Annotated in this window: 37 protein-coding genes; 11 read left to right on the top strand and 26 right to left on the bottom strand. The window is 44.5% G+C overall.

All coding sequences use genetic code 11. The features are described from left to right. Positions 1–132: 132 nt before the first annotated feature. The 10 genes from Q3W13_RS23850 to Q3W13_RS23805 form a co-directional block, all read right to left on the bottom strand. Positions 133–2493, bottom strand: a complete 2361-nt coding sequence (locus Q3W13_RS23850) for a hypothetical protein (protein ID WP_302868333.1) — start codon at positions 2491–2493, stop codon at positions 133–135. Positions 2494–2562: 69 nt separating this feature from the next. Further along, positions 2563–3675: a DUF4249 domain-containing protein gene (locus Q3W13_RS23845; protein ID WP_302868330.1), complete on the bottom strand. Its 1113-nt coding sequence runs from the start codon at positions 3673–3675 to the stop codon at positions 2563–2565. Between the two features lie 48 nt (positions 3676–3723). Beyond that, a complete protein-coding gene (locus Q3W13_RS23840; protein WP_302868329.1) occupies positions 3724–4875 on the bottom strand; it encodes a DUF4249 domain-containing protein in 1152 nt (383 codons plus the stop codon). Positions 4876–5071: 196 nt separating this feature from the next. Further along, positions 5072–7834 (bottom strand): TonB-dependent receptor, encoded by a 2763-nt coding sequence (locus Q3W13_RS23835; protein WP_302868328.1) that lies wholly within the window; start codon positions 7832–7834, stop codon positions 5072–5074. Between the two features lies 1 nt (position 7835). Then, positions 7836–8588 (bottom strand): hypothetical protein, encoded by a 753-nt coding sequence (locus Q3W13_RS23830; RefSeq protein ID WP_302868326.1) that lies wholly within the window; start codon positions 8586–8588, stop codon positions 7836–7838. A 245-nt stretch (positions 8589–8833) separates the two neighbouring features. Then, a complete protein-coding gene (gene infB / locus Q3W13_RS23825) occupies positions 8834–11788 on the bottom strand; it encodes a translation initiation factor IF-2 (protein ID WP_302868324.1) in 2955 nt (984 codons plus the stop codon). A gap of 61 nt (positions 11789–11849) precedes the next feature. Then, positions 11850–13085: a transcription termination factor NusA gene (gene nusA / locus Q3W13_RS23820; RefSeq protein ID WP_302868322.1), complete on the bottom strand. Its 1236-nt coding sequence runs from the start codon at positions 13083–13085 to the stop codon at positions 11850–11852. Position 13086: 1 nt separating this feature from the next. Further along, complete coding sequence (gene rimP / locus Q3W13_RS23815; RefSeq protein WP_302868320.1) at positions 13087–13551, bottom strand: ribosome assembly cofactor RimP; 465 nt, start codon at positions 13549–13551, stop codon at positions 13087–13089. A 236-nt stretch (positions 13552–13787) separates the two neighbouring features. Next, on the bottom strand, positions 13788–14204 hold the full coding sequence (locus Q3W13_RS23810) for a hypothetical protein (protein WP_302868318.1): 417 nt from the start codon (positions 14202–14204) through the stop codon (positions 13788–13790). Between the two features lie 54 nt (positions 14205–14258). Then, on the bottom strand, positions 14259–16649 hold the full coding sequence (locus Q3W13_RS23805) for a prolyl oligopeptidase family serine peptidase (RefSeq protein WP_302868316.1): 2391 nt from the start codon (positions 16647–16649) through the stop codon (positions 14259–14261). A gap of 288 nt (positions 16650–16937) precedes the next feature. On the opposite strand from Q3W13_RS23805, the gene Q3W13_RS23800 reads away from it, so the two are divergent. Both Q3W13_RS23800 and Q3W13_RS23795 read left to right on the top strand, forming a co-directional pair. Continuing rightward, positions 16938–17453, top strand: coding sequence for a GNAT family N-acetyltransferase (locus tag Q3W13_RS23800; RefSeq protein ID WP_302868315.1), 516 nt, complete (start codon positions 16938–16940; stop codon positions 17451–17453). A 133-nt stretch (positions 17454–17586) separates the two neighbouring features. Beyond that, a complete protein-coding gene (locus Q3W13_RS23795; RefSeq protein WP_302868313.1) occupies positions 17587–17715 on the top strand; it encodes a hypothetical protein in 129 nt (42 codons plus the stop codon). 415 nt (positions 17716–18130) lie between these two features. Here Q3W13_RS23795 and Q3W13_RS23790 read toward each other — a convergent pair whose 3' ends face one another. Beyond that, on the bottom strand, positions 18131–19447 hold the full coding sequence (locus tag Q3W13_RS23790; RefSeq protein ID WP_302868312.1) for an FAD-dependent oxidoreductase: 1317 nt from the start codon (positions 19445–19447) through the stop codon (positions 18131–18133). 144 nt (positions 19448–19591) lie between these two features. Here Q3W13_RS23790 and Q3W13_RS23785 point away from each other — a divergent pair, with 144 nt between their 5' ends. Further along, positions 19592–20128: a YfiT family bacillithiol transferase gene (locus Q3W13_RS23785; protein WP_302868310.1), complete on the top strand. Its 537-nt coding sequence runs from the start codon at positions 19592–19594 to the stop codon at positions 20126–20128. A gap of 270 nt (positions 20129–20398) precedes the next feature. Next, on the top strand, positions 20399–22666 hold the full coding sequence (locus Q3W13_RS23780; protein WP_302868308.1) for a Tex family protein: 2268 nt from the start codon (positions 20399–20401) through the stop codon (positions 22664–22666). 149 nt (positions 22667–22815) lie between these two features. On the opposite strand, the gene Q3W13_RS23775 is transcribed toward Q3W13_RS23780, so the two are convergent. The 10 genes from Q3W13_RS23775 to Q3W13_RS23730 form a co-directional block, all read right to left on the bottom strand. Further along, positions 22816–23292, bottom strand: coding sequence for an Lrp/AsnC ligand binding domain-containing protein (locus Q3W13_RS23775; protein ID WP_302868306.1), 477 nt, complete (start codon positions 23290–23292; stop codon positions 22816–22818). 616 nt (positions 23293–23908) lie between these two features. Further along, positions 23909–25069 carry a glycoside hydrolase family 130 protein gene (locus Q3W13_RS23770; RefSeq protein ID WP_302868304.1) on the bottom strand — a complete coding sequence of 387 codons (1161 nt, stop codon included), beginning with the start codon at positions 25067–25069 and terminating at the stop codon, positions 23909–23911. Positions 25070–25515: 446 nt separating this feature from the next. After that, positions 25516–26841, bottom strand: a complete 1326-nt coding sequence (locus Q3W13_RS23765; protein WP_302868301.1) for a vanadium-dependent haloperoxidase — start codon at positions 26839–26841, stop codon at positions 25516–25518. Positions 26842–26861: 20 nt separating this feature from the next. Further along, entirely contained in the window at positions 26862–28895 is a 2034-nt protein-coding gene (locus Q3W13_RS23760) for a glycoside hydrolase family 65 protein (RefSeq protein ID WP_302868298.1), read from the bottom strand. A 1-nt stretch (position 28896) separates the two neighbouring features. Further along, complete coding sequence (locus tag Q3W13_RS23755; protein WP_302868296.1) at positions 28897–32193, bottom strand: VCBS repeat-containing protein; 3297 nt, start codon at positions 32191–32193, stop codon at positions 28897–28899. Between the two features lie 13 nt (positions 32194–32206). Then, entirely contained in the window at positions 32207–33136 is a 930-nt protein-coding gene (locus Q3W13_RS23750) for a hypothetical protein (protein WP_302868295.1), read from the bottom strand. A gap of 96 nt (positions 33137–33232) precedes the next feature. After that, positions 33233–34777, bottom strand: a complete 1545-nt coding sequence (locus Q3W13_RS23745; RefSeq protein ID WP_302868293.1) for a RagB/SusD family nutrient uptake outer membrane protein — start codon at positions 34775–34777, stop codon at positions 33233–33235. A gap of 26 nt (positions 34778–34803) precedes the next feature. Beyond that, on the bottom strand, positions 34804–37746 hold the full coding sequence (locus Q3W13_RS23740; protein WP_302868292.1) for a SusC/RagA family TonB-linked outer membrane protein: 2943 nt from the start codon (positions 37744–37746) through the stop codon (positions 34804–34806). Between the two features lie 491 nt (positions 37747–38237). After that, entirely contained in the window at positions 38238–39836 is a 1599-nt protein-coding gene (locus tag Q3W13_RS23735; protein WP_302868290.1) for a DUF6377 domain-containing protein, read from the bottom strand. A 235-nt stretch (positions 39837–40071) separates the two neighbouring features. Further along, positions 40072–40545: a nuclear transport factor 2 family protein gene (locus Q3W13_RS23730; RefSeq protein WP_302868288.1), complete on the bottom strand. Its 474-nt coding sequence runs from the start codon at positions 40543–40545 to the stop codon at positions 40072–40074. A 394-nt stretch (positions 40546–40939) separates the two neighbouring features. Between Q3W13_RS23730 and Q3W13_RS23725 the strand changes: the two genes are divergently transcribed. The 3 genes from Q3W13_RS23725 (at position 40940) to Q3W13_RS23715 (ending at position 46175) form a co-directional block, all read left to right on the top strand. Continuing rightward, positions 40940–41716, top strand: a complete 777-nt coding sequence (locus Q3W13_RS23725) for an AraC family transcriptional regulator (protein ID WP_302868287.1) — start codon at positions 40940–40942, stop codon at positions 41714–41716. 172 nt (positions 41717–41888) lie between these two features. Further along, a complete protein-coding gene (locus Q3W13_RS23720) occupies positions 41889–44321 on the top strand; it encodes a sugar-binding domain-containing protein (protein ID WP_302868286.1) in 2433 nt (810 codons plus the stop codon). Positions 44322–44348: 27 nt separating this feature from the next. Further along, positions 44349–46175, top strand: a complete 1827-nt coding sequence (locus Q3W13_RS23715; RefSeq protein WP_302868284.1) for a beta-galactosidase family protein — start codon at positions 44349–44351, stop codon at positions 46173–46175. A gap of 24 nt (positions 46176–46199) precedes the next feature. Here Q3W13_RS23715 and Q3W13_RS23710 read toward each other — a convergent pair whose 3' ends face one another. The 3 genes from Q3W13_RS23710 to Q3W13_RS23700 all read right to left on the bottom strand — a co-directional run bounded on the left by Q3W13_RS23710 (position 46200) and on the right by Q3W13_RS23700 (position 49431). After that, the gene (locus Q3W13_RS23710; RefSeq protein WP_302868280.1) at positions 46200–47246 is read right to left on the bottom strand and encodes a PmoA family protein; all 1047 of its coding nucleotides are present in this window, start codon (positions 47244–47246) and stop codon (positions 46200–46202) included. Positions 47247–47250: 4 nt separating this feature from the next. Continuing rightward, positions 47251–48606: a Gfo/Idh/MocA family protein gene (locus Q3W13_RS23705; RefSeq protein ID WP_302868278.1), complete on the bottom strand. Its 1356-nt coding sequence runs from the start codon at positions 48604–48606 to the stop codon at positions 47251–47253. A gap of 354 nt (positions 48607–48960) precedes the next feature. Next, on the bottom strand, positions 48961–49431 hold the full coding sequence (locus Q3W13_RS23700; protein ID WP_302868276.1) for a hypothetical protein: 471 nt from the start codon (positions 49429–49431) through the stop codon (positions 48961–48963). 137 nt (positions 49432–49568) lie between these two features. On the opposite strand from Q3W13_RS23700, the gene Q3W13_RS23695 reads away from it, so the two are divergent. The 4 genes from Q3W13_RS23695 (at position 49569) to Q3W13_RS23680 (ending at position 54150) form a co-directional block, all read left to right on the top strand. Beyond that, the gene (locus Q3W13_RS23695; RefSeq protein ID WP_302868274.1) at positions 49569–49940 is read left to right on the top strand and encodes a hypothetical protein; all 372 of its coding nucleotides are present in this window, start codon (positions 49569–49571) and stop codon (positions 49938–49940) included. 204 nt (positions 49941–50144) lie between these two features. Beyond that, entirely contained in the window at positions 50145–52505 is a 2361-nt protein-coding gene (locus tag Q3W13_RS23690; protein WP_302868272.1) for a TonB-dependent receptor, read from the top strand. A 2-nt stretch (positions 52506–52507) separates the two neighbouring features. Continuing rightward, positions 52508–53935 carry a hypothetical protein gene (locus Q3W13_RS23685; protein ID WP_302868271.1) on the top strand — a complete coding sequence of 476 codons (1428 nt, stop codon included), beginning with the start codon at positions 52508–52510 and terminating at the stop codon, positions 53933–53935. 2 nt (positions 53936–53937) lie between these two features. Further along, entirely contained in the window at positions 53938–54150 is a 213-nt protein-coding gene (locus Q3W13_RS23680) for a heavy metal-binding domain-containing protein (protein ID WP_302868269.1), read from the top strand. 49 nt (positions 54151–54199) lie between these two features. Here the strand turns inward: Q3W13_RS23680 and Q3W13_RS23675 are convergent, their stop codons facing one another. Together Q3W13_RS23675 and Q3W13_RS23670 are read right to left on the bottom strand one after the other, a co-directional pair. Continuing rightward, positions 54200–55414 (bottom strand): hypothetical protein, encoded by a 1215-nt coding sequence (locus tag Q3W13_RS23675; RefSeq protein ID WP_302868267.1) that lies wholly within the window; start codon positions 55412–55414, stop codon positions 54200–54202. A 573-nt stretch (positions 55415–55987) separates the two neighbouring features. Further along, positions 55988–56353 carry a transmembrane 220 family protein gene (locus Q3W13_RS23670; protein WP_302868265.1) on the bottom strand — a complete coding sequence of 122 codons (366 nt, stop codon included), beginning with the start codon at positions 56351–56353 and terminating at the stop codon, positions 55988–55990. Between the last annotated feature and the right edge of the window lie 133 nt (positions 56354–56486).

The following is a 56486-nucleotide window of genomic DNA, read 5'->3' as shown; positions in this document are numbered from 1 at the left end:
TTTCAATTTGCTTGATGTATCTTTCTGTAATACAGATTCTTACAAAGGTTTTACCAACTATTTTTGGCAATTATATCGTTTTTTTTATCCCGGAAAGAGGAAAAAAACCTGCCGGTGGTTGCTTCCGTCGCTTCATTTAACGTCAAAGGTAAAATACTGGCTGCCGGCGTCGCCGCTCTCTGTTAAGCCTTGTACAACGCCAACATATTTTCCGGCCAGGTCTGAGGTAAAGAAAGAAACTTTTCCCTGGGCGTTTACAGTTGGCGCCCAATACAACAGGTTCCTGAAATCCGGTATCCGGCTTTTTACCTGTGCATCGGTTTCATAAGCGGGCGAGTAAAATTGTCGCCGCAGTTGCAGTCCTTCGTAGTCAATTACCACCGCCTTAGGGTTCAGCTCAACGCCGCCAAGATCCCCTTTGTACGTAGTGAAGCTGAAGATCCCTTCATACGCCGATGGACCGTAAAAATAGCGCTCCCGGGTTACCTCCAGCTTATTAACTTTAAGCGGGTCGACAGCAAATATTTTATTGATATCAAAAATGGGCACGCCATCCAGGATAACCAATGGATCACTGTCGAGGAAGCCACGGTCGTTCAATACTTTTATATGAAATCGCCCGCGCGAGTGAACTATGTTGTCTTCAGATACATATTCACGTAAATCCTCTTCCATGGTAGTAAAGCGGGTAAAATCATCCAGCTTGTAAGTCTTGTAAGGCTTGCCATAAAACGCAGAACTATCTGCGCCAGGATCATAGGTGCGCTTAATGTTATTTGCGGAATAGATATTTAAAACCTGCACGCCTAGGCTATGCGCCTGTAATGCGCTTTGTGCGCCGTTTACAAATTCAAATTTTGGTATAGGGGTCTTCGAATATTGCTCGGAATACGGGCTTGCAATATCTATACGATAAGTGCTGTCAATCATCTCATTAGTTTGTACAACCAATTCACCCGGGCCATAAAAGTCCTTCGTGCTAAATAAAACATGCCCGGCTGAATCACTTTGCGAAGCATACACCTGTACCCTTTTTCCAGGTACCCCCATATAGGTAATAATGTCCGGCGCCGGGGCATTGGTGACTGTATTGATAACTTTAGCGGTAACAATATGCCCTTTATATTCGGGCAGATAAGTAAAGGCAGCGGGCTTATTTGCAAGTATATCTTTCCATTCAAATCGCCGCCAGCCTTGCGTCAGCATCAGGTTGTCTATAGCTTCGTCCGTCTCGGCATTCGTATTAGCAAAATAGTAATCAGGTGATTCGATGGTGCCCTTCAGATCAGAGCTTAACCATAAGTAATCAAAAATATTGCTGTCATCTACCCCTTGCAGCGAATCGACACGGTAAACAGCCATCGAAATATTTGCAGGTACCGGCTTGTTCCCCTGATCTTTTGCCAAAATATCGATGTTCACCTTTTTGCGTAAACCATATTGCTGCTGGTCTGCTATGGCGTTAATAAACAACTTTTTTGCCGGCCGTTTAAAATAAAGGCGTTCACAAACAGGTTGCTTTGCGCTGTTAAAAATGGTGATACTGGATATTCCGTCACCCAGCGTATTTTTATTTATATTGAAATTAACAATGCCATTTGAAATAGTTGCGCTCTCTGCGGCTTTCAGTTCCTGCCGGGTATGCGCAAACAAAAATACATTGCCATCAGCGCCTCTAACGGTAACATTCAACTGCGCGCCATTGTCCTTAACGCTCATTACGTAACCCTGGCTATTTATTTCAGGCAGATTTTGGGTTTGCCTGCTGCCATTTATCCAAATAATAGCCTTATAACTATTACCGGCTACCGGCGTAAACAAAAAGTTCCCCATGCCAAATTTTAACGATTTAAAACGCGCCACCGTGTCATTATGCTGATCTACAACTGCTCCCCTTACTGTAACTCCTTTACCATCTTTACCAACTGCTTTAAATGCAACTTTACTTGTTATACCCGCAACCAAGTTGCCTCCTTCCGGGAAAAACTGTATGTTATTGGCCGCTGCCGTTTCTTTCGCCGTATTACCGGGCGATTTTAGCGGATTTACCAAGGTTATTGTTTTTTCAAAATAATAGTCAGGGCTAAAATTTTTCATCCAGCTAGTATAAGCCCTGAATTTATAATTCCCGTTATTTATGGTTACAGGTATATAAAGCGAGCCATCGCCAATGCCGTTTTTCATGGCAATCTTTGCCTGTGCTACAGGGCTTTGATTATTATCCAGTATCTCTGCATACACAACCTTGCTCAGATTTAAGGGTTTATGATCGTTGCCGTCAACACAAAACACTTTGAGCCACATTATTTCGCCAGGCAAATAAGTGGTTTTATCTGTGTGCACAAATACCTTTTCCTGCAAAGCTGTTTGCTTGTATAGGTTGAAGCTGTTTTGCACTTCCTGCATCACCTGGGCATTACTTTTTAGTGCCGGCAAGGATAGACCCGCAACTAACAACAACATTGCCTTAAGTATTTGTACCGTATGCTTCATGTTCAAATAATTTACTATTTATACTTTATATCAATCCCGGTTTCACCCGGTGTATTTTATCAGTTTCTATTATTTCCAAAAATCCGGCTGCTTCTTGCTTCCCCTCAATGTACAATCAACACAATAAGGGGATGCGCCCATAAATCCAAGGGGCTTCGCCGGAGGATCGGGGCCAAAATCAAATGCCGCCAATTCTATTTTCGGCACCAGTGCCTCCACAACGTCGTTGTGACCGTTGGCATGCGGGTTACTATACCAAAACGTATCTAACTGACATTCATATGGATAAGACACCAAAAACGTAGCAGGCAGTTGCTCATTTGCAATAAATACCCGTTTTGTTGCTACCGACCCCGCGCTTATATACCCAATTACAATATCGCTGTTGGCATTTAGGTTATGAATATTGCCGGCAAGCTGTGTAGGTTCAGCATCGAAAATGCTGCCCAGCTGCTCCGTGTTCTTTCTAAGGGATTCCCAGAATTTGTAGGCTTCTGCAGTAAGTGCATATTGTTTTAACAATATACTGTACTTAGTCTCTATTTTTTCTGACGTCGACTCAATCCCAATTATCGGAGTTTGATATAATACATCGTGTGTTAATTTGGCGGTGGAACCTAAAGTAATTGAGCTGGAGTTATTACTTTTATAACAATAATATACCTGTTGGTCTGCGGTTCGCCGAACTATATCTGAACCGTCAGAAATCCATGATGAATTATATAACGAGTGAAACTTCCAGGTTTCTACATATTCGAACCTGTAGTAATGCGTATTGTTGGTTACATCATGCGCGTTCGAATAAATCTGTATTCCTTTAGCTGTGAGGTTAAACCCGATGCTGTCAATAGGCGGGGCATTTTTTACCTGTACATAATCCGACCGGTATTCATTATTATCTTTGGTAACAATATGCAGCCTGTATTTGGGACCATCACTAAGCGTGACGCCCGTTAATATATATATGCCGGGAGACTTTTCAACAAGGCCATAGTTTTTGCCTGCATCGCTCTCCACAGTTACATTGGCCTCAACCGGATTGGAAATAATTTTACTCGAAAGGCTCACGGTACGACTTAGCTTAATGGTTGTTGTGTCTTTAGTATTAATTACGCCTTCTACAACTAAATAGCTCTTAGCTGAATCAATAACTGTTGGATTATAAGGTTTCTTACACGCCATTACAATTATTACCATTACCAAAATTATCTGTCGCCTCGTCATAATCTATTATTTCCAAAAATCTGGTTGCTTCGTTGTTCCCCTTATAGTACAATCCACACATTGCTTATCAGCTGCTGTGTAGCCATCAGGTTTAATCCCTTTGCCATAGGAGGTTACAGGTATTTCAATGCCGGGAACCAGTTTTACACGCACATCATTAACCTTTGTTTTCGGGTGACTGTACCACGCCGAATCAAGCAGGCAGTCATAAGGATAAGCAGGCAGCCAATCAGCCGGCAATTGGTCATTAGCTATAAATACCCGCTTTACTGCCACCGAACCAACACTTATATATCCAATCACAACATCGGTATTATCTTTTATGTTGTGGATATTACCGGCAAGTTGGGTTGGCTCGGCATCAAATATGCTGCCCAACTGCTCTGTATTTTTCTTGAGGTTTTCCCAGAATTTGTACGCTTCCGGTGTCAATGCATACTGCCGTACCTGTATACTGTATTTGGTTTCTATTTTTTCAGACGTGGATTCGATCTCCGTTATGGGAAGCTGGTAAAGCACGTCCTGTTTCAGCTTTGCCGTAGAGCCTAAAATTATCGAGCTGGACCGGTCACTTTGGAAGCAGTAATATATTTCCTCGTCAAAAGGCCGTACAACAACGTCATCCACACCGTTCGATTTCCACCCGGACGCGTATTGTGAATGAAATCTCCAGGTTTCCCAATAATCAAACCGGTAGTAACGAGTGGCATCAGCATTGTCATGTGCATTTAGGTACAATTGTAATCCCTTTGAGGTAATCTTAAATCCAATGCTGTCGATAGGGGGCGAATTTTTAACTGGGGCAAAATCAGAGCGATATTCATTTCCGTTATCAGCCGTGCGTATATATAAGCGATATTTATGCGAGTTACTGAGCGTGGTGTTTATTAGTTTATAAACGCCGCCTCCCGTCGGAGTTAATTCGTATGCTTCACCCGCATCGCTTTCAACGCTCACAACACCATCAACAGGGTTTGAGGTTACGTGGGCCGAAAGATTTACAGTCCGGCTCAGTTTGATAGTGGTGGTATCATTGGTATTGATAACCCCCTCCACTACCAAATAGCTTTTCGGCGAATTAATTACGTGTGGATTATATGGCTTTCTGCAAGCCAGTCCCAACAATAAAATAGCTAAGTATATTTTCCAGTGTCTCATTACTTCTCTGTATCAAAAATGAGTATTCCTTGTTTGTTAATTATGTCGCTAATTGGTGTTGTTTAAATTTATTTTTTTAACCTCACTTAAACCATAGTATTTATCAAGCGGCCAAACAGCCGCACTGTCAGTCTCGATCCTTCTAAGCTAAAACAACCGCAAATGCCTCATGCGGAGAATACGCCGCCCCTTCATCTCAAAACCTGATGTTATAATTAATAAACGGTATCGGCGCTGCAAAAATCGAAAGTTTATACCCGCTGATCACTCCGCTTTGTTCGGTAAAAAAGGTTGAATAAGCGTTTTGCCTACCCGTTAAGTTGTATACCCCAATCGTCCAGGAATTGTGCGTTAACTGGTGGACACGATGGTTGCCTTCTATGATTATCGAAAAATCCGACCTAAAGTAGTCCGGGATGCGGTACAGGTTCCTGTCTGAGTACAGAACTCTTTCGGAGCCTGCATATTCATATTTGGCTATAGGCAGCGTTATCGGTCTGCCTGTGCTGTACGATATATCAAACGATATACTGTACCGGTGCGTAAAACGATAATTGCCATTGAAATTAAAAGCATGCGGCTTATCGTAATTCGCAGGATAGTACTTGCCACCATTTATAAACTCGCCGGCATAAGGGTCGTCCTGTTTCAGGAAAGTACGCGAATAGGTGTAACTCATCCAGCCGTTCAGTTTACCGGCGGTTTTCTTAACGAGGAATTCGGCCCCGTATGCTTTCCCCTGGGTGTTAATCACATCCTGCTCAATGTGGTGGTTCAGCAGCAGTACAGCGCCGCTCTTGTAATCCAGGTAATTGCGCAGCCGTTTGTAATACACTTCCACCGACATCTCGATGGTATTATTTTGTGCATTCTTAAAAAGTCCTAATGATACCTGGTCGCCGGTTTCCGGCTTCACATTTACATCGGTAAGTTGATAAACGTCTGTCGGCGATATCGAAGTGGAATTCGACAAAAGGTGCAAATATTGGTGCAGGGTATTGTACCCCGCCTTAACAGAAAGGTTATCGCTCAACAGGTATCGTGCCGATAACCTGATATCAGGCCCAAAGTAGGTTTTTATAAATTTACCATTCGGATAACGGGTACTATCCAAAACGTTATTAGGCTCCTTAGGCAGGTTGGGCGCATAATTATTAACTGTAGCGGGGCCCAGGTAATTATACATGTTTAGCCTAACCCCGGCGCTAATAGTAAGATTATCGGTCACATCATACTTGTCACCAAGGTAAATAGCGCTTTCCAGGCCCTTTTCAGGTGCAATTACGTCGGGATTAATTAACGATTTTGGTCCGTTCGGCTCAAACGTACCGGGGTTTATTTTGTACAATATCGAGTTTAAACCAAAGTTTAAAGTGTGCTTATTATTAAGATAATAGGTAAAATCCGATTTAAAGTTTGATTGGGTTACATTAAAGCCCAGATCATAGGCATTTACCGGGTTTGCGCTGCTTGATACATCATACTGATACCTGTCAATACCGGCCGACAACAGGTTATACAATTTATTGTTAAAATTATGCTTCCATTTCAGATTCAGGTTTTTGTTACTGTATTTATAGGCGGTATCGCTGTTTAGCTTAAATTTATCCTGGCTCAGGTAGCCGCTCAGGTATATATTGTTCTTTTCGTTTACCTGGTGACTTATACCTAAATTAAAATCATAAAATGATGCCTGGCTGTGTTTATATGATTCAGGCAATAGTTTTAACAGCCAATCAGAATAAGTGGTACGCCCGCCAAAAATAAACGAGGTTTTATCTTTCACAATCGGACCCTCGACATTCAGCCTGCTGGTTAACAATCCAATACCGGCCGACCCTGTGAATTTCTTTTTGTTGCCCTCGCGGTTGGTAATATCGAGTACTGATGACAAACGCCCGCCAAATTTTTCCGGGATACTGCTTTTATAAAGCTCTATATCTTTTACTATATCCGGGTTAAAAGCTGCGAAAAAACCAAAAAAGTGTGCCGGGTTGTAAATGGTGTTGCCGTCAAGCAAAATCAGGTTCTCGTCGGCCGCGCCGCCCCTAACGTTGAAGCCGGTTGTCGCCTCGCCTACTGATGTTACGCCCGGCAGCGTAAGCACCACTTTCAATACGTCGGCCTCCCCAAAAGCGGTAGGTATCTGCTTTATATTTTTTATATCCAGTCTTGCCAGGCCAAGATCTGTGCTCCGTACATTAGCCACCTTTTCGCCCGAAATTTTCACCTCCTTCAGGCTGTTGATCTGTTCCTGCATCTCAATGTTCAGCTTGCCGTCGGTATATAAAATTATCTGCCGACGCGTGTCTTTCATGCCAAGGCCCCGTATCAGTAACGTTTGCCGGCCACGCGGCAGGGTTATCGAATAATAGCCGAACTGATCGCTGGCAGCTCCTGTCTTCGTGTTCGACACATAAATAGTCGCGCCCGTTACTGCCTCTCCCGATTTAATGTCCCTTATATAACCGCTCAATATGGCCTTGCCGGCCTTTATCGTGTTGGTTTTTACCCCAATTTCATATAGTTTGTTTTCCGTGGTCGCCTCGGTTACTTTTTTTTCGGCTTCGGCGGTGTAATCAGTTACCGCAGCAGCTCCGCTGGTTTGTTCGCTGTGGCGTAGTGAATATCCCGGCGCCAGTTCCGTACGTATTTGCCTGTTTTTGGTTATAAAAACCTGTTGCTGATCAATGGCATATACGAAAGCTGTCTTTTTAAAGGCCTGATCCAAAATCATGCTCAGGGGCTTTTTAGTCACCTTTACGGTAACCCGTAAGCTGTCAAACTGGGCCGGATCGTAATAAAAGTGATAATCGCTTTTTGATTCTATTTCATTTACAACCTGCGAAATGGTCGCCTGCTGGAAGTTTACGCTAAATAATTTTACATTACCTTGCTGTGCGCTGGCTGCCTGTAAAAAAAATAGTAAGCAAAAACTTGCGAAGTAAATTTTCCTCATATTAGTTTGATAAGTGGTCGTACCAGTTTGCAACTTTAACCATAGCTTCTTCGGGTTTATCTTTAAAATCTATATTGTTGTCTTTGATGAATTTCCGGAGCGCGGCTTTCCTTTCCTTAAATAAAGAGAGTACTGACCCTTTACCGCTGACGCTGTGAAAAACATTATTCTTCCTGATATAGAAATAATTTTTGACGCTGAAATAATACTCAACCAGGTTTGATGTGCTGGTGGATGTCTGCATGCTTTTGGTATACCTTGCCAGCACTTCAGATTTACCGGCATATAATTGCCGGTAATAGGCCGGTTCCAGCGCCGTATTATCCGGCAGCGTATCTTTACTGATATTTATGAAATGACTGCCCAGATAATCAAAAGCAGTAACCTTCTCTTTGTGTAGTATAAATTTCGAAATATGGTTAGGAAATAAACCAACAAGCTGATCGGTATTCACATCGTACAGCAGCGACATGTTATTATATAACGTTCCGTCAAAATAAACCGAGCCTTTAGAAAAACCGTTACTATCCTGGTAATAGGCATTCCCTTTTATATGCGGATCATAAAAATAATATTCAGGTCCTGAATATACAGGCGCCTGAATATTCAGCGCATTGTTGTAGAAAGCCACCGCATTGTTAAAAGCGACTTGTTGCGAACTGCTGTCGGCGCGGGCCGCTTGCGCGGAACAATTTGTCCCTAAAAAAGCACAAAATATGATTACCACTAATGACAGGTAAATAGGTTTACTCATTGATCCAGGTAAGTTTATTAACAGTTAAAAACTGAAAATACGCCACAAAATATTAATAAACAAGCATTTCCGGCGTTTTTGCAAAAAAAAACTGTTTTTTTAGTTATAAAACTAAAAATCGTGCTGTGTCGCTATGAGTTTGTTTTAACAATGTTACAAAAGCCTTCCGTCCCCAACGAGTAAAACAATAAAAAAAGCCCCGCGCAACTTTCGTTGGCAGGGCCTTAATTTGTACTTATGTTGCGTTACAGCTTACGTTTTACTTCTACGTTTTCGTAAGCTTCAACAATATCGCCTACTTCAATATTATTAAAGTTGTTGATGTTCAAACCGCATTCGTATCCCGCTGATACTTCCTTAACATCATCTTTAAAGCGTTTTAACGACGCCAGCTCGCCGGTATAAATTACGACGCCTTCGCGGATAATGCGTATCTTGCTGTTACGGGTAATCTTACCATCAAGCACCATACAACCTGCAATGGTACCAACCTTGCTGATTTTGAAGGTTTCGCGTATCTCAACGTTCGCAACAATCTTTTCTTCAAAGGTTGGCGCAAGCATACCTTCCATTGCAGCCTTTATTTCGTTTATCGCATCATAGATGATCGAATAAAGCCTGATGTCGATCTGTTCCTGCTCTGCCAGTTTACGGGCGCCACCTGACGGACGAACCTGGAAGCCGATGATGATCGCATCAGAAGCTGACGCCAGCAATACATCGGATTCTGATATCTGCCCTACCCCCTTCGAGATAATATTTACCTGTATCTGCTCGGTTGACAGTTTTAGCAATGAATCAGACAATGCCTCTATTGAACCATCCACGTCGCCCTTAACAATAATGTTAAGTTCTTTAAAGTTACCAACTGCCAAACGGCGGCCAATCTCATCCAGGGTAATATGCTTCTGTGTACGCAGCCCTTGTTCGCGTTGCAATTGCAAACGCTTATTTGCAATTTCGCGCGCCTCAACCTCGCTTTCAAGCGCATTGAATTTATCGCCGGCTGTTGGCGCACCCTGCATACCCAGTACCTGTACCGGTGTTGAAGGGCCTGCGCTGTTAACACGCTGTCCGCGTTCGTTGGTCAACGCCTTAACACGGCCGCTGTAACAACCTGCCAGTATCGGGTCACCTACTTTTAAGTTACCTGCCTGTACCAGTACGGTAGTAACTATACCGCGGCCCTTGTCAAGGGCAGCTTCAATTACAGTACCTACGGCTCGTTTATTAGGATTGGCTTTTAATTCAAGCAACTCTGCTTCCAGCAATACTTTTTCCAATAGCAGGTCTACGTTCAAACCTGTTTTGGCCGATATCTCCTGCGACTGATATTTACCACCCCACTCCTCAACCAGGATGTTCATCTGCGACAACTGTTCGCGAACTTTATCTGCATTGGCGCCCGGCTTGTCAATCTTGTTGAACGCAAAGATAATCGGTGCACCTGCCGCCTGCGCGTGGTTTATGGCCTCGCGGGTTTGCGGCATCACACTATCATCGGCGGCTATCACTATAATTACTATATCCGTTACCTGGGCGCCCCTCGCACGCATCGCAGTAAAGGCTTCGTGGCCTGGCGTATCCAGGAAGGTGATCTTACCTTTGTTATCAGGCAATGTTACCTCGTAAGCGCCAATGTGCTGGGTAATACCTCCCGCTTCGCCGCCTATAACATTTGTTTTACGTATAAAGTCAAGCAATGATGTTTTACCGTGGTCAACGTGGCCCATTATGGTCACAATCGGTGCACGAGGCACCAGGTCTGCCGGATCGTCAGGCTGGTCAAGGTTAGCCTCCTCGTCCTGTGGCTTAACAAAATCCACCTGGTAACCAAACTCATCGGCAACAATGCTCAGTGTTTCGGCATCAAGCCTCTGGTTGATCGATACGAACATGCCGAGGCTCATGCAGGTAGATATAATCTGTGTAACAGGCACATCCATCATGCTGGCCAGCTCATTCGCAGTAACGAATTCAGTAACCTTCAATACTTTCGACTGAAGTTCCTGCTCCATTGCCAGTTCTTCGGCACTTGCAGCCACATCGTCACGTTTCTGACGGCGGAACTTTGCACGCTGGGCAAACTTACCTGATTTACCGGCGCCGCTAAGGCGTGCAAGTGTTGCCTTAATCTGGTCTTGTATATCTTTTTCTGAAGGTTCTTCCTTAGATACATTGCCCGGAGGCGCATGCCTGTTACCTCTGAAATCAGGTCGGTTGCCGCCTCCCTGGTTAGGTCCTCCCTGTCCGGGAGCATTTCCCCTGTTCCTGAAATCAGGGCGATTGCCGCCATGCGGTTGCTGCGATCCCGGAGGATTTGGCGCAAAACTTTGTGGGTTAGGCCCCTGGTTATCTTTACGCTTCCGTTTCCGTTTATGGTCAGCAGCGCTATTAGCATTAGATGACGAAGCAACCGGGTTACGTTTTGACGCATCCACCGGTAACTGTATTTTGCCTATTACGTTCGGGCCTGTCAGGCGTTCCGCCTTAGCACGAATTACTTCCGGCTCCTGTGGCTCATCAGCCGGTGTTTCAGGTGCAGCTGCAGGGGTTTCCGCAACAGGCTCAACTGCGGGCTGCGGAGCCTCCTCTTTTTTAACTTCTTCGGCTTTCGGCTCGGGTGCTATTGTCTCTTCCGGCTCCTCCTTCACAGGTTCAGCTGCGGGCTGTGGCTCAACAGGTTTGGTAACCTCCTCTTTGCGGGCAACCGGCTGTTCAGCCTGCGCTGGTTTAGCATTAAGGTTATCCAGATCGATTTTACCAACTACCTTTACACCCGGCAATGCGGCGGCTGGTTCCTCAGTCTTTTCAGGCTTAGGCGCTTCAACCGGTTTGGGTGGCTCAACAGGCTTCGGTTTCTCTGCCGGAGGGGTATTGTAATGACTGCCGATACCTTTTATAAGTATCTCTTCATTCTCAAAATCCCTCGAACGGCGGTGTTCAACCGGCTTTTCGGGAAACTGCGCAGGCTCATCCTTCCTTATCTTTCCAATAATTATCTGCTTAGCTTCCTCCTTAATAATTTTATCCACAGCAAATTCTTTCAAAAGCGCGCTGTACATATCACTATCAAGCAGGGCAGTAGGGTGCTTCTGCACCTTATACCCTTTTGTCGCCAAAAAGTCGACAATAGTACCAGTACCGATATTCAGCTCTTTTGCTGCTGTAAATAATTTTATGGGTTTGTCTTCTGACATTTATTATATACTTTCTCTTCCTATTTGTGCAAAAATACGATTTTAATTTGGGTTATTGCGTTTATTCAAACTCAGCCTGCAGAATTGATAACACTTCTTTTACAGTTTCTTCTTCTAAATCTGTGCGTTTTACCAGTTCTCCTACGCTTAATGCCAGTACAGATTTTGCCGTATCAAGGCCGATGCGTTTAAATTCATCGATAATCCAGCTGTCAATTTCGTCTGAAAATTCTTCAATATCCACATCTTCGTCTGTTTCGTCCGCTTCGCGGTAAACATCAATTTCGTAACCCGTTAATTTACCGGCCAGTTTAATATTATGCCCGCCACGGCCAATCGCCAGCGAAACCTGGTCGGGTTTTAAATATACAGCGGCTGTTTTTCTCTCATCATCCAGCTTAATCGATGTGATTTTAGCAGGCGATAAAGCGCGCTGAATATATAACTGCAAATTATTGGTATAGTTTATAACGTCGATATTTTCGTTCTTCAATTCGCGTACAATACCGTGTATGCGCGAACCTTTCATACCCACGCAGGCGCCTACCGGGTCAATACGGTCGTCGTACGATTCAACGGCAACTTTAGCCCTTTCGCCCGGCTCACGTACTATTTTCTTAATGGTGATCAAGCCGTCGAAAATTTCAGGCACCTCCTGCTCAAACAAACGCTGCAAAAACGCAGGCGCCGTACGCGAAATAATGATTTTCGGGTTGCTGTTCAGCATATCCACTTTATCAACCACTGCCTTTACAGTATCGCCTTTCTTAAAATAGTCAGCCGGTATCTGTTCCGATTTTGGCAATAGCAGTTCGTTACCCTCGTCATCAAGTACCAAAGTTTCCTTTTTCCAAACCTGGTAAACTTCACCGGTAACAATTTCGCCAACGCGGTCTTTATATTTTTTAAATATCTCGTCCTTCTCCAGTTCCAGTATTTTCGAAACCAGTGTCTGGCGGGCAGCCAATATAGCCCGGCGGCCAAAGCTTTCTAAAGTTATCTGTTCTATATAATCATCCCCTACTTCAAGAGTTGGGTCATACTTGTGCACCTCTGCCAGTTCAATCTCCAGGTCGTCGTCTTCACTAAACCCATCTTCCATAACCTTGCGCGTACGCCATATTTCAAGGTCACCGTTGTCGGTGTTCACAATCACGTCGCAGTTTTCGTCGGTGCCATATTTTTTTCTGATCATGCTTCTGAAAACGTCTTCCAGCACGCTCATCATCGTTGGGCGATCGATGTTTTTGAAATCTTTAAATTCCTGAAAAGAATCAATTAAATTAATATTGCTCATTTTACTTAAATGATATTAAAACTTTCGTTTCTGTTATTTTATCCATCGGAATAACGCTTTCAACAATTTCAGCCTTCTTCCCTTTTTCCTTTTTTATTTCTTCAATTAAAATCGCGTCTCCGGTAAGCCCGTTTAGTTTGCCCTCCCGTTTTGTGCCATCGGCCATCTTTATGCCCAGCGTGCGGCCTATGTTTTTAGTGTACTGCCTGGGCAGCGTAAGCGGCGTATCAACGCCCGGCGACGAAACCTCAAGGTTATAAGCAGTTTCTATCGCATTTTCTTCCTCTAAATGGAACCCCACATGCCTGCTTATGGCCACACAGTCGTCAATACCTATACCGTTATCGCCATCAACCAAAATTATCAGCTTGCCATTGCTGTGAAATTTTACGTCTACTAAAAACAGGTTTGGCTTATCCGCTATCTTTTCTTCAACCAGTTCTTTTACTCGTTTTTCGATATTCATTATCCCTTTACGCCTCAAATTTTCCGGCAGTACCGAAATGATTAGTAAAATAAAAGAGGGGACTACCGCCCCCTCTTTTTTAATTCAAATGCAAATGTAGTAATTTTATTTATAAAATTCAAGCTTTTAGTCCAAAAAGTCGATAATTCCGGGAATCCGTAAGATCAGGAGGGTTAAGGTAATCAGCTTATTAAGCTGTCTTTCGGACATTACCGGCTTTTCTGGACTGCGGCCCTTTATGGCCTCACCACCAGGTCCTGGTAACTTACACCGTCCAATCGCTTTTTACCTTTAACGTAATCCCAGATATCGCTGCCTTTAAATGTATAGTAGCGCATAAAATAGACTTGTCCTTTCACAAAAGGCGTATCAGGCGTAAAAATCACCGAACCATTAACCGGCACATAGGCGCCATGCTGCACCGGCTGATAGCTTTTAAGATCAGTATCTGCAGGCATCTTAAAAACCGGCGCCAGGCTTTCCCATACCTCCGGGATAGAATCCCGGCTTATCTCAGTTACGATTTCTTTGTCCAGGCCGGTGAATTTAATCGACTTGTTATTATTTGTAAGGCTGATGCCGATGATGGGCTCTTTCTGTTTTTCTCCGCAGGAAAAAAGCAAAAACAATAATAGCCACCGGCATTTTTTCATGATCGGATTTTATAAAATTGGCCGGAATTAACGGAATTCCGGCTGGATGTTTTTCTACTTCCTCAGCGTCGTCTCAAACAGTTTAAATATACGCTTATATTCATCCGTCCAGCTGCTGGGTTGCACAAAACCGTGGTCTTCTACCGGATAGGATGCCAGCTCCCAATTTTCCTTATGCAATTCGATCAGCCGCTGACTCAAGCGAACGATGTCCTGGTAATTCACGTTTTGGTCAATCATGCCATGCAGCATTAGCAGGTTACCTTTAAGTCCGTTTGCAAAATAAATAGGCGAACTTATACGGTAAGCTTTTTCATCGTTATATGGCTCATTTAAAATGGCTGAAGTGTATCCATGGTTGTAGTGGGCCCAATCGGTAACCGAGCGGATTGCGCCGCCTGCCGCCCAGGTATCAGGCTCGGTAAACATGGCCATCAGCGTAATAAAGCCGCCGTATGATCCTCCATACAAGCCCACATGCTTAGGGTTCACGCCGTACTTCTCAACCAGCATTTTTACCCCATCTTCCTGGTCGGTCAGGTCTTTCCCCCCCATGTGCCTGTAAATGGCGGTGCGCCAGTCGCGGCCATAGCCTGCACTGCCGGAATAGTCAATATCCAGGACGGTGTAACCATTATCGGCCAGCATATTGTTGAACATGTACTCGCGGAAATATAAACTCCACCAATAGTGTGCATTCTGCAGGTACCCGGCGCCGTGCACAAACACTACAGCAGGCTTGGCCGGGTCTTGTTTTTCCGGAACATATAACCTTGCATACACATCGCTTCCATAACGGTTTTTAAAGGTGATTACCTGTGGTTCACGCCAATTGTACGATTTAAATTCCTCAGTTACAGAGTTGGTTACTTTCACTGCCTTTGCACCGGGTTTGTTAGGCTGTATATATAGTTCCCATGGTTTATTTGAATAGGAATAACGTATAGCCAGCCATTTTTCATCAGGCGAAAGGGTAACCTCGTTGCCGCCTTTCATTCCGGTTAATTTAACAGGTTGGCCGCCGGTTACCGGCATGCGGTAAAAATCATTTACACCGGGATGCTCCATATTTGCAGTAAAATAAAAGGTCTTTTTATCTTTCGATAGCTGCAAGGTCTGTACTTCCCATTTTCCGTTGGTGAGCTGCTTTTTAGTGCTGGTGTTAAAATCGTATACATAAATATGCGCATAACCACTCTCTTCTGTCTCGTAGTAAAAGTGCGAGTTGTCAACATAACCACGCGCACCCTGGCCCGGCCCGCCAACCCAAGCCTCATTCCGCTCGCGGTCCATTAATGAAAGTGCGCCGGTAGCGGGGTCAAGACGCATTATCCAGCGGTCCTTGTTATCGTCGGCCTCAATAAACACTACAGCATATTTGCTGTCTTCGCTCCAGTATGGCCCTTGTATATTTACCCTTCTGTCCTCGTTGGCTTTGGTACGGCGCTCCAGCTCTTTAGGATAATCTTTAACATAGTCAGGCAAATCTTTTATACCGGGAAGTGTTGAGGTTACAATTTTATAAACGGTGTCTTTCCGTGTATCAAACACGTAAGATTCAAACACCGGCTGCGGATCGCCTACCTTGGTGCGGTTAGGAATATCCTCGGTAAAGCCCGATGCAGTTACATAATTCGGCACAATAGCGCTTTTTACACCCTCGGGATATTTGGCCAGGCGATAGGTAATATACCTGCCATCCGGACTGACACGCTGCGCGCCAACCGAGCGGTCATCAACAGCGATTTCTTTTAGTTTCTTAACTTCAAACTCCTTGCGTTCAACCGAGTCGAGCTTGCGGTCCTTATCCCTCACCTTTATAATATCGAATAGCTCCAGCTGCTGGGCTTTCAGCCAGCGCTCCTGCTCATTACCAGCTGCTACATCCTGGTTGGCCTTCCGGCCGCGCCTGCCCTGCGCGGCCGGAGCCGCTGCAGCTGCTGAATGCACAAAATTGGTAAGTTGTGCCAGCTCGCCATTGTGCAGGTTAAGGGAATACAAGTTATCTCCCTTCCTGAATATTACTTTGCTTTCATCGCCGCTGAATACTGCCCCGGTTTCAAAATCGGCGGTATTGGTAAGTTGCTGTATTTTGTGGCTGGGCAAATCGGATAACCAGATATCGCCGTTCTTTTCAAAAAGCTTTTGGGTGTGCTTTTTGTTCCAGTCGCCATACTCAGGCGCCATAGCGCGTTGTTCGTCGAGGCTTACTTTTACAGGTTTTATGTCTGATGGTGTTATCGCAAAAAGCGGGTCCCGGTCAGCGTTTTCGGGATTCCAGTTAAAATATATTTTTTTGCTGTCGTCGCTCCAGCGGATGTTTGACGGCGAGGTTCCGATCCACTTTGGGTCGCGCATTATTTTTTCGATGGTAAGAGGGGCCAGGCTCTGCGCAAATACGCCGCTGCACCCCGACAGAAGCAGGATGGTAAAGATTTTTCTCATGTATTTCAGTTACTGTGCGATAAGGTTGGACTGATGTAAGTTTGATGTGATCAAATAACGCATACCCACGGTTTCTTCCCACAAACTTCTTAGTCGCCTCACCCTGCCCTCTGCACAGGTGTGGCTGGCACAAGGCTTAAGGGTTTACGTCGCTATACCGAAGTCACGTTGGCTTAACCCGATTGAGTTAGCATCTTAACCTGATCAACCACTCACTAATCAACCTAATCAACCGCAAGATAACACTTTACCTAATCATTATTAATTTTAGCATCTTTTTGTTACAAAATGGAAATTGAAGGACAAGGTTTTACGCTTCGCGGATGGAAGGAATCGGATGTAACTGCATTACAGCGGAATGCTGATAACCCGAACGTATCTGCATTTTTGCTCGATAAGTTTCCTAATCCCTATACTACAGATGACGCTATTTGGTGGGTAAATCTTATGTCAAAGCAAGATCCCTTCCTGAATTTTGTGATCGGCATAGATGGTGAGCTGGCAGGCGGAATCGGCATTGAGTTACGTGCCGATGTTTACCGTAAATGTGCGTTGATAGGCTACTGGCTTGGAGAAAGCTACTGGGGCCGCGGCATTATGCCGCAAGCGGTTAAGCTGGTGGCTGATTATACATTTGCAAATTTTGACATCCACCGGTTACAGGCGGGAATATTTGGGAATAATACACGCTCCATGCGGGTACTGGAAAAGGCCGGTTTTGTAAAGGAAGGCATTTTAAAGAATGCTGTTATTAAAAATGGCGTTGTGCTGGATGAACATGTATATGGCCTTAGCAGGAACTGAGGGGATTTTGAAATTTGCCGGGTTGCAGCAACCTTAAACCATGACCGGCCTGATTTTAGCTTAAAGATATCTGTTAACTGCGAGCCTGAACCGGAGAAGGTTTTACCCTAAGAATCGTCGCCTAACTTAATACATGGCGCAAGACCAGGGCAGTACCTTACGTACTTTTACTCATTACAAAACGTATAACTCCCCTGTTGGTCAGGTAGCAACACGCTTGTCGGCCGTGGCTTCAGCCGCTACCTTTGTCATCGATAAATAATTGAAGATTATTGAACGACAGGGCGTTGGCGAGGCTCGAAAGGCGTCGCGGGCAGGGCGTTCCTAATGAATTTGCAGAAGTTTAAATAACGGTTTCAGGTGCAACCATAGCGCCACTCTTTAACTATTTGATCATTAGATATTTAATTGATGGTTGCACAAAAAAACTGTAAACCTTCTGCAACCATAATAAAAGTATAACCGGAATCCCTATGCAGGGCTGCGCGATGTGGTTGAACAGCATCGTGACGAGCGAACTGCCGGAGTTGGCGCCGGTGACAATTACTAACTTGCAAATCCGGGTTAAAGTGATTTCAGGGTTCATCTGATTGTTGCGTGCCTATTAGTGCGTTGGCCACTTCGGTTGAAAGTCTGTAATAGCTTCAAACAATTACAAATTGCGTTAAAGTGCTTGATTAGTTAACCAACTTTCCATTCAAATCCACAATCCTCGCAAAGGGATTTAAGAATTTATTGGCCAGTACGGCAAACTCCAACCTGGAGATAGGCCGGTTAACATCAAACTCTGATTTAAATTTATATTGACTTTTCCAGGCGCGCTGCATGCTTTTGTTGAGCACGGCAGGCTCAGTTAAGGTAATTTCGCTGATGAAGGAGAGCGTGTTGCCAACGGTAAATTTTTCTCCGGGCTTTTCCCTATTAAACCAAAGAAAGGCCCTCGTATAGGTTTCCTTTAAAACAGGCGCAACCTCGCCGGTATTTACCGCAGCATCCGGACTGAAAGCAAATTCAGCATGTTCGCCCTCAACAAGCCAGCGGCCCCGGAGCAGGCCGGTAGCGCCAACCTGCTGTATTGCCCGCCATGCCGGGTTATCCTGCCCAACATCGGTAAACGGCAACAGATAGCCCTTAAAATCCAATATTTCTCCTTGTATTATACGTGTATGCAGGTGGCGGGTATTGGTTTTAAAAAAGGCACAAAAGGCTGCAGTTGCCCCCACACCCTGGCCAAACTGCAGCTGAAGCGGTAAAAGCTGTATATCATTTTCTCCCGGCAGGGCTTTTTCGGTAACCAATATATTATCAGTTCCGCTAACTAAAGTTGATTTAAGCGGTAAAAAAGAAACTGCAGCTGTGGCATCCGCATTATTTGACATGGCTTGCCAGGCTGCTATCGAGGTACGGAATAACTTTGATTCTTCTGCTTCTTTACTGCTGTCGAAAATGTCCTGGAACTTACCACCGGCTTTAATTGCCACTGCGCCATCTTCGGTAGCATCTACCACCACGCGTGTTTTAACGGTAAGCTTATCGCCGTTTTGACTGAAGGTCAACTCCCAGCGGTCTCCATCCTTTTTTATGCCGGTGAATTTACTACCCTCCCGGATCGTTAGATTTTTTACCGTATCGCTGATTTTTTTTAGCACGGCAGAGGCCATTCCGGGCTCAAACTTCAGCGGGGCGTTTTGCGTCGTATCATAACCGGCCGTGCCTGCGTAAACGCCGCGCACCCGCCTTCTGAATTCCCCCCAAATACCTGAGGGGATATCTTTATTCATATTAAGCGTCACCATTTGCCCGCCTGCAGTAACGCCGCTCATTTTAAAACCATCTGCAGCAAGTACAGTTTTTACCTTGCTGCGTGCACATTGTATTGCTGCCGCCACGCCGCTGGCGCTGCTGCCAACTACCAGCACGTCGGTCTTAATTGTTTGGGCATCGGTAGCTAAACTGTAGAGTACACATACAAACAGCAGTAGTTTTTTTATCATCGGCGCGTAAATAACAGATTCAAAACGCTAAATTAGGTCAAAACCTTATGGAACCTTGCAATAAATAGTTAATTTCACCTTCAGCCGCTTAATTTTATTCTTAACCGGCGTTATCGAAACCAATCGGTGCAATCATTATAAACTATGACAGACGACAAATTAAAATTCCCCGCAGGGAAATTTGTGCCGCCGGTGTCCTACACGCCGGAAGATCTGCGCAAATGGACCAAAACCATCAAAGAATTCCCCGGCAAACTACGCCAGGCCATTCTCAATCTGAATGAAAAACAACTGGATACTCAATATCGTCCTGGCGGATGGACCATCCGCCAGGTGGTACACCATTGCGCCGACAGCCATATGAATTCGCTGTTGCGTTTTAAATGGGCACTTACTGAAGCAAATCCCACTATAAAACCCTACGAAGAAGCAGACTGGGCTTTGCTGCCGGATTACCGCATGCCGGTTGAGTCGTCTTTAAAAATTTTGGAGGGGCTACACCAGCACTGGGCAGTATTACTGGAGAGCTTTACCGAAAACGAATGGGCGCGCACTTTTGTGCATCCCGCTTCGGGCGATACGATGCAATTGAAGAAAGCGCTCGCATTGTACGCATGGCATAGCAAACATCACCTGGCTCATGTAACAAACGCCGTTAAATCGTTAAACAACGCCGGTTAAATTATTCTGCAGGCGGGCATCAGTAATTAAGGTACTTAAGCATAATCTAAATACGGGTTATGCTTTTTTACTAATTACATGTTGAAAACCCGCGCTTGAAAATGCCCTTTATTCTGTCCAACTTCGCATTTTTGGCGATTTCATCGATTTCAAGATGATTTCACAGATTTGAAAATGATTACAATGTTTAAATCGTGTAGTCGTAAACCATATCTGTTAGATCAAAAAAATTGGTGTAATCAAAAAACATAATCGGCGCAATAACAACAAATGGAATCACATTATAAAAAAATAGCTGCTGAGCTTTCGATCAATCAAAAACAGGTTAGTGCTACTGCCGGATTGCTTGACGAGGGCGCTACCGTTCCCTTTATTTCGCGTTACCGCAAGGAGCTGACCGGCACGCTCGACGAGGTGCAGGTAGCAGCCATCCGCGACCGCATACAGCAGCTTCGCGATCTGGACAAACGCCGCGAGGCTATCCTGAAATCGCTGACAGAAATGGGCAAGCTCACACCGGAACTGGAACAGCAAATAAACGAGGCCGAAACCATGGTAGCCTTAGAGGACATTTACCTTCCGTATCGTCCGAAAAGAAAAACGCGCGCAACGACGGCCCGCGAGAAAGGTTTACAGCCACTCGCCGATTTGCTGATGGAACAAAAGCGTATCGATCCGGAGGCGGAAGCCGCTAAATTTGTTGATGAGGAAAAAGGAGTAAAAACCTTTGAAGAGGCGTTGGCCGGCGCACGCGATATTATTGCCGAGACGATTAGCGAAAATGCTGAAGTACGCGCCCGCATGCGAAACCTGTTTATCGAAAAAGGAACCTTTCAGTCGAAAGTTGTGGAAGGCAAGGAGCAGGATGGTATTAAGTATAAAGACTATTTTGATTGGACCGAACCTGTGAAAACAGCGCCCTCGCATCGTGTTTTGGCCATGCGCCGCGGCGAAAAAGAGGAGATTTTGTGGCTTGATATCAAACCGGAAGAAAGTGAAGCAATCGCTTTATTGGAAGATGCGTTTATAACAGGTAACAATGCCGCTTCAGAACAGGTTAGATTAGCCATAACCGACGGCTACAAGCGTTTGCTGAAACCATCAATGGAGACCGAAGTGAGGCTATTCACCAAAAAGGCTGCCGACGACGAGGCTATCCGTGTTTTTGCAGAGAATGCCCGCCAGCTACTGCTAAGTGCACCGCTTGGTCAAAAACGCACCATGGCTATCGACCCGGGCTTCCGTACCGGCTGTAAACTGGTTTGCCTTGATGAGCAAGGGAAGTTGCTGGAATATACCGCCATCTTCCCTCACACCGGAGCAGGCCAGGCTAAAGAGGCCGAAAAAACTGTAGAATTTTTATTTAAGAAATACAATATTGAGGCCATCGCCATTGGCAACGGCACGGCCGGACGAGAAACAGAAGTTTTTATCCGCAACCTTAACCTGCCCGGCGCCGCGATAGTAATGGTGAATGAAAGCGGCGCGTCTATCTATTCCGCATCCGAAGTTGCAAGGGAGGAATTCCCGGACAAAGACGTTACCGTTCGCGGTGCTGTATCTATTGGCCGCAGACTGATGGACCCGCTGGCTGAATTAGTAAAAATCGACCCGAAATCAATCGGCGTGGGGCAATACCAGCACGATGTGGACCAAACTAAACTTCAAACATCATTGGATGATACAGTCATCAGCTGTGTAAACGCGGTTGGGGTTGAGCTGAATACAGCTTCAAAGCAAATATTGGCTTATGTATCGGGGCTTGGGCCGCAGCTGGCACAAAATATAGTTTCTTACCGCGATGCAAACGGCGCATTTAAAAGCCGCAGTGAGCTAAAAAAAGTACCCCGCCTTGGTGACAAAGCTTTTGAACAGGCAGCTGGTTTCCTGCGCATCCGCGATGCTAAGAATCCGCTGGATACCAGTGCCGTGCACCCTGAAAGATATGAATTGGTTGAGCAGATAGCCAAAGAATCAAATTGCACGGTAAAAGACTTGATGAAAGATGACAAGCTGCGTAAGAGCATCCCCTTGCAAAAATATGTTACAACAGATGTAGGCCTGCCTACCCTGAATGATATCATCGCCGAGTTAGCCAAACCCGGCCGCGACCCGCGCGAGCAGTTTGAGGCATTCAGCTTTACGGAAGGCGTAAATTCCATTAACGACCTGAAAGTTGGCATGAAAATGCCTGGCATCGTAACCAATATCACCAACTTTGGAGCCTTTGTTGACATCGGCGTTCACCAAGACGGCCTGGTTCATTTAAGCCAGATAACAAACCGCTTTATAAAAGATGCCAACGAGGTTTTAAAAGTTCAGCAAAAGGTTGAGGTGACGGTTACTGAGGTAGATGTAAATCGAAAGCGCATCTCACTTTCGATGAAGGAGAATGACCCAAAGCCCGCGCAAAGAGACCGCCGCGAACAGATGGCCAATAACAATCGTAATTTTCAGAAACCGTCAGCACAAAAAAGACAGGAGCCGGAAACAGATATGGCGTTGAAGCTTGCTGCTTTAAAAGACAGGTTTAAATAGCTTATAAAAAAGCTGTCATCACGAGGAACGAAGCAACCCCATCGCCTGCGTTAAGGGCTATCGCATTGCGACGAGGTTGCTTCGTCGTTCCTCCCCGCAATGACAATATTTTATAAGAACGGCTTCATACCGTTAAATTATGTAGAAATTTATTCCAAAGTAATCTGCCTTTTAATACTTTCTTCTAACGATATGAAGGTTTCAGTGCGCTGAATGCCTTTTACGCTTTGTATCTGTTCATTTAATACTTCGCGCAGATGAGTCGTATCATGACATACGATTTTTGCGAAAATGCTCCAGGCGCCGGTGGTGTAATGCAGCTCCACAATTTCCTTTACGGTTTTCAATTGCTTAACCGCCTCGTTATATTGCGAGCCTTTTTCAAGAAATATGCCCAGAAATGCCGTTATATCATAGCCTAACTTCTGCGGATCTACTTCCAGGCTGGCGCCTTTTATCACGCCCATTTCCTCCAGTTTTTTCATCCTTACGTGGATGGTTCCGCCGGAAACTATCAATTCTTTGGCGATTTCGGTGTAGGGCGTGGTCGCGTTCTTCATCAATATCGACAAAATCTGAATGTCGAGATTATCAATTTCTAAATTTTGGGCTTTTCTGTGGGACATAAATTTGAAAATCTTTATTATTATACAAGATTAATTTAAATCTGATAAAAATACAAATATTTCATTGAAAAATTTGCAACAAAAAGATGACTCTATTAGATTTGTAATAAGCAAATGACAATTGCCCGCCGTTCTTTTAAATAAAAAAACCTTGTTGGGTGGTGAAATTTTTGGCAGACACGCCTCCTTGTCCCGGTGGCGAAGATCATGGGAAACTCTTAGCAATAAGAATAACCACTTCGTGAAGGTTCGACCCCTTCCCCAACAGCTTTTAGTTTCGGGACCTGAATTTCAAGTCCGAAGTCACAAAAGACTCCAGACTATCGACTAAGTACTCGAGACTAAACAAGAATGTAGGATGGTGAAATTTTTGGCAGACACACCTCCTTGTCGCGGTGGCGAAGGTTCTGGGAAACTCTTAGCAATAAGAATAACCACTTCGTGAAGGTTCGACTCCTTCTCCTACAGCTCTTCTCATAATTTAGGTTTATAATTGGTTAGCAAAGGCCCCTGCCCATCAGGGGCTTTGCTTTAAGATAAAGAATTTACTTATAGTTTTTGACAAATGAGGCCGCCCCGCAACAGGTGGTCTTTTTGTTTACTCGGCTAATAGCTGTCAGTTCTTCACCGCATTTACGGCCACGGCAATTTTCGAGTCGGCTGTACCATAATATAAATACCAGTTATTTTTAAATTGGGTTAACCCTTCAACAAAACACACCTGGTTTACCTGTCCGGTTATTTCATACGGCTTTTCAGGTTTCATAAAATAAGTGTCCAGCCGCCTCAATATCCTGGTTGGGTCGTTTTTGTCAAATAAAACTTCCGATGGTGCATAAGTACCTTCACTCAATGTTTTATCGCCAAACGACGGCACATTACGGCTATTGTAAATCAATACAATTCCCTTATCCGTGATCATAGCCGGCGGGCCGGACTCCACCAGGTCGCTGTCAAATTTGCCTTCACGAGTCGGCAAAGCAATTTTCAGCTGCGGCATATTCAATGCTTGTGAACGCAGTTTTACAGGCGGCCGCTCTCCGGCCTTCATTTCAACCGGCGTCCAGTTAATCAAGTCGTCCGAGGTTGCAGTCCAAATCTGTGTATCCCCCCAGTACATCCAGTATTTGCCATTTATTTTAGTAGCTATTGGCTGACCATCCTTGTATGTTGAAATAATAGATCCGGATTTGCTCCACAATTTGGCGTATTTGCCATTATAGGCTTTGGCGAAAACGCTGCCATATTTTTTCCAGTGTATTAAATTGGTCGAAGAAGCAATCAACAGGCGGGCTACTTTACCATCGTATCCGGTATAAGTCATATAATAGGTGCCTTTGTCGTCAGCTACGATACGCGGGTCTTCACAACCGCCCGGCCATTCAAGTACCTTGGATGAATCCTGATCCGGATAAAACACGGGTGAAGGCATGCGGGTAAAATGTAATGCATCACTACTGACAGCCATCCCGATACGCGAGGTTCCGGCTTTATCCTGCGCACGGTAAAGCATATAAATTTTGCCATTCCGGTTCACAATCGCCGGGTTAAAAACATCTTTTTCCTCCCACAAAACCTTGGTCTCTAGTATCGGATCAGTAAAGCTGCCTTTCCCCGGAACAAGCACCGGGTTAAGGCTATCCACCTTATTGAAAGGCAATAACGCCCAGTTCTGAAGACTATCTGCAGGTGTATTGGCCTGCTGCGTTTTTTGCGGTCCGCAGCCTACTGTTGAAATAAAAGCAATTAAAAGCGCAAAGTATAAGTTTCTCTTCATAGCAGCAATTTTATATAACAGGATCCTTCCAACAGGAATGATAAATATAGGATAATTATAAATTCAAAAAGGCAGCCGGCTCCCCGGCTGCCTCAAACCAATCAACTCATTACTCAAAAGTTATTTATCCCATACGCTATTACGGCAATCATCAACCGGTAATGTCTGACCTGTAATAAATTTGGTTGAAACATCTTTTAGGATCATCAGGTGATATCTTTAGTCATAGGTTATTGAACAAGATGCAGGATCGGCAATTAGCATCTCATGCATGTTATTTAAATCGGCTATACAAATTAAAACAGGTATAAAAATAAAACCTATTTGTATCTGTAAAATTTAATCAAAAAATGCCGTTTTTATTTTTAATATCCTGTTTATTAATACATTGTAAACAAAGGACACTTAAAAAAATTAATCGTTTATTAAAAAAAAAATCAAATTGATTATTTTTTCATAACCAGTTTTTTAACCACCTCATCGCCAACCTTTTGCCCGTAGCCGCTGGATACTATACAGGAGTTATGAAAATGAATTCCTCCGTAAAATCTTGACATAGCTGTTTCGGCAGCGGCCTCGTTAAATGATTTAAAACTCCTGCTTTTTATCCCAAACTCTAATTCCGATGTGTCTGTGTAAGCCACATTATCGCCAAATACGCTGGTTAGTGCCTTTGCAGCCGAGGCGGATATGGTGCAATGCCCGCAGGTATATTCCGGGAACGGCGGTGTTTGCAGGTGCGGGCGCCATGCAGCATCAAAATATTTATCAATGATCGTTTCAGGCCGCGCTGTGTTATACTTGTACTTTGCAGCCCAGCATTCAATAAATGCATCAAATAAAGCAATGGCAGTTTTGGTATAGCCGCAAACCGTCGTGTTAAAGTCGGCTTTGGTTTGCCTGGCCCCTATGCCGGCAATGCTCATCCAATGCCCCGCCGGCGAAAATTTCTTTTTGATAAACATCAGGTGCCCCGCCACATTCAATTTATTGGGGTTGTCGTCCCAAAAGTCGGCAGTGTGTGCCTGCTCATCGGTCAGGCTATCGCGGCGGTTTTTTATGGCGATAACTTCCTGGTAGTACTTGCTGTTCTTATCTTTAACATTAAATACCGGCGGCGGCACTACGCTGTATTGGTTGCCGTCTTTCATTACCATGGTTCGTATTTCAGCCCAATGCGGCTCTACCGCTTCGGCATACATCGGGGGAGTAGGCACCCATCGGCCTTCTTCGTCGCTGATGGCGTATTTTGATTCGCTGCGGGTTTTGGCGTAGTTATCGGATTTACTCCACGCCATAATTGATTTAAACATTGCACCGGCAAATTCTTCCGAGCCTTTAAGCACATCATCAGGCATGCCGCTGTTTATAGCCTTCTGCTTTAAGTCGTCCACATATTGCTTCATGCTACCTGCCGGGAAGGTAACAGCCTCTCCAACTTTGCAAAAAGCGAGTATCGCCGCAAAATGGAAATCAATTTTTGCACCCGGCGCCGGCTTAGCCACTGCGCTTAAACCGTTAAGCTGGCCACTGAGCGACTGGTAGTGTTCCGGGTAGCCGGCGGCTATCACCTCGTAAGCAGCCACGTTGGCATAAGCATAATTCCGCGACGCAACTACCGGACTAAAATTATTACCCATTACTACCCGGTTTAATTCGTGCACAGTATTACTGTATAACGCGGGGTGGCCGGTCACCGTTTCATAATCCTTTTTTTTGCACGATGACAGTATGCTAAAAGCTACAATTGAGAAAGAAATTAATTTTTTCATCCTGGTTCTGATTCTGCCTTTTATTTTACAACGAAGGTTTTTTTGTCTTGCCCGACACCTGTGATCGTAACAGATTTCCAATTAGCAGGCAGTTTGCTCTTAATCTGAACAATTCCTGAAGGCGTAATATCCAATCCGCCAAAGCCCATTAACATGGCTTGTATAATTCCGCCAGCCCCGGTTGCAAAATATGGATTGGTGCCGCCTTTCGTTTCAGCAATCACCCTGAATGGCGGGTTAAGGTTTGGCTCGTAGGCGTCTTTAAAAAAATGATACGCTTTTTCTCCATCGCCAAGCCGCGAATATAATAACGCAAAAACGGCTTGTGTCATTGCAGGAGTTCCCTCGTTTGGCACGCGGGTTTCGTAATATTCCAGGTCTTTTTTTATCTGCGCCGGGTCGGTTATGGTTTTGAGCGGATAGGCCAGCAGGTTTACATCCGCCTGTTTAATACCTTCCCCGTTATAAGCCGCAAATTCACGGGTAACACCATCGGGAAATTTAAGTACAGGAATATTTTTAGCCACATTTTCCCAGTCCGCGTCTGCTTTTAATCCCAATATTTTTGCTGCGGCAGTGGCGGCACGCAGGTTGGCGCTTGCCGCAGCGTTGGTGAATGCGTTATTGTCTACATTTTCGGCCCACTCATCTGCGGCCACTACGTCTTTAATGTCATAGTGCCCTGGGCCATTGCGTTCCACGCGGCTCGCCCAAAAATCGGCGGTGGCAGAAAGAACGGGCCAGCCTTTTTCGCGTAACCAGTCTTTATCCTGTGTTACGCAATAATAGTTCCAGGCGGCCAGCGCAACATCAGCGGTTATGTGATGCTCAAAAGGCCCGCTCAAAGCCCATACCGGTGTTTCCTCAACACCACTATCGGCACTTTCCCAGGGAAACATAGCCCCTTTGTAGCCATGAGCAAATGCATTGCGTTTGGCTTCAGTTAATCGCTCGTACCGGTATTCAACCATGGATTTTGCCAACTCCGGATGCAAAACCAGCATTGCCGGAAACATCCAAAGATCTGCATCCCAAAATACGTGGCCATTGTAACCCAGCCCGGACAGCCCCATTGGCGAAGGCGAATAGGCGGTTCCAGCCCGCGTAAACGAGTACAGGTGATATAACATGCTGTGTACATCCTGCTGTGCCTGGTCATCGCCCTCGATTTTTATATCACTTTTCCAGAGATCTTTCCATGCATTGTTATGGTATTGAATCAGGCGGTCAGCGCCTTCCAGCTTGGCAAACATAGTGAGGCGTTCGGCTTCATTAAGCGGGTCGGCATTGTGCGCTGATGTAATGGACGACCCGGCCAGGGCATACCTGTAAGTCTGTCCTGCTGCAATGCTTTTGCTGAATTTCATCAGGTGCATGTTATTATCCCACATTTCGTGTATCACACGCGGCTCTTGTCCGTGCGTCTCATTAAACAAAAACGTGTTCGACGCACATAACTGCAGCTTGCCTGTCGGGCTTTTTGCTGTCGAAGTGAGCAGGCTGATAGTTACATGCGGGCGGTCTATTTCATTGTAGTAATTCTGTACATCCTTTAAAGCGTCGGGGGCTTCCATTACGCTTGCCCCTGTTATGTTTATTTGTTTTTTGGCCGTGACAGAGATGTCCATCAAAACCGTAAACGGCAACTGACGGAGTGAATAGTAAGTGTATTTAATGGATGCTTCATCGCCATAATCAAATGTGGTAGTAAAGGCAGCATGCTCCATATCCAGTTCCTGTTTGAAGTTGCTGATATTGCCAGCACCTATACGCTTGCCATTCACCTCCAGGTACATATTCAGTAAATTGAAGCTGTTAAGAAAATTGCTTACGCGCCCACGCCCGTATAAATCATAAGCTCCCGCAAGTACCACATTCTTTACCTTAAACGGCTCCGGCGAAGAAACAATGCCTATCATCCCGTTGGCTACGGTTATACCGTAATAGTTGGCGGGGTCAATTTTATCTGCTTTAATAATCCATTTATCCTGCGCAGTTAAACGCCCGGCAAGTAACACTCCGGCGATTATTAAACTTATATTCAGTTTCTTCATTTTAGTCAATCTGTTTAAAAAACCTAATGCTATTGTTATTAAATGCAACGGCATAAATCAATCCATGCGCAGTTTTGATAGTTTTAATGTCTCTTACTTCACCTCGCAATAAAAAGCCGCCGGATGTAATATTTTTAACCGACCGCTGTTTATCAACCGTCAAAATATCGCCCCAGTCGGCGTCGTAAATACCTTCATAAGGTATCACACCGCTGAAATTGCCGCCGGATACTATCCCTGTTTTATCCGGCGTGTTAAATGTATCAAACGCAAACAGGGGCGATACCTGTGCAGATGCCGGCAACGCCTTAAATTCAAATTGCCCATTGCCTTTATTGAAGAATATGCCCGATGCAAACGAATTAGCCTTTAAATATTTATCCTTTTTTAACGAATCGCCGAAAATTTCCGTCACAGGCTTGCCTGCAAAATCATGGTAATACAGGTATTTCTTTTTTATGATGGGAACCTGCTTTTCAATTTCGCCTTTACCTAAAAAAGTATAATCCTGTTGTCCGACGCTATGGGTGAGTATCGGGTCGATAGTGCCATTGCCGTCAATGTCTGAAAGAAATAATTTTACAGGGTCTTTTTCCGTTGGCTTCAACTTCGAGTTTAACCCATAATTTCCTGCAATGATGTCAGTTTTTCCGTCGCCGTCTGCATCAGCTAAAACAATCCGTTGCCACCACCCCGACAATTTATCCATTTCGGGCTGATGGCTTTCAACCAGTTTGCCTTTTTTATTCATGAATATTTTTACGGGCATCCACTCGCCAGCCACCACCAAATCAGGCCAGCCATCATTATCCAGGTCGGCAAACGCCGCAGAACGTATCATGCCTGCATGTTTTAACTCGCCAGGGATATTAGCTTTTTGAAAATTACCCTTGCCATCGTTTATCAACAAGTACGATTCCGGTATCTCTCCAAATTTTCCTGCTTCAGGCGAACCGGCGATAAAGAAATCAGGGTGGCCATCATGGTTAACATCCGCAGCAGCCACAGCCGATTTGTTCACCCGGATATCCGGAACACCGCCTGATTTTTTAAAGTTGCCTTTGCCATCATTTAAGTATAGCCGGTCAGCCAGTTGCGGTGATCCATTCGGATCCTCGTTCCCTCCGCTAACTACATAAAGATCGGGCGCTCCATCATTATTTACATCTGCAAATACCGCATCCACATCCTCGCTTAAACTATCGGCGGCAAAAGCAGGCTGAACGGTTTGTTTGAACCTGCCTCCGGACGCCTGAATAAACAGCACACCCGACTGATTTTTTGCGCCGCAAACATAAAAATCTTCCAACCCGTCATGGTTTACATCAGCAACAGCCATACGCGGGCCTTCTGCTGATAACATGTGTGGTATCAATGGCTGCTGGTTAAAATCTGCAAAGCTATTCTCCCTATGCTTCCAGCTGATACCTGCCTGGTTGGTGATATCACGGAACATTGGCTTAGGCGACTTAAAAAATGCCGAGTAAACAAATTTGCCTTTCGCGTTGGCCTGGTCGACATTTAAAATATTATTACTTTTTGGATTTTTTAGAACCTGGCAGGTTTGATTTGGCCATACCACCAATATGCTATCGATTTTATTTTTACCTAATCCGAAATGAAGCCGGGCGTCCACGGATGACTGGAAACCGCGTGTAAGCATCAATTGCTCATATTGCATTTCTTTACCGCAAAACACATAAGCCTTTGCGCCTACGCCAAAATGGTTATCCTGCCTGCCGGTAAAACTTAACGTGATATAATTGCGGCTCGCCGCCATATTTTTATAGATACCGGCTTCGTGATTTACCTTATTGACGATAAGTGAAAGATGGCCGTCATTATTCAGGTCAGCATAGGCCGCGCCATTGGCCAGGCCGGGTTCAGTAAAGCCCCATTCCTCGCTTTTATCTTCAAACTTTTCGTTTTTGCTGCCTTTATAAATATAGCTGTGCACGCTGCCAGGGGGCATTTTTTCGAGCACGGCGCTGTCGGCGCCGTTGCCGCTGGTTAACATACCCTGCACCTGGTCGTTTGACACGAAAGTGACGTAATCCATATCCAGCGCACGGCGTTTAATCCCATTCGCTATAAATAAATCTTTAATTCCGTCGTTATCAAAATCTGCCATCAGCGGGCTCCAGCTCCAGTCTGTAGCCGATATTCCATCCATCAGGCCAACTTCGCTGAAAGCTTCTCCATTACCCATATTTTTTTGCAGGCTATTGCGCGAGTATTGATTCTGAAACCCATTCCTGCTGATCTTAAACCGGTATTGATCGTACGATTCGTCGGCACCGTAGCTTTTTAAAGTTTTTTCATCGGCGGGAAGCATGTCAACGGTTACAATATCCAGTTGCCCGTCATTGTTAAAATCTGCCAGGTCATTGCCCATGCTGAAGCGGCTGTAATGGTTAAAATGTTTTGCCCCTGCTTCAGTAAAGGCGCCGTTATGGTTGTTGATATAGTAATAATCATTTTCATGAAAATCGTTGCCCACATAAATATCTTCCCAGCCATCATTGTTGATGTCGCCCACGGCCACACCCAGGCCATAACCTAAAGCGCTGCTGTAAATTCCGGACGTGGCGGTTGCATCGCTGAAATGTCCTTTCCGGTTCATGTAAAGCTTACTGCCGGCCTGTTTGTTAACTGTATGCCGTGCAGACGTATCGCCATAAACTTCAACCGAGTGGTCCGACTGATTCAGCAGGAAGCAATCGAGGTAGCCATCGTGGTTATAGTCAAAAAACGCCGCCTGTGTGGAGAAGCCTGAGAAATCAAGCCCATACTCAGTGGATCGTTCAGAAAACGTTCCGTCGTGATTATTGATATATAGCAGGTTATGTCCTTTTAAGCCAAGCTTACCGGCAACGGCGCACACATAAATATCCAGGTAGCCATCGTTATTTACATCGGCCATGGTAGCGCCGGTGCTCCAGTCGTTGGTGCCGGCAACACCAGCTTTAGCAGTAATGTCTTCAAACTGATAATTGCCTTTATTCAAATATAGCTTATTGCCTCCCCTTTGATTGGCGGTAAAGAAGATGTCAGGCAGTCCATCGTTATTAATATCGCCTACGGCTACACCGCCGCCGTTGTAATAATACAGGTAATCCAATATGCCGGGCCGCTCGTTATCGCTGATGCGGTTAACAAAATGAATGTTGGTTTGCGAGGATGGAAGCGATTGGAAAAGCGGCGGGGCGGATGGTTTACTATTCTTGCAGGAGGATAAAGCGGCACAAACAACAGCGAGGATTACCGGCAGGTTATATTTAAAATATCTTATCATCATTTGTAACTGCTCATTACATATATGGAACTATCAATTGCATATTCACCACGCTGCTGTCACTTGCAGGCAGTTTATTATTATCAAAACGTTCGAAAGGCTGTATAATCGGGTGGATGTAATTATCGCGCATGTATTGCCGCATGGCGTTGTATAGCTTTCCCCTGTTTTTATACCGGTCGTTAAAGTAGCCAACCAGTATCCTGCCTGGGGGCATGGTCATATATTCCCCGCCATTAATGGTGGCGGGCTTTTTATCTACCGGAAAACCAAGCATTAACTGGGTAGAATCCTTTGCAACCGACACATATTGCATTTGTAAAGGCGAAGTTATTTCAAGCCTATTTTTTGCGATGAAATGGTTCAGACGGCTTAGCATATCATCGGTTTGACGATACAATTCCCGGGTTAAGAAAGCGTTTCTTTCTACCGCTATCAATTTCTTTTGTGTCAGCTCCTTCCTGATGGTAAAACCATAATACTGCCGGGTATCTTCCACGTAACTTTTTAATCCTGCCAGTGGCGGAGTCTCGTCTTTTTTTGTCACTATGCCGGCCAGGTATCTGAATAAACTTGTCCTGGTGCTTGCTGTTACCACGCTCTTATTGGTTTTATTATCGGGAATAAGCGCGCAATTAAAGTTGTAAACCCCGTCGGGTCTTATTTCCGTAATGGCAAAATTGCCCAAACCCATCTCGATTACATTAAAAACAACCACCGGCGTGGTAATGTTAAAGCCGGTTCTGCCACTATCTATCTTAATTTCTGTTTGGTTTATCCGCTTCAAATTCCGCTGCCACTTGGCCCAGCTTCCAGGCGAAGTAAACTGCCGGTAAACGTTGTCAAAAGGCGCATTAATTCTAAAACTATCAGACTTCGTTACGGGGATAAAGCCGCTCGCAAAAGCAGCTAATAAAATCACGATAACAGCTATTCGCTTTTTCATTAATCGGGAAGGCTATTGGCCGGGTAGCAATTAAAAACGCATTGTGAGGTTGAAATCCAAACCTCACAATGCGTGAAAATAATGTATTAATCCTGATTATTTACCGCTATAGCCCGGATTTTGTGTCAATTTAGGGTTGGTAATCAACTGTGCCTGCGGTATTGGGTAGATAAAGGTATGCTGATCCGCATCCTGTGCTTTACCCGGTATTCTTGCACCCGTAAAGTACGGAATGCCATCAGCAACCTCAAAGCGGATAAGGTCGTTCCTGCGCCAGCCTTCCCAAGCCATTTCGCGACCGCGCTCGTCAAGCAGATTTTTGAATGTTAAATCAGCTACAGTCCATGCAGGTACTCCTGAACGTGTACGTATAGCATTTACAAGCGGCAGGGCATCGCCCATCTGCCCTAGCCTCATTAACGCTTCCGCTTTCATCAGGTAAGCATCGGCTAAGCGGAATATAACGCCATCGTTGCTGGTGTTACCATTGGTACCCGGCTGCGGAGCGTATTTTATACTGCGGGCGCCTGCTAATTTGAACGAGTCTGCAGGGTTACTCAGCTCTCTTACATACTTGCTGAAAATTACTTTCAAACCTGTAGCCTTATCGGTTAGAGGCGCTCCGGCAGAGCTGTATTGCTGGCCGATCGCCCACATTTTTTTACGCTTATCCGCATCGCTGAATTTTGCGAAAAAGTCCTGTGGGGCGCAAAAGCCGTTGTACGGCGTATTGGTCAGGTCGTAGGTGTAAATGTTGTTATAGTTTAAGGTAAACAACTCTATACTGTTACCACCTATGAAAGTGTTGTCAAACGGAACCACGAAGATATTTTCAGTAGAATTCTCATTTTGAACAACAAAATTTGACAGCACATCAGGGGTCAGTGTGTACTGTCCGGACTTGATAACCATGTCAGCCGCATCGGCAGCTTTTTGCCACTGCGGAGTGCCTGTATAAACCTGGGCATTCAAATACAACTTTGCCAACAACATATAACCGCCCCATTTGGTCATGTGGCCATAAGTTGCAGCAGATTTGTCGGCTAACAGAGGTACGTTAGTTGTCAACTCCGACTCTAAAAATGCATATACATCTTTACGTGTGGATTGAGAGATTTTGGTTGGGTCGGTTTTAAAGTCGGTTACCAAAGGTACATTACCGAACATGTCCATAAACATGAAATAGTAATATGCGCGCAGCACTTTTATCTCTGCAACCACCTGGTCGGCATTTGCCGGCTTGTTGGAAGCAGGCAATCCGGACAATGTTTCCAATACCAGGTTACATTTACCTATACCATTACTTAAATCGCCCCAGCCGTTGTTGATGTTATCGATATCGTACACAAAGGTATGCTGCCATATAGACTGCCATTTGCCGCCATCGTACCAGTCGTTACCGCGGGTAGGGACAACCATCTCATCTGTGGACACCTCGTTATTCTGGAATACCGCGTTGCAGGGCATGTTGGTCATCGGCGTATAAGCCTGGGCCAAAAATGCGTTGGTTTGCTGCGGCGTTTTGAAGAAATCACTTGGCAGCACCTGGTTATAAACCTTACTGTCCAGCTTGGTACAACCCGGCAAAACCATACCTGCCGCAAGCAATACCGGGATAATATTTACTAATTTTCTTTTCATCTTTATGATAATTAAAAATCTCCTGATTATTTAAATGACACATTAGCACCTAACACAAACGCACGCTGTTTTGGATATACCTGTAATGAACCATTGCCATCGGTATAGCGAGCGCCTGGTGCGAATTCCGGGTCGAGCCCTTTGTATTTGGTAATAACAAATATATTATTGCCGGCAACGTAAACCCGCATGTTAGATATGCCTTTGATGTTTTTAAAGGTATAACCCAATGAAGCATTGTCTAAACGCAGGTATGAAGCGGGCTCCAGCCAAAGGTCAGACACGTGCAAACCATCCTTTATTCCATTAGTAAGCGCCCCTTTAGTTACGTTGTTACTTGGCAAACGGGTGATGGTTTCATAGTCCAGCAAGGTATTGTTAAATACTTTTTGACCATACACGCCCCTTAGGAAGAAGTTCAGGCTCCAGTTTTTATAACCAAAGCTGTTGCTGATACCGTAGTTGAATTTCGGATTCGGGTCTATGTAATATTTTTCGGGATTAGGATTTTGGTCAAGGGTCTTCCCGTCAAACAATTCATTTCCATTGGCATCAACGCCTGTATAATGAGTCAGGTAAAAAACGTCAGCCGGATAACCTGGCTTGTAATAGGTGAGGAATGTTGAGCTCAAACCGCGTCCTGAAGCCGATCCTGTAACAACCTGGTCAGATGCGAGCTTATAGCCCTGGTAAGTTCCCGATAGGTTCAAAATTTTTGTTTTATTGAACGTGATCTGGCCGTTAGCTGTCCAGGTAAGGCCTGTTCCTCTTAAAATCTGGCCGGTCAATGCTATCTCGACACCTTTATTTGTCAGTGAACCGATATTTGCAAATATGGTATTTTTAAAGAAAGGCGGGGTAGGTACACCATACTCATAGATCATTTTTTCAGTTTTGTCGTTGTAGTAGTTGATATCGCCGGATAAACGACTATTGAACAATGAAAAATCAATACCTATATTTTTGCCTTTTCGCTCTTCCCATTGCAAATCAGGGTTAGCATTTTGAATATAAGTGTAACTTGCGGGGTATTGGTTAGAAGCAGCGGACCCATCAAAATACCTGTCGCTTGGTCCATAAAGGGTAGCATTCTGATATACTCTCAAAGCGCTTGAATTACCCACTATACCATAACCTAAACGGAGCTTTAAATCGTCAATCCAGCTAACATCCTTCAACAGGTCACGTTTTAAACGGTAGGCCAAATCAACTGCTGGAAAAGTACCCCACTGGTGATTGGCGCCGAATTTATCGGAACCATCACGACGTACAGAAGCAGTTACATAGAAACGATTGTCATAATTATAGTTTACCCTTGCCAGGAACGAGATTATTTTATAATCGTCTTTACCAGAACCAATATCATTCTTCGATTTATCACCGTAATTCAATATGTTATCCAACAAATCCGGAGTAGTGAAATTTTGTCCGGCAGCATAAAAATTCTCGGTAAAAAAGTCGTTATACTCATAAACAGCAGTAGCCGAAATATTGTGCTTGCCAAACGATTTGTTGAAATCAATGTGTGCATTCGCTTCGTACGTATTGTTGTTATAGCTATGTTGATTGGCGTTATTTATATTGCCTTCGCCCGGGAAAGAGTTCTGGAAATAATGTGTTAAGGTATTGTCGTGGATCAACACACCGGTAACACCAACTTTCAAGGATGGTAAAAGGCTATAATTAGCTGTCATGTTGGCCAATGTCTGATAAGTAGTCGCCTTATTAGACGTCTCCTTTAAGTGCTCTATTGGGTTAGCCAGGTTAAAGTCAACGAAGGTATTATATGATCCGTCAGGATTATAGATAGGATATGTAGGCGGAGCATTAAAGATATAATTAGCTATAACGTTACCATCAGGAAGCTGGTCACGATAAACAGTGGTGTTTGACAGGTTTAAAGTGATATCCAGTTTATCATTAAATGCTTTTTGCTGTGCATTGAAACGAAAACCCAACTGCCTTTTCTGATTATTGATAACTGTACCCTCCTGCTGCTCATAGTTTAATGAGCCGCGGTAGGTAAAACCGTTGGCGCCACCGGAAAGTGCAAGATTATGGCTGTGCGTAATAGCTGTACGACTGATAGCTCGCTGCCAGTCAACGTTCCCGCCTTTTTCATAAGTAGATGGTGTAACACCTGGTATAGCCTCTATGGCTTTTGAGTATTCAGCAGCATTAAGCAGGTCGTAATATTTAGCCTGGTTGGCAACGCCTACATAACCATTATACTCAATTTGCGCACGGCCGGCGCGGCCTTTTTTTGTTGTAACGATAATTACACCGTTCGCACCGCGTGAACCATAAATTGAGGTCGCGGATGCATCCTTCAATACGTCATACGACTCGATATCATCAGGTGAAAGATTCTGAAACTGCGAATTGCCTGAAGTGGCTACACCATCAATTACAAATAACGGGGTTTGATCGCCGGTGATCGAAGTTTGGCCGCGAATGGAGATACCGGCATCCTCGCTGTTAGGGTTACCGCCCTGCTGGGTGATATTTAAACCCGCAACCTTGCCTTGTATCTGGCTTAAGGGGTTAATTACCACACCCTGGTTAAAGTCCTTTGAACCAATGCTCTCCACTGCGCCGGTTACGTCTTTTTTACGTTGCGAACCGTAGCCTACGCCTACTACAACCACTTCATTAAGGGCGGTAGCATTAGCTTCGAGCTTGATGTTTATGGGGCCGTCGCCTACAGCTGCTTCCTGCCGGTTGTAGCCGATAAATGTAAACACTAGTGTAGCCCCTGAGGACGGTACTGATAATGAATAATCACCGTTAGTATCGGTGTTAGTTCCGGTAGTGGTGCCTTTAAGGGTAACAGTTACCCCGGGTAAAGGCGAACCGTCTTTCGCATCGGTAACTTTACCGGTTACTGTTTTGTTCTGCGCCATAGCCGGCAAAACAAAAAAACATAACAGCGCGAAAATACTTGCTTTAAGTAGAATTTTTAGCTTCATGAGTTATAGGTTGGTTAATAATTAGTTGGTGGTTAAATATAAACTATTAATTAAGCAAAATCAATAGCATATGCAATTGTTTTCTTCAGTAAGCAACATGCTTAACGAAAAGGATAAGTTAGCCTGGCGGGTTAAAGTAAATTTCTCTCATAGGGTGTTATAGTTATCTGGTTAATAATACCGCATAATTTCACATGTTCATTAAACATTCCGGGCAAACTATCGCCGCGCTCTCGTGCAAAAACACACAAAAAATCAATTAAAATGAATACCTGAAAAAACGATATAAATTGGTTTGGGGGGACTTAGACTCCCCTTTTAACAAAGTAATGGGTTGTGCCGCTAAAAACCTATGTTTTCGGCCACTTTGTATAAAAAATTTAAGGGTTTTATTAAATAAATAATTGATTATCAATTATTTAATAATGAATAAACCCTTAAATTTTTAAAAAAATTTAAGGGTTTTTATGCTGTTATCGCACATTTCATTACTATTTTGACGCCATTAACCGCTGATCAAACTGGTCGGCAGGGTAAATCGATTTAGCTTTTATGCGCATTTTATAAACGTATACGGTTTTTACCGAGTACTCCAATATATTCGCAATGGTTTCATCGTCATTTATCCCGAGCCGCTTTAATGCAAAAATTCGCAGGTCGGTAGTGAGCACCTCGTTGTCTTTGGGCCAGATCTGGTCTTCTTTCTTAAACAAGGAATTGAAAGTGTTAATAAAATCAGGAAATATCTTAAGGAAGGTATGGTCGAACGTATAAAACAAAGTTTCCCGTTCCTTTTTGATGTTTATTTCGTCTATTGCTACCTGTATGTCGTCATATTTCTTAGTTACCAGCTTACGGTCAATACTCCGCTTCAGCTTTTCGAGTTTTAAAATATAGCCCGATATCACATTGAAAAAATATCCGATGTACTCCTCTTTTATTTTGGTTACCTCGGTAAGCTTTTCATTAATTTTTTCCAGCTGGGCATTTTTTTCTTCAATTATCTTCTCTTTGGCTTTCAGGCGTTTCAGCTGAATAAATATGATGAAGAATACCAGCAGCACCAATAATGAAACTGCGGTTATCGATAAGAGATAAACTGTTACTTTGTTCTTCTCTTTCTCCATCAATATCAGCTTCTGCGCAGCAACAGTAGGCAGCACCGAACCTATTTTTATTTTGCGCAGCCGGGCGCCATAATATTCCGCATCGTTCATGCCTTCCTGTATAAACGTGTAGGCATTAGCCAGGTCGCCCTTGCTGTACAGCTGCTGGCCAAGTGAAAATGCCGCCACGGTTTCTTTAATACACCCTCTTATATCATTAATGGCGCCGATGGTTAACAATTGTATCCGTTCATCGCTTTGCGCCTCGCTGCTATAAAACGAGCTGAGGGCGGTAGCAACCCTTGCACGCTGGTGGGCGGTGAGATTGTAGTTATTGAGCAGCCTCAGAAAATACTTCGACGGGCTTTTTGTATCACCGTCTTTCATTTGCCGGGTGCCCAGTTGCATCAGTTGTTCAAATGAGCCGGGCTTGCAAAACATAATGGCAGAATCGATATACTTAACAGATTCAGCATTTTCGTAAGGCGTGTAATAAGCATCATTATCGTAATCCGCAAGGTCAAAATAAGCCCGGGCTTTTAAGGTGTAGTACTGAACCTTCATTTCGTTGCTTAATGAAGCAGCATTAATATTATTTAAACAGTCGAAAGTTTGCTTAAACATGCCCGCAGAACATAAAATAAAACCGAGCTTAATTTTGCTGGCATACTCTTTCGACTGGTCTTTTAAACGGTGGCTGAGGTCGAGCAGCTTATTGGTGTACACGTAAGCGGAATCAAACTGGTACACCTTGTATTCCTCGTATAAGCTACTGCACAGATCATAAACCCTGGCATAATTTCCCTGCGGAGTAACGGCAAGCATGTCTTTTAGCTTTTGTATCCGCGCTTCTTTTTGCTTGTCATAATTCTTTTCATTGGCCATTTCATTTTTCAGCACAGCCAGCAAACTATCTGTTTTGTGTGAAGCATAAACAAAGCAGTTACAAAATATAAGGAATGACAATACCACGTAAACTCTCATAAACAACAGCTTTTAGGAATTATTGAACAAATCTCTCACCGGAGATTTAAACTGTTAATAATACGCTTTTCGGTTATATTTTGAGCAATAGATTTTGGTTTTATCTTTGGCTCAATCACCTCTAAAAAACACAGCGATTTTTATCGCTGCTACATATAAATAAAAAGCCAGACGGAATGCCTGGCTCATCAAGAACTTTATGAAGAGTTTATTATTTTCTGCCCATGGGCTGGACTTATTTAGCCGGGTGATTACTACTGAATGAATCGCGGAACATTTTCCAGCCATTTGGCGTTTTTTTCCATAACACCAAAAATTTGCCGTCGTCAGTAACTTTGCCTTTTTCATCTATCGATTGCCATTGCCCCTGCTCTGTAACATAGGCTTTGCCGTCGCCATAAACAGCTTCAGTTATAAATTTGCCGTTGCGCAGGCCTGCATTGTAGCCCAATTTGAAGAATTCAAGCGCACCTTTACGTCCTTTAAATGATTGCGAGTTAGGGGCAAGAATAATGCAGTCATCAGCATAGCGGTCGGCAAAAATATTGGCGTCATTTTTTACAAATGAGGAAAAATAAATGCCGTTACTTGCTGCAATTGCTTTTTTTGCTTCTGCCAAACCTGCTTTTGTTTGTGCGTTGCTTTCACTAATGCAAAATGCTGAAATCAGGGTTAGTGCACATACGATAAGGATTTTTTTTGTTTTCATGTTTCTGATATTAATTATTTCTGAACAAAATTAGCTTCTGCCGTGCTTGCTGAATTGTATAAAAACGAACATCTGAGTCAAAGCCAGCCTCCTGATAACTCAATCAACCTTTGGGCTTGCAATTAACGGTGCATTCTTATGTGCAAATAACCCGTTAATTTTAACACCCTGACAAACAATAGCCATAAAACAAAAGCGCCGTAAAGTGCAAACCCCTATGTAAAACATTGACCATCAGCTTATTTCAATAGCAAGAAAATACAAATAATTGATAAACAACATGTTCCATAGCGTTCCGGCTGTTCGTGCAACAATGGAACACTTCTTTTGAAGTGCAACGGAAAAATGATTTGGCAGAATTTACCTCCATTTTGCAATATTATTATCTTTGAATGTGAGAGACCAGGTATTCCTTCCATCGGAAAGGCTGAAACCTTTTATTCAATGTTACTGGACCTGCCGGCATCCTGAAGACGTGCTGGAGGTGATGTACCCCAGCGGGTCTATTGAACTTTGCATCGATATATCGGACGGTGGTACCATAAGGCACCGGGGCAATCAGTCAATGCGGGTGCCAAGGTTAGAACTGCTTGGACATTGGACCATCCCCACGCGAGCGGCCATTGCAAAAGGCAATACTTGTCTTATTACCCGTTTCGATCCTCATGCGGCTTCGTTATTCTTTCAAAATCCGGCATCTGATTTCACTAATGAATCGGTTGATTTATGCGATATTTTCAACAAGCATTCAAGCAACTTTTATGACCGGCTCATGGAACAAAGCACACTTCAGCAAAAAATCATTTTTCTTGAAGAGTTTCTTACTGAACGGTTAGTGTTAAACAAGAAAAGCCATCAGCAATTGAAATTAGTGGAAAGCCTCTGTAAACATGTTTATAGCAGACATGATTTTTTTGATATCAGGGATGTGTCGGCACGGTTTGGGTTTTCGGAACGTTATATTCAGAAGCTCTTTTGCAATTGGGTGGGCATAACACCACAAAAATATTTTGCCGTTCGCCGTTTTAACAAAAGTCTGGAGCTTGTGCGGTCATCCGAAGAATCTCTCACGGCGATTGCTTTCCAATGCGGCTATTACGATCAGGCGCATTTCATTAAGGAATTTAAATCGTACACCGGCTTAACACCCGGCGAGGTTAAAATGCTTTAATTATTGGCAGCTTTTCAGTTACAAAAAGCCTTTTATTGCAAATTTTACGAATTTACCCCTGTTATTTTACGACCTACTCCCTCATTGCTTTTATAATTTTCCTTGAGATTAGCAATCTCGCTGCTCTTTCAAAAAGCCGGTCGTCTATAAACAATGTTGTTAATTTATTTATATGAGATTTAAGATACCTGCTTTGTTCTGCATGCTGCTTTCACTGGTATTTACAGGCCGTTTGTGCGCACAACAGAATAAAAGCTACTTGTTCAATGATGGCTGGCTTTTTCATAAAGGAGATATTGCAGGCGGCGAAAAGAGTGTCGGAACCAGCGAGGGTTGGCGGGCAGTTCAGCTACCGCACGACTGGAGCATAGAAGGCCCTTTCAGCGATGAGTGGGCAAGCGCTACGGCTTATTTGCCCGGCGGCATCGGCTGGTATAAAAAAACATTTATAGCATCCGCGCAGTGGAAGGGGAAAAAAGTTTTTATTTGTTTCGACGGCGTTTATAAAAACAGCGAAGTTTGGATAAACGGGCATTATCTGGGCAAACGGCCAAATGGGTTTGTTCCGTTTGAGTATGAGCTCACGCCATATCTTAATTCAAAGGATAAGAAAAATCTTATTACCGTAAAAGCAGATCATTCCGAATTTGCTGATTCACGCTGGTACACGGGTTCCGGTATTTACCGGGATGTTCGCCTGGTTGTAAAAAACCCGGTTTATGTACAACCTGCCGATATTGCGTTTTCTACACCAAAAGTTTCAGCGAAATCAACTACGATACAGGTGGAAGCAGCTGTTACCAATAGCACCGGCGCAACTTTTCCCGTTGCATTAAAAATCCTTTTGATTGACGCTAAAGGTAAAGTTGCAGCACAGGATGTACAAAAGCTGTCGGCAAAACCTGGTGTAAATGCTATTCATATTCAAAAGTCAATTTCTGATCCGGTATTATGGAGCGCAGAAAACCCGAATTTATACCGGTTGAAATTGCAGGTCATCCAAAATGGTAAGGTTACCGACGAGGAAACCCAACAGGTTGGGATCAGGAGCATCCGCTTTGATAAAGACAATGGCTTTTTTCTGAATGGGAAAAATCTGAAGATGAGGGGAGTTTGTATTCATGACGATGCAGGGGCGTTGGGTGTAGCTGTGCCACCAGAGGTTTGGGTAAGGCGCTTGAAAACTCTGAAAGAAGCCGGCGTTAATGCCCTGCGGTTAAGCCATAACCCGCATGCTGATTACTTGTATGACCTGTGCGACCAAATGGGTTTCCTGGTGATGGATGAAGCCTTTGACGAATGGGAGATCGGCAAAAATAAATGGGTAAAGGGCTGGAATGTGGGCTTACCGTCAAAAAATGGATACCACGAGTACTTTAAGGAGTGGGCACACCGCGATTTGGAGGCGATGATAAAAAGAGACCGCAACCACCCCTCGGTTATCCTTTGGAGTATTGGTAATGAGATTGATTATCCAAATGACCCTTATTCGCACCCGGTGCTCGACAGCGGGAAGAACCCGCAGATATACGGACGAGGTTATTCTGCAAAAAATCCGCCTGCGTCAGACCTGACCCTTATTGCAAAAGACCTGGTGAAAACCGTAAAAATGTTTGACACCACCCGGCCGGTAACCGCTGCATTGGCCGGGGTAGTAATGTCGAATAAGGTTGGCTATCCGGAAGCGCTTGATGTTGTGGGATACAATTACGAGGAATATCGCTATGCTGATGATCATAAATTATACCCTAACCGGATCATTTACGGCAGCGAAAATGGCATGGCCCTGCAAGCCTGGGAAGCTGTTGATACCAATAAGTATATATCCGGTCAGTACCTGTGGACCGGGATAGACTATTTGGGCGAAGCCGGCAAATGGCCGCAAAGAAGCAACGGTGCAGGGCTGATTGACCTTGCAGGATTCAGGAAGCCGGAATATTACTATCGCCAAAGCCTCTGGGCGCACCAGCCGATGGTGTACCTGGGCGTAAAGGAAATCACCCAAAAAGAGGATGGCGGTATCTGGAGCCATCGCAATGTACAATCGCTGTGGAATTGGCCGGATAAAGGTAAACTGCGGGTAGAATGTTTTACCAACTGCAGGGAAGCAGAACTTTTTTTAAATGGAAGATCTTTAGGAAAAGTCATGAGAGATACCAGCAAGGGACAGGTGCCCGCATGGATTGTCGGTTACCAACCCGGCGAGCTGTCGGTAAAAGGCTATAATGAAGGGAAAACTGTAGCCCGTTACACTATAAAGACTTTTGGAGCCCCCGCGCAGATCAAGGCCAATCCCGACCAAATAATCTTCTCAAAATCAAAAAAAGGCTTGTGCCAGGTGGAACTGCAAATTGCTGACAAGGATGGCAACCCTGTGTATGTTGCTGAAAATGACGTCAGCGTAACCATTTCCGGAGATGCAAAGCTACTCGGTTTGGAAAGCGGGAGCACAGTAAGTCATGAAAGCTACCAGGCTAACCACCGGCAGGCAATTCACGGCAGGTTGATTGCATACATTCAACCGGGGAGGACTGCTGGAAAAATTGCTGTTTCGTTTTACGCTGCGGGTCTTAAACCGGCATCAGTAGCATTATCGGTAAAATAAATACATCTGCAAATTCTTTAACGCTATATGTACAAAATCAAATATATACTTGCGCCGCTTTTAATACTGGCGATGTTGTCTGTAAATGCTCAAAAGACTACACATACATTTAAGCTGGCCGATTCCGTTTTTCTGCTTGATGATAAGCCTTTTCAAATGATCAGCGGTGAGATGCATTATACCCGTATACCGCGCGAGGCCTGGCGGGCACGTATGAAAATGGCCAAAGCAATGGGGCTGAATACCATAGGCACGTACGTATTCTGGAATATACAGGAGCCGCAAAAGGGTAAGTTCGATTTTTCGGGAAATGCCGATGTTGCTGAATTTGTAAAAATTGCACAGGAAGAAGGCTTGTGGGTTATACTTCGCCCAAGTCCGTATGTGTGTGCAGAATGGGAATTCGGCGGCTATCCTTACTGGGTTCAGAATGAAAAGGGACTAATAGTGCGGAGCAAGGAATCTCATTACTTAAAAGAATACGAAGCTTATATAAAAGAGATAGGCAAAAGGTTGGCGCCATTACAGGTAAACCATGGCGGCAATATATTAATGGTGCAGATTGAGAATGAATACGGTTCATACGGCGCCGACAAGGAATACCTGGCCATCAACCAAAAAATGTTTAAAGAGGCCGGCTTCGACGGCTTGCTTTATACCTGCGATCCTGCCGCCGACCTGGCAAAAGGATACCTGCCAGGACTGCTGCCTGCCGTTAACGGTATAGATAATCCGGCAAAGGTAAAAGACATTATCCGAAAGCATCACGATGGGAAGGGCCCTTTCTATATCGCCGAATGGTATCCTGCCTGGTTCGACTGGTGGGGTACACAGCATCATACTGTTCCGGCAGCGCAATACACTGGCAGGCTGGATTCCGTTCTTCGCGCCGGTATCTCCATCAATATGTATATGTTTCATGGCGGTACTACACGCGGCTTTATGAATGGCGCGAATTTTAAGGACAATACGCCTTATGAACCGCAAATAAGCAGCTATGATTATGATGCGCCGCTTGACGAGGCCGGTAATGCAACCGCCAAGTTTTTTGCTTTCCGCGATGTTATCAAAAAACATTTACCTGCCGGGCAGGCTCTACCCGACGTGCCTGCAAAAAAAACAGCCATTACCGTTCCAAACATCAAGCTGACAAGTTCATGGCCGATTTTAACTAATCTGCCGGCGCCTAAAAACAGCCTTAAGCCGCTCACCTTTGAGGACCTGCATCAGCCTTATGGGTTTGTACTATATCGCACCAAAGTTCAGGGTGGAAAAACGGGAACACTTCGTTTAAACGGCCTGCGGGATTTTGCGATTGTGATGGTAAACGGCAGCCGTGCCGGCACGCTTGACCGTCGGCTGAACCAGGATAGCCTGACGGTTAGCCTGCCTAAGGGACAGGTTACGTTGGATATTCTTGTCGAAAATCTTGGCCGCATTAATTTCGGCAAATATCTGCTGCAGAATAAAAAAGGCCTTACCGGTAAAGTTCTATTTGCTGGCAGCGAATTGCAACACTGGAGCATGTACGGCCTGCCGTTTGATAATATAAATACGCTAAAATATTCTACCGCATCAAATAAAACCAACCAGCCTGTCGTGCTTAAAGGACACTTCGATCTGAATAAGGTGGGCGATACCTACCTGGATATGCAGGACTGGGGTAAAGGCGTAATTTGGGTTAACGGCCATAACCTTGGCCGCTACTGGCGGGTGGGGCCGCAACAAACAGTTTACGTACCCGTTGAATGGCTAAAGAAAAAGGGCAATGAAATAGTGGTACTGGAACTGTTGCAACCGCATAAAACCATATCGGCTATTGATAAGCCCATATTGGATAAGTTGAATAATTGAAATAGGTTTTTACCCAGAACGCTGCTAGTCTCTGGTTGCAAATGTGTTGGCGAGCTTGTTAAGTTCGTCAACACTCATCGTTCTGTCGCCGTTACTAATCACAATCCTGTACCTAAACGTCACCGACTCCCCCTTTTTTAAGCTCAAATTCTTTTCCGATTTCCCATTTGTAAATATCTTCTCTCCGAGCGGGTTAGCGGCAAACAAGCCATAGCCACGGGCATGCCAAAAGGTTGGATAATTTGGATTTTTAGGGTGATCGATAATGGCAATACTTACTGAGTCGGCGCCCATTTTGGCATAAACTTTACACCATATGCCTCGGGTGCTCCATGCATCATTACCGGTTTTACCTTCGCTGGTAAGATAGTTACCGTTGGCTATGTGGTCAGTGCCTCCCTTAACTACGGTTACGTTGCCCTTATTATCTGTAAACTTCTGGTCTTCGGTGGCAGGCATTTGCAGTTGGTGCGCCAGGCGTAAGCCAAGCATGCCGTCCTTAGCATCGGTAAAAACAACCTGCGTATCTGCTTTTAGCGTGGTAATACGATCAATGGCACGGTGGTGTTCGTCACCGCTGAATTCAAATTGCGTGGTTTCTTCAAGAATGGTTTGATTTTGCTGATTCGTCCAGTTAGCATGATAAGACAGTTCACCGGTTTGTCCGCTTTTTGTTTTTAAAATCTTATCTGTTCTTATCCAGCCGTACAGATGTTTTTTGTCCGCCGGTATGGCATAGGAGTTATTCCAGAAATCCAGACCGTTCAGATTTTCATAGGTAAACCATAAACCGATATGATGCGGGTGGTCCGCAGGTTCGCCGGGCTTTGGCGCAAGGGGGAAACCACGGGTTACAGTTGTGCCATTGGCTGCGTTCAGCGGAAACAACACCGGTTTCTCAAGGGTGTCCGGGTAAAGAAACTGCGTAAACAGTTTTCCGCCGATAAATATATCAACCTTGCTTTCAGCAGGAGCGGCAATAACTTTTACTTGCCGACTTATTTGCGCAACCGCAATAACCGGCGCCGCAATAATCGCCGCGCTGGTTAAAATTTTCGCTAATGCTCTCATACGGTTAATATTTAAATATCTTACCGTTAGCCATAACCTCCTGCGTTTTTTCATCAAAAGTTGCTTTATAGCCGGTATGAACAGCGGCGTTGGTCATGATGTTGGCAATCGAGTGGCTATAGCCTGCCTCAACCGGGGCGTTAGGTTGTTTGCGGCTACGTACGCACTCCATCCAGTTACGCACGTGGTTTGAAGTAAGCACATCGCCGCCTGTATTGGCCGAAGCCACCACTCTTTCAGTGTTGGCCAAATCCATTTCAGGCAGCAGGTTGGCTTGCATCCCCATGGCAGCAGCCATTTTTTGGGTCAAACCCCCCGTTGGCGAAACTTTATTGGTATCCAGGTTCAGCTCGCCGCCGTTTGAGTAGTAAATTTCAGTCGGATGCTCATCGCCGTTATGCATGCGCGAGGCAAAGGTCACCTGGAAACCGGTTGACGGATCGTCCAGCGGGCCGTAGTCAAACGCTGCCATAATGGTATCCCAGTTTCTCCGGCCATCTTTCCACATATAAATGCCGCCGTTAGCAACTACGCTGCGTGGATGTTTAAGCCCCGTGAACCAGTGCACGGTATCTATCTGATGGCTCATCCACTGTCCCGGCAATCCCGAAGAATACGGCCAGAACAGGCGGTATTCCAGGTAAATACGCGGATCAAATGCTTCATAAGGGCGGTTCATTATAAATCGCTTCCAGTCAGTGTCTTCTTCTTTTAATACTTTTAAAAGCTCGGGCCTGCGCCAGCGGCCTGGCTGGTTTACATTCCAGGTAAGTTCTACCATCGTTATTGGCCCGAATTTGCCGGAACGGATAAAGTCATTTGCCGCGTGATAATTGGCCCCGCTTCTTCGCTGCGAGCCAATCTGCACAATCTTGCCCGACTCTTTAACCGCTTTTAATGCCGCCCGGTTATCTTCCATGGTTTCGGCAAAAGGTTTTTCTACATAGGCATCGCAACCCGCTTTCACAGCTTCAATGGCATGCCGTGCGTGTTGAAAATCGGCAGTGCTGATAAAAACGGCATCTACGCTCTTGCTGTCGTACATTTCCTCATTATTCCGGTAGGCTTTTACGTCGTTCTGCATTTTCTCTTTCCAGATAGCTGCGCCTTCTTCGCGACGGCGTTTCCAGATATCGGATACACCCACTATTTCAAAATTCAGTTCTTTGTAATGGTTCATAAAGCTGGGCAGATGTGAGCTGCGGTGCCTGTCGGAAAAGCCGACAACTCCCACGCGAACGCGATCGTTTGCACCAATGATGCGTTTATAGCTTTTGGCGCTTAAACCGGTTTTAGCAAGCATTACACCAGCGCCCGCAAGGGCGGCCTGCTTTATAAAAGTACGACGTGATTTTTCCATAAGTAATTTTATAGTTAATTGGTTTTTAAGCCGCGATTGCCAGCTCAAATCAAATATCGTTTAAGTTAACCAAAATGCGCAAATACTTTACCCGGAATAAAGTAACAGTTTTAATACCTGCGGAGCATTTGCTGAAAACAACAATATGACCAGTTGTAATTTCGGGGTTATAAACGGTCTTTCGAGAGTTTATACTAAAGTTGATGAGGGTTTACAAGGCGAATAAACCAAACACAAGAATGGGAATAAGGTGATTACTAAATAAAGGGGTTACGCTGCAACCCCTTTATTTAATCTTGAGCTTAAGGAAGATGCTTACTTTAGTAAAGATAAATACGCCGGTCTTTTAAGAATCTACTTCACCCGCAAATATTTCTCGATGATTGTCCTGTCAATATTGGTTCCTTCAACTTTCTCAATGCCCTTTTGTATCAGCGTATCGCCGCTAAAGGTAATGGTGAAGGTGAATGGCTTACCTTCCCAGGCCTTATCTTTATAGTAATCCAGGTGTTCAGTATATTGATCTCCTTTAAGCGTATATGCGCCGCCACCTGCATCAAATTTGTTGGATGAATCTTTTGGAGTGTTCACAATATGGTTCAGGAACGCGAAATGCGTATCGTTGATGATCTTGATCATCTGCTGATCTTTTGGATAACTGTTCTGCTCTGTTTTACCACTGGCAATGGTTACACCCGATACCAGCCTCCAGGTACCTATAATTGGATTCGCTGCTGCCTTCTCTTCCTTTTTTTCAGGAGCATTACAGGCGATTGCAAATACAGCCACGGATAGTGACAATAATGCTAAAGGTTTAAAATTCATGATGGTTGATTGGTTTATCTGGATAAAAATAGAAAAAATACTTAAGTGTACACCAACTATACTACTTGATAGGGTACGATTATCCCGCAGAAAACATTTTTGACAGATTAGAATTCTATGGGTACATTTGCAACCGCATGCAAAGACGCGTAACGGCCTATATTTTGATGATCTCAATACTTTCAGCGCACTTTTCGCGGTTCTTTATTTTCGCGGGGTTTGAGCTGAACAAAAAGTATATCGTCACCAATCTTTGCGAAAACCGTGATAAGCCCTGGCTGCATTGTAATGGTAAATGTTACTTCATGAAAAAGCTGAAGCAGGCTCAGGAGAATGACCGCAATAGTGAGCGGCAGGCACAGCGCAACCTTTTCCAGGAAGCATCCATCAACCAGGTCAATTCAGTTATATTCCAAAGCCAGCTATTACGCGTGATCAATACGCCATATAATCCGGGCAAACTAAGACACTTCAACGGAACGCTGTTCCGCCCTCCGCAAACAGCATAAATATCTTTTTAGCTTAAACACTACCGCCATTGCTGCTTGTCAGCTGTGGCAAGCCTGTATTTAAGTTTCACAACTCATTTTTATTTTTTACCGGGCTTTGCTGTTTGCAAAATTCTTTGTCATTCAATTGACTGGGATGCTGCATTCACGCATATATGAAACTCGTCTGTTGATTCCTGTGTGCAATGCCCAAACCATTCCTATATGAAAAGATATTTCATTCCGTTTATATTTTTATTTTTTCTTGTATCCGCAGCAATTGCCCAAACAACTATCAGCGGAACCGTAACCGATGCATTTACACACGAAGCGCTTGCAGGCGTCGTGATCAGCGTTGCCGACAGCAGCACCACAAGTACCGCTTTAGCTAAAACTAACTCAACCGGCAAGTTTGAAATTTCAGCGGCTCAAAACCAATTACTACGCTTTAGCATGATAGGCTATACAGCACGTATTGTAAAAAACAACACGAGTGCCGGCAAATTGACGATCAATATTACTATGGAGCCGTCGACGGTTGATTTGCAGCCGGTTATTGTAACCGCCAGCCGGGAAAAGCAACAGCGGCGGGAAGCTCCTATCGCCATTACGCAGCTTAACGCAACCCAAATTAAAGACACCAAAGCTACCGCGCTCTACCAGTTATTGAATAAGGTGCCGGGCGTTTATATGGTGAACCTGGGCAACGAACAACATACAATGGCTATCCGTCAGCCGATAACCTACAATGCGCTGTATTTGTACATGGAAGACGGCCTGCCCATTAGGCCGACGGGCATTTTTAACCACAACTCGTTATACGAGATCAACATGTCCGGCGTAAAAGATATCGAGGTAATTAAAGGGCCGGCGTCTTCGCTGTATGGCAGTAATTCCATCGGCGGCGCGGTAAACTTCATTACCCAGGGGCCGCCAACAGGCTATGCGGGCAACGTTTCGTTACAGGGCGATAGTTATCATTATAGACGCATCGATGCCGATGGCGGCTTTACTTCGGGCAAACTCGGCGTGTACGCAGGCGGTTATATCGCACATCAAACCGATAGCTGGCAGGATTACTCGGATTTCGACAAGTATTCAGGCAATTTTAAAACGGTTTATGATTTTAACAATACCACTAAGCTCACCACCGCAGCATCATATAACTACCTGAACACCCAAACACCAGGCAATTTGGACAGCGCACATTTTTATAGCAAGAGTTACGGCAGCAACCAGCGCTTTACTTATCGTAAGGTAAATGCCTTTAGGGCGAGCACGCGGCTCGACCATACCTGGAATGGCAAAAATGCCACATTTATAACGCTGTTTTATCGCTATAACTCAACAGCACAATTGCCAAGTTATTTTATATCCGATGTACGCGATGCTGCAGGCGCCTACCTGAGTTCAAACGGGCAGGTAAACGATCAAAAGTTTAACAGCTACGGGCTGCTTGCCCAGCACCGCGCTGACTTCAGCTTTTTAAATTCGAGACTTATTACAGGCCTTTATATAGATGATAGCCCAAGCTCATATTACGCGCAGTCTTTGGATATACAAAAGAACGTAGCCGATAATTATTATACCGGTTTTACCAATACCGGCCGGTATATCGATCAGTACCGGATAAAGCTTTTTAATACCGCCGCTTATGCACAATACGAAATAAAACCTCTGGAGACTTTACGTATTGTCATGGGGCTAAGGTATGATCGTGTACACTATGACTTCAAAAATGGCTTACCTCCCGGACAAACCAAGTACAAACAACAGGAGGCCAATAATTTTAATATCGCGGCGCCGAAGCTCGGTTTAACTTACTACCTCGGCAATAATACGGGTCTGTATGCTAACTATAGTGTTGGCTTTCAACCGCCCGAAACCACCGGCCTCTACAACTCGCGGCAGACTGGATCACTAAAACAGGCGACATTTTACAACTATGAAGTCGGCGGATGGCTATCTGCCTTTGATAAAAAGGTTTACGCTGAAGTGAGCCTGTATGACCTGGAAGGCCGTAATGAAATTATCAGCCAGCTACAGCCTGATAACACTACCCAAAATGAAAACGCCGGGGCAACGCGCCACAGAGGAATAGAGTACTCAATCACCTACGCACCGGTTCATGAGCTAACTTTCAGGTTCGGCGGTACTAACGCGCGTCATACCTATTTGGATTACAGCGAAGTAGCTACAAATTATGCTACGGGTAATAGTATAGTTACCGCTTACAACGGCAGACGCATGAATAACGCCCCGGCGTGGATAGCCACCGGTGAAATTACTTACAAACCAATTTTTCTTCCGGGTTTCAGGATAGCCCCGGAATGGCAGCACATCAACAGGTATTTTACCAACCCGGCCAACACTAAAGTTTACCCCGGCTATGATATCTGTAACCTGCGCCTGGGGTACGATTTCAAGCAATCAGCCAAAGGCCTCGGTATTTGGTTTAATGTGCTTAACATGACCGATAAACTATATGCTACTACGGTAACCAGCAACCAATATGGCGACACCTATAGTGCCGCGCCACCGCGTGTTTACACTTTAGGAGTTAGCTACGCCTTTTCAAAATATTGATCATGAAAGCAACAGCAACATTTTATAAATGGCATCGTGTACTGGGGCTTATTGCCCTGGTACCGGTTATTTTCTGGACGATCAGCGGCATATCCCATCCCTTCATGTCTAACTGGTTCAGGCCTTACATCCCTGTCGAAGTTTATAAGGAACCCGCTCAAAGCCGGTTGAAAGTTCCGCTGTCTGTTCAACAGGTGCTAGACATTAATCATATCACACAGCTTCGGAATTTCCGCTTGCTGGAATTTAATAAGGCTGCATATTACCAGGTGCTGGGAACAGATAGCTTATATAATTATTATAACGCCACTGACGTCAAGCTACTGATAAACGGCGACCGGCAATATGCAGAGTGGCTGGCCCGCTATTTTACCCGCGACTCTTTATCAGCAATTAAATCAATAGTCCTGAAAAAAACATTTGATGGCAGGTATCAGCCCATCAATCACCTGCTGCCGGTATGGAAGGTTAGCTTTAACCGTGCCGACGGGATGGATGTTTATATCGAGACGGGCCAAAGCCGCATGGGAACATTTAATAATAATACCCGCAAATGGATGCTGTGGCTGTTTGAGCAGCTGCACACCTGGGATTTTTTAGCGAAAGCCGTCGGCGACAGGGTACGTAATGTATTCTTGCTTTCTCTTGTCGTTGTGATGTTTTGCTCCCTGGTTACCGGGCTCACCCTATACGGTTTCTTATGGAAGAAGTTTAAAACGGCGGCAAACGGTCGGCGGGCAGGCAATAAAACCGACAAACGCTTCCTGCACCGTTATCACAGGCAGATTGGCTTATATGTATCATTTATAATGCTGACATTTTTTATCAGCGCCGGCTTTCACCTGGTGGTAAAGCTGCATAACAATACGCCCGAAGAACAGCAATTCGCCCAACTGTTTAATCGTGCTGATTTACAGCTATCCAATCTCCAATTACCGGTACCTGATAGTACCATAAAAAAGACCGGCCTGGCAAAAATTGGCGACAGAACTTATTACCAGGTAAGCACTTCGCGTAAAAGAATTTTATATTTCGATGCGGCTGATGGCAGCGAGCTGAAAGACGGGGATCAAGCCTTCGCCCTTTATTTAAGCAACTATTATCGTTCAGCCCCTGTTAAGGGCAAAACTACGGTTAAGCAAATACGCCAGTTTACTACCGAATATGGTTTCATAAATAAACGGCTGCCTGTACAACAAGTAAGCTACCCGGACGGCGAAAATTTGTATATCGAAACAACAACAGGCAAGCTCGCAGCCAGGGTTAACGGGCTGGATCGCGCGGAAGGTTTCTCTTTTATTTTCCTGCACAAGTTTTTCTACATGAGTTGGGCCGGCAAGGATATACGTGACATTGTGAGTATCACAGCAGCCCTGGCCGTTTTGGTGGTGTCGGTTCTCGGGTTTGCCTCATTTTTAAAGAATAAATAAACATGAAAAAACTTCTGTTATTAGCCGTGCTTGCCGGATGTCTGGGAAGCACTTCGTCTTGTGGTCAGCATACCGATAAAACTATAGATACAAAAGTGGCGGGTAAAAAAGGCAAATATGTCTGCACCATGCACCCATCGGTTACCTCCGACACGCCTGGTGTATGCCCTAAGTGCGGTATGCAACTGGTGGAGCATGATACAACTGATGACTAATAAAAGTGTAGCTTTTTTGTTCTTGATTGCCGGTTCCTGATACCATGCATTATTTATGGTAATGCATCGTGCTTTTGGTATTTACCAGGTCTTCGACAATGAGCAGCTTGCCGTTGTAAGTATCATTACTGGCCGTTATCTTGCCTTCCAGTATGCTTTGTCCAAAACAGGCAGGGTTATTACCATGACCAAGCGGCCACTTACCCTGGGTATCGCTAACAAAAATACCGGCTTCAGCAGCCATCTCCAAACCAAAATCGGTACAGTTGGTGTGGCTTAGCTGGTATTTTTTGTGTTCGTACTTTTGAATTATAGCCAGCATGCGGTTGAAACGTTTTCTGGAAATAAAGGTAGCCGATATTTCGTCCCAGCTATGCAGCGAGTCGTTCTTAAATGTGGATGGCGAAGAGGGAAATAACGGAGTTGCAGCCAGCGGAGAATCCTTTTTCGGATAAAAACCGAATGAGCGGCTAATGATGGTGCTGTCAGTATTATATTTTATCAATGTGACGAAAGTGTGCCCAACATTGTTTAAAACATAAATCTTGCGTTTACCCGACACAGGCTGCCGTACGTGGATCATAATGGCATAAGCGGCGGCCTTTTTGCCGTCATCAAATGGATCTAAGATTTGACTGGCCGACATCAGCGGCGACCTGATCTCCGCGTCACCGTTGTAAGCGACGCTATCACGGCTAATAAGTTTAATATCTGCATTATGAATATTCATAACGACTTTGGTCACACTATCTGCAACTGTCAACGAGTCCATCCGACGCCTGATGTTGTCAGCCAACAGCGTTCGGCCGTCCACCGAGGCGGTTACCAGCGGAGCATATAGCGCAGTATCAATCTTATTCTCAATAGTAAGCGTTTTGAAATAACACTTCATCGCCAGCGAATAAAGGCGCAGCTTCGTAAACGCTACCGCTAGCCGGTAATAAAACTTCTGTCCGTGTTTTTTGGCCTTAAAGGCAGTGTTGGAGTGTTCGTCCTGTAACAGACTGCTCAAATACTTGCGCTCCATAACAGGGTCATCCGTTTTGGCGTGTACAAGCTCGACCATCAGGCTGTCTTTTATCCGCTCAGCAATGGAATCGGTAAGATGGTTTTTATGAATTACAGGTTCCTGCAAGCTGGCAGCGCCTGCCCTGCTTAAAAGTAACGATAGGAAAAGTATAGTTAGCCATACTGATTTACAGTTGACAAAAGTCTTAGGGGCAGAATAGTTTTTCGGCATTAAGCCAATTCCGGGACTGCGCATTAAGGTTATTGAAAGTTAAAAAGCTTTAAGCGCCCGCAAATTAATATAAAAAACGGTCTTAATTAACATTTCTTTAACCGGCAACTTCTATTAAATTGTAAATTTTATGATGGACATAAGAAGGCCCTGTTTCAAGGGCAAATTGCCACAGGTGGAAAATACAAAATAAAATATTACTAAAGCTAACTCCGGCCAAATAATCCTATTATTGTCAGTTAGACACTAGTTACAAAAAGCTCATCAAAGTAATCCGAATGTTAAATATATAATAATAAATAAGGAAAATAATTAAACACATTGCAACTGTCGTTTAAACACGTATATTTGCACCATAAAATGTAAGAGGCCGGGCGGCGGCGGCGGGTACGTTCCCGAATGGTTCGATTCCATGTTTACAGCTCTTCTCATAATTTAGGTTTATAATTGGTTAAGAACGCGCTCCTGCCCATCAGAGAGCGCTTCTTGTTTTTATGGCGTTTTAATATTGACGATATACGCCAGCTCCGGGTAGATATGGCCACCGATAAACAGGTGAATCAGTAGTCGGTCAGTGTTAGAAAGGAAGCATTATTGCTAAAGCGCAAAATAGTCAATAGCTAATGCGGCTGCCACGATCAATAATCCAAAAAATTCGCGCGTCTTTTCAATATAAGGCTTTTCGGCCTGCATGGTTTCTACAATGCTGGGCCTGTTGTATTTCACTACCCAGTCGCGCACCCCGTCTTTTGAAAAAAACAGGATCACAGCATATACCAGGTAAAAAGCTATGGCAACAAGGTAAACCCATGGGTAGTATAAGCCAAACACAAAAAGCCCGCAACATATGGCGGCCACCATATAAATGGTTACCCACAAAGCGGCGTCAACATCGTCCAGGTTTACATACGCGAAGGCTAAAAAAGCCAAACAGAATATACAATTGAAAATTATCAGAAGCATAAGGTAAAGCTATGACTTTGCCTTTAAATACAAAGCGCCCTCGTCTTGATTTTTACGGGTCAAGCAGAATAATTGTGGGAAAGGATAAAAATTATTTGCTTTGCAGGTAAATACAAATACGCCAACGCTTGTC

The organism is Mucilaginibacter sp. L3T2-6, assembly GCF_030519355.1.
Lineage (GTDB): Bacteria > Bacteroidota > Bacteroidia > Sphingobacteriales > Sphingobacteriaceae > Mucilaginibacter.
The sequence above is the reverse complement of the archived record's forward strand: the minus strand, read 5'-3'. Positions and strand labels throughout refer to the sequence as shown.

Excerpts from the sequence above, each read along its gene's own strand:
- Q3W13_RS23730 (WP_302868288.1), bottom strand. The coding sequence starts at position 40,545 with ATGAAAACAAAAAAAATCCTTATCGTATGTGCACTAACCCTGATTTCA.
- Q3W13_RS23785 (WP_302868310.1), top strand. The coding sequence starts at position 19,592 with ATGACAGACGACAAATTAAAATTCCCCGCAGGGAAATTTGTGCCGCCG.
- infB (WP_302868324.1), bottom strand. The coding sequence starts at position 11,788 with ATGTCAGAAGACAAACCCATAAAATTATTTACAGCAGCAAAAGAGCTG.
- Q3W13_RS23740 (WP_302868292.1), bottom strand. The coding sequence starts at position 37,746 with ATGAAGCTAAAAATTCTACTTAAAGCAAGTATTTTCGCGCTGTTATGT.
- Q3W13_RS23700 (WP_302868276.1), bottom strand. The coding sequence starts at position 49,431 with ATGAATTTTAAACCTTTAGCATTATTGTCACTATCCGTGGCTGTATTT.
- Q3W13_RS23770 (WP_302868304.1), bottom strand. The coding sequence starts at position 25,069 with ATGAAGAGAAACTTATACTTTGCGCTTTTAATTGCTTTTATTTCAACA.
- Q3W13_RS23735 (WP_302868290.1), bottom strand. The coding sequence starts at position 39,836 with ATGAGAGTTTACGTGGTATTGTCATTCCTTATATTTTGTAACTGCTTT.
- Q3W13_RS23810 (WP_302868318.1), bottom strand. The coding sequence starts at position 14,204 with ATGAAAAAATGCCGGTGGCTATTATTGTTTTTGCTTTTTTCCTGCGGA.
- Q3W13_RS23850 (WP_302868333.1), bottom strand. The coding sequence starts at position 2,493 with ATGAAGCATACGGTACAAATACTTAAGGCAATGTTGTTGTTAGTTGCG.
- Q3W13_RS23675 (WP_302868267.1), bottom strand. The coding sequence starts at position 55,414 with ATGCGCAGTCCCGGAATTGGCTTAATGCCGAAAAACTATTCTGCCCCT.
- nusA (WP_302868322.1), bottom strand. The coding sequence starts at position 13,085 with ATGAGCAATATTAATTTAATTGATTCTTTTCAGGAATTTAAAGATTTC.
- Q3W13_RS23750 (WP_302868295.1), bottom strand. The coding sequence starts at position 33,136 with ATGAAAAAGCGAATAGCTGTTATCGTGATTTTATTAGCTGCTTTTGCG.
- Q3W13_RS23830 (WP_302868326.1), bottom strand. The coding sequence starts at position 8,588 with ATGAGTAAACCTATTTACCTGTCATTAGTGGTAATCATATTTTGTGCT.
- Q3W13_RS23780 (WP_302868308.1), top strand. The coding sequence starts at position 20,399 with ATGGAATCACATTATAAAAAAATAGCTGCTGAGCTTTCGATCAATCAA.
- rimP (WP_302868320.1), bottom strand. The coding sequence starts at position 13,551 with ATGAATATCGAAAAACGAGTAAAAGAACTGGTTGAAGAAAAGATAGCG.
- Q3W13_RS23670 (WP_302868265.1), bottom strand. The coding sequence starts at position 56,353 with ATGCTTCTGATAATTTTCAATTGTATATTCTGTTTGGCTTTTTTAGCC.
- Q3W13_RS23765 (WP_302868301.1), bottom strand. The coding sequence starts at position 26,841 with ATGAAAAAATTAATTTCTTTCTCAATTGTAGCTTTTAGCATACTGTCA.
- Q3W13_RS23680 (WP_302868269.1), top strand. The coding sequence starts at position 53,938 with ATGAAAAAACTTCTGTTATTAGCCGTGCTTGCCGGATGTCTGGGAAGC.
- Q3W13_RS23710 (WP_302868280.1), bottom strand. The coding sequence starts at position 47,246 with ATGAGAGCATTAGCGAAAATTTTAACCAGCGCGGCGATTATTGCGGCG.
- Q3W13_RS23835 (WP_302868328.1), bottom strand. The coding sequence starts at position 7,834 with ATGAGGAAAATTTACTTCGCAAGTTTTTGCTTACTATTTTTTTTACAG.
- Q3W13_RS23845 (WP_302868330.1), bottom strand. The coding sequence starts at position 3,675 with ATGGCGTGTAAGAAACCTTATAATCCAACAGTTATTGATTCAGCTAAG.
- Q3W13_RS23755 (WP_302868296.1), bottom strand. The coding sequence starts at position 32,193 with ATGATGATAAGATATTTTAAATATAACCTGCCGGTAATCCTCGCTGTT.
- Q3W13_RS23695 (WP_302868274.1), top strand. The coding sequence starts at position 49,569 with ATGCAAAGACGCGTAACGGCCTATATTTTGATGATCTCAATACTTTCA.
- Q3W13_RS23795 (WP_302868313.1), top strand. The coding sequence starts at position 17,587 with ATGGCGCAAGACCAGGGCAGTACCTTACGTACTTTTACTCATTACAAA.
- Q3W13_RS23775 (WP_302868306.1), bottom strand. The coding sequence starts at position 23,292 with ATGTCCCACAGAAAAGCCCAAAATTTAGAAATTGATAATCTCGACATT.
- Q3W13_RS23745 (WP_302868293.1), bottom strand. The coding sequence starts at position 34,777 with ATGAAAAGAAAATTAGTAAATATTATCCCGGTATTGCTTGCGGCAGGT.
- Q3W13_RS23800 (WP_302868315.1), top strand. The coding sequence starts at position 16,938 with ATGGAAATTGAAGGACAAGGTTTTACGCTTCGCGGATGGAAGGAATCG.
- Q3W13_RS23760 (WP_302868298.1), bottom strand. The coding sequence starts at position 28,895 with ATGAAGAAACTGAATATAAGTTTAATAATCGCCGGAGTGTTACTTGCC.
- Q3W13_RS23690 (WP_302868272.1), top strand. The coding sequence starts at position 50,145 with ATGAAAAGATATTTCATTCCGTTTATATTTTTATTTTTTCTTGTATCC.
- Q3W13_RS23715 (WP_302868284.1), top strand. The coding sequence starts at position 44,349 with ATGTACAAAATCAAATATATACTTGCGCCGCTTTTAATACTGGCGATG.
- Q3W13_RS23790 (WP_302868312.1), bottom strand. The coding sequence starts at position 19,447 with ATGATAAAAAAACTACTGCTGTTTGTATGTGTACTCTACAGTTTAGCT.
- Q3W13_RS23840 (WP_302868329.1), bottom strand. The coding sequence starts at position 4,875 with ATGAGACACTGGAAAATATACTTAGCTATTTTATTGTTGGGACTGGCT.
- Q3W13_RS23705 (WP_302868278.1), bottom strand. The coding sequence starts at position 48,606 with ATGGAAAAATCACGTCGTACTTTTATAAAGCAGGCCGCCCTTGCGGGC.
- Q3W13_RS23805 (WP_302868316.1), bottom strand. The coding sequence starts at position 16,649 with ATGAGAAAAATCTTTACCATCCTGCTTCTGTCGGGGTGCAGCGGCGTA.
- Q3W13_RS23685 (WP_302868271.1), top strand. The coding sequence starts at position 52,508 with ATGAAAGCAACAGCAACATTTTATAAATGGCATCGTGTACTGGGGCTT.
- Q3W13_RS23720 (WP_302868286.1), top strand. The coding sequence starts at position 41,889 with ATGAGATTTAAGATACCTGCTTTGTTCTGCATGCTGCTTTCACTGGTA.